Source organism: Bradyrhizobium sp. CB2312 (assembly GCF_029714425.1).
GTDB lineage: Bacteria > Pseudomonadota > Alphaproteobacteria > Rhizobiales > Xanthobacteraceae > Bradyrhizobium.
Genome location: NZ_CP121668.1, coordinates 5,197,117 through 5,250,558 on the forward strand (window position 1 = coordinate 5,197,117; position 53,442 = coordinate 5,250,558).

The 53,442-nt window shown below is 64.9% G+C and carries 54 protein-coding genes, 2 tRNA genes and 3 pseudogenes; 21 read left to right on the forward strand and 38 right to left on the reverse strand.

Going from position 1 to position 53,442, the window contains the following annotated elements; translation table 11 throughout:
* Nucleotides 1-282 precede the first annotated feature (282 nt).
* Nucleotides 283-1,317: a cysteine synthase A gene (locus tag QA642_RS25515; protein WP_283079306.1), complete on the forward strand. Its 1,035-nt coding sequence runs from the start codon at nt 283-285 to the stop codon at nt 1,315-1,317.
* Nucleotides 1,318-1,400: 83 nt separating this feature from the next.
* Here QA642_RS25515 and QA642_RS25520 read toward each other — a convergent pair whose 3' ends face one another.
* From QA642_RS25520 to QA642_RS25540, 5 genes are all read right to left on the reverse strand, one after another.
* On the reverse strand, nt 1,401-1,826 hold the full coding sequence (locus QA642_RS25520) for a DUF805 domain-containing protein (RefSeq protein WP_283079307.1): 426 nt from the start codon (nt 1,824-1,826) through the stop codon (nt 1,401-1,403).
* 239 nt (nt 1,827-2,065) lie between these two features.
* Nucleotides 2,066-2,803 carry an amino acid ABC transporter ATP-binding protein gene (locus QA642_RS25525; protein WP_283079308.1) on the reverse strand — a complete coding sequence of 246 codons (738 nt, stop codon included), beginning with the start codon at nt 2,801-2,803 and terminating at the stop codon, nt 2,066-2,068.
* A gap of 11 nt (nt 2,804-2,814) precedes the next feature.
* On the reverse strand, nt 2,815-4,335 hold the full coding sequence (locus QA642_RS25530) for an amino acid ABC transporter permease (protein WP_283079309.1): 1,521 nt from the start codon (nt 4,333-4,335) through the stop codon (nt 2,815-2,817).
* Nucleotides 4,332-5,537: an ABC transporter permease subunit gene (locus QA642_RS25535; RefSeq protein ID WP_283079310.1), complete on the reverse strand. Its 1,206-nt coding sequence runs from the start codon at nt 5,535-5,537 to the stop codon at nt 4,332-4,334. Before QA642_RS25535 ends, QA642_RS25530 begins: the two co-directional genes overlap by 4 nt.
* Before the next feature lie 19 nt (nt 5,538-5,556).
* A complete protein-coding gene (locus QA642_RS25540) occupies nt 5,557-6,573 on the reverse strand; it encodes an amino acid ABC transporter substrate-binding protein (protein ID WP_283079311.1) in 1,017 nt (338 codons plus the stop codon).
* Nucleotides 6,574-6,963: 390 nt separating this feature from the next.
* Here QA642_RS25540 and metC point away from each other — a divergent pair, with 390 nt between their 5' ends.
* Both metC and QA642_RS25550 read left to right on the forward strand, forming a co-directional pair.
* Nucleotides 6,964-8,148 carry a cystathionine beta-lyase gene (metC, locus tag QA642_RS25545; RefSeq protein WP_283079312.1) on the forward strand — a complete coding sequence of 395 codons (1,185 nt, stop codon included), beginning with the start codon at nt 6,964-6,966 and terminating at the stop codon, nt 8,146-8,148.
* Between the two features lie 158 nt (nt 8,149-8,306).
* Nucleotides 8,307-9,998, forward strand: coding sequence for a Na/Pi cotransporter family protein (locus QA642_RS25550; protein WP_283079313.1), 1,692 nt, complete (start codon nt 8,307-8,309; stop codon nt 9,996-9,998).
* Nucleotides 9,999-10,017: 19 nt separating this feature from the next.
* Here the strand turns inward: QA642_RS25550 and QA642_RS25555 are convergent, their stop codons facing one another.
* From QA642_RS25555 to QA642_RS25580, 6 genes are all read right to left on the reverse strand, one after another.
* On the reverse strand, nt 10,018-10,356 hold the full coding sequence (locus QA642_RS25555; protein WP_027557997.1) for a lipid-A-disaccharide synthase N-terminal domain-containing protein: 339 nt from the start codon (nt 10,354-10,356) through the stop codon (nt 10,018-10,020).
* Entirely contained in the window at nt 10,353-11,087 is a 735-nt protein-coding gene (locus QA642_RS25560; protein ID WP_283079314.1) for a glycosyltransferase family 2 protein, read from the reverse strand. The genes QA642_RS25555 and QA642_RS25560 overlap by 4 nt, the downstream gene beginning before the upstream one ends.
* 65 nt (nt 11,088-11,152) lie before the next feature.
* On the reverse strand, nt 11,153-11,998 hold the full coding sequence (locus tag QA642_RS25565; RefSeq protein WP_283079315.1) for a phosphatase PAP2 family protein: 846 nt from the start codon (nt 11,996-11,998) through the stop codon (nt 11,153-11,155).
* Between the two features lies 1 nt (nt 11,999).
* Nucleotides 12,000-13,742 (reverse strand): glycosyltransferase family 39 protein, encoded by a 1,743-nt coding sequence (locus QA642_RS25570; RefSeq protein WP_283079316.1) that lies wholly within the window; start codon nt 13,740-13,742, stop codon nt 12,000-12,002.
* Nucleotides 13,743-13,792: 50 nt separating this feature from the next.
* Nucleotides 13,793-16,018: a penicillin-binding protein 1C gene (gene pbpC, locus QA642_RS25575; protein ID WP_283079317.1), complete on the reverse strand. Its 2,226-nt coding sequence runs from the start codon at nt 16,016-16,018 to the stop codon at nt 13,793-13,795.
* 8 nt (nt 16,019-16,026) lie between these two features.
* The gene (locus QA642_RS25580; RefSeq protein ID WP_283079318.1) at nt 16,027-21,231 is read right to left on the reverse strand and encodes an alpha-2-macroglobulin; all 5,205 of its coding nucleotides are present in this window, start codon (nt 21,229-21,231) and stop codon (nt 16,027-16,029) included.
* A gap of 401 nt (nt 21,232-21,632) precedes the next feature.
* Here QA642_RS25580 and QA642_RS25585 point away from each other — a divergent pair.
* Nucleotides 21,633-21,709, forward strand: a tRNA-Arg gene (locus QA642_RS25585).
* A 315-nt stretch (nt 21,710-22,024) separates the two neighbouring features.
* The gene (locus QA642_RS25590) at nt 22,025-22,351 is read left to right on the forward strand and encodes a hypothetical protein (RefSeq protein ID WP_283079319.1); all 327 of its coding nucleotides are present in this window, start codon (nt 22,025-22,027) and stop codon (nt 22,349-22,351) included.
* A 237-nt stretch (nt 22,352-22,588) separates the two neighbouring features.
* Here the strand turns inward: QA642_RS25590 and QA642_RS25595 are convergent, their stop codons facing one another.
* Complete coding sequence (locus tag QA642_RS25595) at nt 22,589-23,875, reverse strand: hypothetical protein (RefSeq protein ID WP_283079320.1); 1,287 nt, start codon at nt 23,873-23,875, stop codon at nt 22,589-22,591.
* A gap of 151 nt (nt 23,876-24,026) precedes the next feature.
* Here QA642_RS25595 and QA642_RS25600 point away from each other — a divergent pair, with 151 nt between their 5' ends.
* Nucleotides 24,027-24,254, forward strand: a complete 228-nt coding sequence (locus QA642_RS25600; RefSeq protein ID WP_283079321.1) for a DUF2171 domain-containing protein — start codon at nt 24,027-24,029, stop codon at nt 24,252-24,254.
* A gap of 116 nt (nt 24,255-24,370) precedes the next feature.
* On the opposite strand, the gene QA642_RS25605 is transcribed toward QA642_RS25600, so the two are convergent.
* Nucleotides 24,371-24,589 carry a hypothetical protein gene (locus QA642_RS25605; protein WP_283079322.1) on the reverse strand — a complete coding sequence of 73 codons (219 nt, stop codon included), beginning with the start codon at nt 24,587-24,589 and terminating at the stop codon, nt 24,371-24,373.
* A gap of 273 nt (nt 24,590-24,862) precedes the next feature.
* The gene (locus QA642_RS25610; protein ID WP_283079323.1) at nt 24,863-25,012 is read right to left on the reverse strand and encodes a hypothetical protein; all 150 of its coding nucleotides are present in this window, start codon (nt 25,010-25,012) and stop codon (nt 24,863-24,865) included.
* A gap of 238 nt (nt 25,013-25,250) precedes the next feature.
* On the opposite strand from QA642_RS25610, the gene QA642_RS25615 reads away from it, so the two are divergent.
* Nucleotides 25,251-25,412, forward strand: a complete 162-nt coding sequence (locus QA642_RS25615; RefSeq protein ID WP_283079324.1) for a hypothetical protein — start codon at nt 25,251-25,253, stop codon at nt 25,410-25,412.
* Between the two features lie 411 nt (nt 25,413-25,823).
* Here QA642_RS25615 and QA642_RS25620 read toward each other — a convergent pair whose 3' ends face one another.
* From QA642_RS25620 to QA642_RS25630, 3 genes are all read right to left on the reverse strand, one after another.
* Complete coding sequence (locus tag QA642_RS25620) at nt 25,824-26,561, reverse strand: hypothetical protein (RefSeq protein ID WP_283079325.1); 738 nt, start codon at nt 26,559-26,561, stop codon at nt 25,824-25,826.
* A gap of 174 nt (nt 26,562-26,735) precedes the next feature.
* Nucleotides 26,736-26,954 (reverse strand): hypothetical protein, encoded by a 219-nt coding sequence (locus QA642_RS25625; RefSeq protein WP_283079326.1) that lies wholly within the window; start codon nt 26,952-26,954, stop codon nt 26,736-26,738.
* Nucleotides 26,955-27,030: 76 nt separating this feature from the next.
* Nucleotides 27,031-27,267, reverse strand: coding sequence for a hypothetical protein (locus QA642_RS25630; protein ID WP_283079327.1), 237 nt, complete (start codon nt 27,265-27,267; stop codon nt 27,031-27,033).
* A gap of 265 nt (nt 27,268-27,532) precedes the next feature.
* Here QA642_RS25630 and QA642_RS25635 point away from each other — a divergent pair, with 265 nt between their 5' ends.
* Nucleotides 27,533-27,880, forward strand: coding sequence for a DUF6481 family protein (locus QA642_RS25635; RefSeq protein WP_283079328.1), 348 nt, complete (start codon nt 27,533-27,535; stop codon nt 27,878-27,880).
* A 113-nt stretch (nt 27,881-27,993) separates the two neighbouring features.
* Here QA642_RS25635 and QA642_RS25640 read toward each other — a convergent pair whose 3' ends face one another.
* On the reverse strand, nt 27,994-28,236 hold the full coding sequence (locus QA642_RS25640; protein ID WP_027557981.1) for a pentapeptide MXKDX repeat protein: 243 nt from the start codon (nt 28,234-28,236) through the stop codon (nt 27,994-27,996).
* Nucleotides 28,237-28,578: 342 nt separating this feature from the next.
* Here QA642_RS25640 and dctP point away from each other — a divergent pair, with 342 nt between their 5' ends.
* From dctP to QA642_RS25655, 3 genes are read left to right on the forward strand one after another with little or no spacing between them, the layout of a single operon-like run.
* Nucleotides 28,579-29,601 carry a TRAP transporter substrate-binding protein DctP gene (dctP, locus tag QA642_RS25645; RefSeq protein ID WP_283079329.1) on the forward strand — a complete coding sequence of 341 codons (1,023 nt, stop codon included), beginning with the start codon at nt 28,579-28,581 and terminating at the stop codon, nt 29,599-29,601.
* On the forward strand, nt 29,598-30,152 hold the full coding sequence (locus tag QA642_RS25650) for a TRAP transporter small permease (RefSeq protein ID WP_283079330.1): 555 nt from the start codon (nt 29,598-29,600) through the stop codon (nt 30,150-30,152). The genes dctP and QA642_RS25650 overlap by 4 nt, the downstream gene beginning before the upstream one ends.
* Nucleotides 30,149-31,507, forward strand: coding sequence for a TRAP transporter large permease (locus tag QA642_RS25655; RefSeq protein WP_092216350.1), 1,359 nt, complete (start codon nt 30,149-30,151; stop codon nt 31,505-31,507). The genes QA642_RS25650 and QA642_RS25655 overlap by 4 nt, the downstream gene beginning before the upstream one ends.
* 144 nt (nt 31,508-31,651) lie before the next feature.
* Here QA642_RS25655 and QA642_RS25660 read toward each other — a convergent pair whose 3' ends face one another.
* A complete protein-coding gene (locus tag QA642_RS25660) occupies nt 31,652-32,335 on the reverse strand; it encodes a GntR family transcriptional regulator (protein ID WP_283079331.1) in 684 nt (227 codons plus the stop codon).
* A 303-nt stretch (nt 32,336-32,638) separates the two neighbouring features.
* Between QA642_RS25660 and QA642_RS25665 the strand changes: the two are divergent.
* Nucleotides 32,639-32,737 (forward strand): annotated as a pseudogene (locus QA642_RS25665) (TRAP transporter small permease); the annotation flags it as partial.
* 11 nt (nt 32,738-32,748) lie between these two features.
* On the opposite strand, the pseudogene QA642_RS25670 reads toward QA642_RS25665, so the two are convergent.
* Nucleotides 32,749-32,880: pseudogene (locus QA642_RS25670) on the reverse strand (TRAP transporter large permease subunit); the annotation flags it as partial.
* Between QA642_RS25670 and QA642_RS25675 the strand changes: the two are divergent.
* From QA642_RS25675 to QA642_RS25685, 3 genes and pseudogenes are all read left to right on the forward strand, one after another.
* Nucleotides 32,879-33,493 (forward strand): annotated as a pseudogene (locus QA642_RS25675) (TRAP transporter large permease subunit); the annotation flags it as partial. The pseudogenes QA642_RS25670 and QA642_RS25675 sit on opposite strands and share 2 nt — an antisense overlap.
* Nucleotides 33,494-33,517: 24 nt before the next feature.
* Nucleotides 33,518-34,501 (forward strand): TRAP transporter substrate-binding protein, encoded by a 984-nt coding sequence (locus QA642_RS25680; RefSeq protein ID WP_283079332.1) that lies wholly within the window; start codon nt 33,518-33,520, stop codon nt 34,499-34,501.
* 73 nt (nt 34,502-34,574) lie between these two features.
* A complete protein-coding gene (locus QA642_RS25685; RefSeq protein WP_027557974.1) occupies nt 34,575-35,501 on the forward strand; it encodes a dihydrodipicolinate synthase family protein in 927 nt (308 codons plus the stop codon).
* A gap of 125 nt (nt 35,502-35,626) precedes the next feature.
* Here QA642_RS25685 and QA642_RS25690 read toward each other — a convergent pair whose 3' ends face one another.
* The 4 genes from QA642_RS25690 to QA642_RS25705 form a co-directional block, all read right to left on the reverse strand.
* Nucleotides 35,627-36,538 carry a hydroxymethylglutaryl-CoA lyase gene (locus QA642_RS25690; RefSeq protein ID WP_283079333.1) on the reverse strand — a complete coding sequence of 304 codons (912 nt, stop codon included), beginning with the start codon at nt 36,536-36,538 and terminating at the stop codon, nt 35,627-35,629.
* A gap of 1 nt (nt 36,539) precedes the next feature.
* Nucleotides 36,540-38,543, reverse strand: a complete 2,004-nt coding sequence (locus tag QA642_RS25695; protein WP_283079334.1) for an acetyl/propionyl/methylcrotonyl-CoA carboxylase subunit alpha — start codon at nt 38,541-38,543, stop codon at nt 36,540-36,542.
* 4 nt (nt 38,544-38,547) lie between these two features.
* Nucleotides 38,548-40,152, reverse strand: coding sequence for a carboxyl transferase domain-containing protein (locus QA642_RS25700; protein ID WP_283079335.1), 1,605 nt, complete (start codon nt 40,150-40,152; stop codon nt 38,548-38,550).
* Between the two features lie 73 nt (nt 40,153-40,225).
* A complete protein-coding gene (locus tag QA642_RS25705; protein WP_349253793.1) occupies nt 40,226-41,398 on the reverse strand; it encodes an isovaleryl-CoA dehydrogenase in 1,173 nt (390 codons plus the stop codon).
* A gap of 102 nt (nt 41,399-41,500) precedes the next feature.
* Between QA642_RS25705 and QA642_RS25710 the strand changes: the two genes are divergently transcribed.
* A complete protein-coding gene (locus QA642_RS25710) occupies nt 41,501-42,529 on the forward strand; it encodes an AraC family transcriptional regulator (RefSeq protein ID WP_283079336.1) in 1,029 nt (342 codons plus the stop codon).
* A gap of 91 nt (nt 42,530-42,620) precedes the next feature.
* Here QA642_RS25710 and QA642_RS25715 read toward each other — a convergent pair whose 3' ends face one another.
* The 3 genes from QA642_RS25715 to QA642_RS25725 form a co-directional block, all read right to left on the reverse strand.
* Nucleotides 42,621-42,908, reverse strand: coding sequence for a DUF3551 domain-containing protein (locus tag QA642_RS25715; RefSeq protein WP_283079337.1), 288 nt, complete (start codon nt 42,906-42,908; stop codon nt 42,621-42,623).
* A gap of 224 nt (nt 42,909-43,132) precedes the next feature.
* A complete protein-coding gene (locus QA642_RS25720; protein WP_283079338.1) occupies nt 43,133-43,624 on the reverse strand; it encodes an Lrp/AsnC family transcriptional regulator in 492 nt (163 codons plus the stop codon).
* Between the two features lie 224 nt (nt 43,625-43,848).
* The gene (locus tag QA642_RS25725) at nt 43,849-44,154 is read right to left on the reverse strand and encodes an ETC complex I subunit (protein ID WP_283079339.1); all 306 of its coding nucleotides are present in this window, start codon (nt 44,152-44,154) and stop codon (nt 43,849-43,851) included.
* A gap of 257 nt (nt 44,155-44,411) precedes the next feature.
* Here QA642_RS25725 and QA642_RS25730 point away from each other — a divergent pair, with 257 nt between their 5' ends.
* A complete protein-coding gene (locus QA642_RS25730; RefSeq protein ID WP_283079340.1) occupies nt 44,412-45,593 on the forward strand; it encodes an OpgC domain-containing protein in 1,182 nt (393 codons plus the stop codon).
* A 42-nt stretch (nt 45,594-45,635) separates the two neighbouring features.
* Here the strand turns inward: QA642_RS25730 and QA642_RS25735 are convergent, their stop codons facing one another.
* Nucleotides 45,636-45,830, reverse strand: coding sequence for a hypothetical protein (locus QA642_RS25735; protein ID WP_283079341.1), 195 nt, complete (start codon nt 45,828-45,830; stop codon nt 45,636-45,638).
* Nucleotides 45,831-46,149: 319 nt separating this feature from the next.
* Here QA642_RS25735 and QA642_RS25740 point away from each other — a divergent pair, with 319 nt between their 5' ends.
* Entirely contained in the window at nt 46,150-46,308 is a 159-nt protein-coding gene (locus QA642_RS25740) for a hypothetical protein (RefSeq protein WP_283079342.1), read from the forward strand.
* Nucleotides 46,309-46,657: 349 nt separating this feature from the next.
* Here QA642_RS25740 and QA642_RS25745 read toward each other — a convergent pair whose 3' ends face one another.
* The 5 genes from QA642_RS25745 to QA642_RS25765 all read right to left on the reverse strand — a co-directional run bounded on the left by QA642_RS25745 (nt 46,658) and on the right by QA642_RS25765 (nt 50,027).
* Nucleotides 46,658-47,386, reverse strand: a complete 729-nt coding sequence (locus tag QA642_RS25745; protein WP_283079343.1) for an outer membrane beta-barrel protein — start codon at nt 47,384-47,386, stop codon at nt 46,658-46,660.
* A gap of 173 nt (nt 47,387-47,559) precedes the next feature.
* Nucleotides 47,560-47,636, reverse strand: a tRNA-Pro gene (locus tag QA642_RS25750).
* A gap of 98 nt (nt 47,637-47,734) precedes the next feature.
* Nucleotides 47,735-48,181 carry a DUF192 domain-containing protein gene (locus QA642_RS25755; protein WP_283086977.1) on the reverse strand — a complete coding sequence of 149 codons (447 nt, stop codon included), beginning with the start codon at nt 48,179-48,181 and terminating at the stop codon, nt 47,735-47,737.
* A 250-nt stretch (nt 48,182-48,431) separates the two neighbouring features.
* Complete coding sequence (locus QA642_RS25760) at nt 48,432-49,067, reverse strand: cold-shock protein (RefSeq protein WP_283079344.1); 636 nt, start codon at nt 49,065-49,067, stop codon at nt 48,432-48,434.
* Between the two features lie 198 nt (nt 49,068-49,265).
* Entirely contained in the window at nt 49,266-50,027 is a 762-nt protein-coding gene (locus QA642_RS25765) for an NAD-dependent protein deacetylase (RefSeq protein WP_283079345.1), read from the reverse strand.
* Nucleotides 50,028-50,284: 257 nt separating this feature from the next.
* Between QA642_RS25765 and QA642_RS25770 the strand changes: the two genes are divergently transcribed.
* Nucleotides 50,285-50,449: a hypothetical protein gene (locus tag QA642_RS25770; protein ID WP_018457755.1), complete on the forward strand. Its 165-nt coding sequence runs from the start codon at nt 50,285-50,287 to the stop codon at nt 50,447-50,449.
* Nucleotides 50,450-50,516: 67 nt separating this feature from the next.
* Here the strand turns inward: QA642_RS25770 and QA642_RS25775 are convergent, their stop codons facing one another.
* A complete protein-coding gene (locus QA642_RS25775) occupies nt 50,517-50,786 on the reverse strand; it encodes a hypothetical protein (RefSeq protein WP_283079346.1) in 270 nt (89 codons plus the stop codon).
* Nucleotides 50,787-51,070: 284 nt separating this feature from the next.
* Between QA642_RS25775 and QA642_RS25780 the strand changes: the two genes are divergently transcribed.
* Together QA642_RS25780 and QA642_RS25785 are read left to right on the forward strand one after the other, a co-directional pair.
* Nucleotides 51,071-51,301, forward strand: coding sequence for a hypothetical protein (locus QA642_RS25780; protein WP_283079347.1), 231 nt, complete (start codon nt 51,071-51,073; stop codon nt 51,299-51,301).
* A gap of 69 nt (nt 51,302-51,370) precedes the next feature.
* The gene (locus QA642_RS25785; protein ID WP_283079348.1) at nt 51,371-51,496 is read left to right on the forward strand and encodes a hypothetical protein; all 126 of its coding nucleotides are present in this window, start codon (nt 51,371-51,373) and stop codon (nt 51,494-51,496) included.
* On the opposite strand, the gene QA642_RS25790 is transcribed toward QA642_RS25785, so the two are convergent.
* The 4 genes from QA642_RS25790 to QA642_RS25805 form a co-directional block, all read right to left on the reverse strand.
* Nucleotides 51,493-51,690, reverse strand: coding sequence for a hypothetical protein (locus QA642_RS25790; RefSeq protein ID WP_283079349.1), 198 nt, complete (start codon nt 51,688-51,690; stop codon nt 51,493-51,495). The two genes, QA642_RS25785 and QA642_RS25790, sit on opposite strands and share 4 nt — an antisense overlap.
* A 151-nt stretch (nt 51,691-51,841) precedes the next feature.
* Nucleotides 51,842-52,207, reverse strand: a complete 366-nt coding sequence (locus QA642_RS25795; protein WP_283079350.1) for a hypothetical protein — start codon at nt 52,205-52,207, stop codon at nt 51,842-51,844.
* Nucleotides 52,208-52,415: 208 nt separating this feature from the next.
* Nucleotides 52,416-52,556: a hypothetical protein gene (locus QA642_RS25800; RefSeq protein ID WP_283079351.1), complete on the reverse strand. Its 141-nt coding sequence runs from the start codon at nt 52,554-52,556 to the stop codon at nt 52,416-52,418.
* A gap of 353 nt (nt 52,557-52,909) precedes the next feature.
* Nucleotides 52,910-53,047: a hypothetical protein gene (locus QA642_RS25805; protein WP_167336508.1), complete on the reverse strand. Its 138-nt coding sequence runs from the start codon at nt 53,045-53,047 to the stop codon at nt 52,910-52,912.
* Nucleotides 53,048-53,442: the final 395 nt, after the last annotated feature.

The window sequence follows — 53,442 nt, forward strand, 5'->3', positions numbered from 1 at the left end:
CAAGCTTACTAAGATTTCATGTGATATTGGCGCCACACCTGCGCGGAAGCCGTTTGATCCGGCTGCACCAGCAACAACCTGCAACATGCTGCTTTGGCTCCGTCTCAAGCGCGCATGGGCGGTTCTCGCAAGGCCATCGATGATCGCAACTGAACGCGTCGCTGCCGCACATGTAGGTCCTCCGTCCTCCGCGCGCCGCAGCGCAAAAGCCTTCCCCTTTGGCCTCCCAAGCACTAGGTTCTGGCCAACCAGATCAACCCCTTGCCAGTGATTTCCCCCGATATGACCACTCGAAACGACGTTGTCGAAGCCATCGGCAACACCCCGCTGATCAAGCTCAAGCGCGCTTCGGAGTTGACCGGCTGCACCATCCTCGGCAAGGCCGAGTTCATGAATCCCGGGCAGTCGGTGAAGGACCGCGCGGGCAAATGGATGATTCTGGAGGCCGAGAAGCGCGGCGAGCTCAAGCCGGGCGGTCTCGTGGTGGAAGCGACCGCCGGCAACACCGGCATCGGCCTTGCGGTCGTGGCGAGCGCGCGCGGCTACCGCACGCTGATCGTGATCCCGGAGACGCAGAGCCAGGAGAAGAAGGACTTTCTGAAGCTCTGCGGCGCCGAGCTGATCGAGGTGCCGGCCCTGCCCTACGCCAATCCCAACAACTACCAGCATGTCGGCCGCAGGCTGGCCGACGAGCTGCGCAAGACCGAGCCCAATGGCGTGCTGTTCGCCGACCAGTGGAACAATCTCGACAATGCCAAGGCGCATTACGAGTCCACCGGACCGGAGATCTGGGAGCAGACCGGCGGCAAGGTCGACGGCTTCGTCTGCTCGGTCGGCAGCGGCGGCACGCTCGCCGGCGTCAGCCGCTATCTGAAAGAGAAGAACAAGGACGTCCGCATCGCCTGCGCCGATCCGCACGGCGCCGGCATGTACGAATACTTCAGGACCGGCGATGCCAAGGCGACGTCCGGCGGCTCGATCACCGAGGGCATCGGCCTCAACCGCGCGACCGCGATCGTCGAGACCGCGAAGGTCGATGACGCCTATCTCATTCCCGACACTGAGGCCGTCACCGTCATCTATGAGCTGCTCCAGCACGAGGGGCTCTGCCTCGGCGGCTCGACCGGAATCAACATCGCCGGCGCGATGCGGCTCGCAAAACAGCTCGGACCCGGCAAGACGATCGTGACCGTGCTGTGCGATTCCGGCAGCCGCTATCAGTCCAAGTTGTTCAACGCGGACTTCATGCGCGCCAAGAACCTGCCCGTGCCGGAGTGGCTCGAGAAGCGCAGCAACATCAAGCCGCCGTTCGTCTAGGGGCCGCTGGTTGCGGCCGCCGGCGTTGTTGTTTTGAGCATGATCTCTTCGGAAAACCGCTTCACGCTTTTCCGGATCATGCTCTAAGCGTGGCGGTCGCCAGGCCAGAACAGCAGCACCAGTGTCAGCGCGAGATTGACGATGCCGCCGACGACCGTGCCGGTATGCTCCTGGCCCATTGCAAGGTGCGGAAACTTCATCGCGACGACGTAGTCAACGATCATCAGCGCGATCCAGGCTGGCACCACGCAGACGGGATCCCAGCCGATGTCGCGGAAGCGCATCGAGTACAGCGTGATGGTTGCCAGCGCGAAGAACACCATCGCCGCGATCATTCCCGAGCTCTTCAGGAGATCGTCGGGGCGAACATTGGCCGGGTTGACGTTGCGCAGCACCGACATCGCGACCGCAAAGCAGATCGCGGTCATCACGACCGCGAGCGCGAGCGTGGCGAGGAAGAACTTCAACCGTCCCAGGCGGGTATTGAAGCCAAATACCAGGTCGAGCACAGGCGCCCCCTTTTTGCGCCATAGGCGCAGAAAGAGCTTTCGAACGGGTGAAGCGGCCGAGGCGCAACCTTGGATATGGTTGCGGGGAGGTTATGGGACCCGGGACAAGTTGAGCCGAGCCGCGGTGCCGTAGGGTGGGCAAAGCGCAAGCGTGCCCACCCTTTGTTGCGGCCGCGAGAGATGGCGGGCACGGCGCGAGGGCGCCTTTGCCCACCGTATGGCAGCTACGGCAGCGCACTTCACCGCAAGATCTGGCTCAAAAACAGCTTCGTCCTGGCATGCTGCGGGGCCGCAAAAAACTCGTTCGGCGTGTTGGCCTCGATGATCTGGCCGGCGTCCATGAACACGACGCGGTTGGCGACCTCGCGGGCAAAGCCCATCTCGTGGGTGACGACCAGCATGGTCATGCCCTCCTCGGCGAGGTCGACCATGGTGTCGAGCACCTCCTTCACCATTTCAGGATCGAGCGCCGAAGTCGGCTCGTCGAACAGCATCACTTTCGGATTCATGGTCAGCGCGCGGGCGATGGCGACGCGCTGCTGCTGGCCGCCGGACATCTGGCCCGGAAACTTGTTGGCCTGGTGCGGGATCTTGACCCGCTCCAGGAATTTCATCGCGGTCGCCTCGGCGTCCCTCTTGGGAATGTTGCGCACCCAGATCGGCGCCAGCGTGCAATTGTCGAGCACTGTCAGATGCGGGAACAGATTGAAGCTCTGGAACACCATGCCGACCTCGCGGCGCACCGCGTCGATGTGCTTGAGGTTCGGTCCGAGCTCGATGCCGTCGACGACGATCTCGCCCTCCTGGAACTCCTCCAGCGCGTTGATGCAGCGGATCAGCGTCGACTTGCCCGAGCCCGAGGGCCCGCAGATCACGATGCGCTCGCCCTTTTGGACCTCGAGGTCGATGTCACGCAGCACGTGGAAGTCGCCGTACCATTTGTTCAGGCCGGAAATCTTGACGATGGGCTCGGACATGGTGACCTCGATCAGTTGCGACGGTGGGCGTTGAGACGGTGCTCGACGAAGAGCGAGTAGCGCGACATTCCAAAGCAGAACAGGAAATAGATGATACCGGCGAAGGCAAAGCCCGTGAACAGGGTCGACGGCGTCGACCACTTCGGATCCGCGAACGAGGCGCGCAGCGAACCCAGCAAATCGAACAGCGCGACGATGGAGACCAGCGAGGTATCCTTGAACAGCGAGATGAAGCTGTTGACGAGGTTCGGGATGACGTGGCGCAGAGCCTGCGGCAGCACGATCAGCGACGTCGTCTTCCACCAGGACAGCCCGAGCGCCGCCGCCGCCTCGCCCTGCCCGCGCGGGATCGCGGCGAGGCCCCCGCGGACGTTCTCGGCCTGGTAGGCGCCCGTGAACAGCGCGATCCCGATCAGCGCACGGACGAGGCCGTCGACGGTGAAATTGCCCGGCAGGAACAGCGGCAGCATGTAGGTGGCGAAGAACAGCACGGTGATCAGCGGCACGCCGCGCCAGAACTCGATGAAGGCGATCGAGAAGATCCGGATCAGCGGAATGCTGGACCGGCGGCCGAGCGCCAGCGCAATGCCGATCGGCAATGACGTGACGATGCCGGCGACGGAGACCACGAGCGTCACCAGCAGACCGCCCCAGAGCCTCGTCTGCACGACCGCCAGTCCGCCATGATCGAGCCCCATCAGCTTGATCACGATGGCGACGGCGATGAACGTCACGATGCTCCACGCTAGGGGGCGCCATCCCGTGCGCACGCCGCCGCCGAGGACAAAGGCGATCAGCGAGACCACGGCCGTGGTGATTGCAAAATCGGTCCAGACCGATTGGCCCGAACCCTCGAGCTGGTCGCGCAGCGAGGTCAGCGGAAAGATCAGCCAGTAGATTGCCTTGCCGACCAGCAGGATGAGGTTGCCGACCGCCCACAACAGCGGGGCGATGGCCGAGGTCTTGCTGAGATTGAGCAGGACCTGCCCGGCGCCGATGATGCTGTCGTCGAACAATTGCAGCAGGCCCGCGGTCCAGCTCACGCCGAAGCCCGAGATGCCGCCGCCATGCAGCAGGAAGAATGCCACGATCGGAAAGGCGAAGAAGAACAGGCTGGCGTTCACCCCCTTCGCCGGCAGGCGCGGAACGAGCATCGGCACCAAAAGGACCGCCGCCAGGGCGAAGGTGAGGTTGACGCGCCAGCGCTCGGCCTCGGGATAGAAGCCATAGATCAATTGCGGCAGTTTTGCCTGGATGTACGGCCAGCAGGCGCCGACTGCAAACCCTGCGTTCTCGGTCAGGCACGCGGCGCGGTCACTGCCGGTCCAGACTGCGTCGACGAACAGAAATCTCACTGACGGAACGATGGTGAACCAGAGCAACAGGGCACTGACGATGGTAATCAGGATGTTGGTCGGCGAGTTGAGCAGGCGCGTGCGCACGAGGCCAATGAAGCCTGTCGTCTTCATCGGCGCAGGACGCTCGGTGAGCAGATCCTGTCGGACATAGGCGGATGAGGTGATATCGGTCATGCGCCGAGGCTCCGGCTGACGCGCCAACCGTAGACGCTCATGATCGCGCTGGTGAGCAGCGAGATCAGAAGATAGACACCCATCGTCATGGCGATGATCTCGATCGCCTGCCCGGTCTGGCTCAGCGACGTGCCGGCCCATACCGAGACGAGGTCAGGATAGCCGATCGCGACGGCAAGCGAGGAATTTTTGGTGAGATTGAGATACTGGTTGGTCAGGGGTGGCACGATCACGCGCATCGCCTGCGGCACGACGATCAGCCGCAGCGTGGCGCCGCGGCTGAGGCCGAGCGAGGACCCCGCCTCCATCTGGCCCTTGTGGACGGACAGGATGCCGGCGCGGACGATCTCGGCGATGAAGGCGGCGGTATAGGTCGACAGCGCCAGCGTCAGCGCCACGAACTCCGGAATGATGCGCGAGCCGCCGGCGAAATTGAACCCCTTGAGCTGCGGCAGCTCGACGGTGAAAGGCAAACCGAACACCAGTATGGTGGCAAGCGGCAGGCCGAACAGCAGGCCCAGCACATAGGGCCAGATGCGGATCAGCTGCCCGCGTTGGAACAGGGCGCGCCGCGCCTGGATGCGCAAGGCCAGCGACGCGACGATGCCGAGGGCCAGCACCGCAAGGAACGGGACCAGGCCGCTTCCGCCGATCGGTGATGGAATGACGAGGCCACGATTGCTGATGAAGGCGATGCCCAGCAGCGAAATGCTTTGCCTGGGATTGGGCAGCGCCGCGAGCACCGCCAGGTACCAGAACAGGATCTGGAACAGCAGCGGCAGGTTCCGGATGATCTCGACGTAGATCTCGCCGACGCGCGACAAGAGCCAGTTCGGCGACAGCCGGCACAGCGCGACGATGAAGCCGATCACGGTGGCGAAGAAGATGCCAACCACCGAGACCACGAGCGTGTTCAGGAGCCCGACCACGAACACGCGCAGGAACGTGTCCGAGCCGGTGTAGGAGATCAGGGTCTGGTTGACGTCGAAGCCGGCATTGTTGCGGAGGAAGCCGAAGCCGGCGGCGATGTGCTGGTTCTCGAGGTTGGCGCGGGTGTTGGAGACGATCTCGTAGCCGATCCAGCCCAGGATCGCCGCGAAGGCAAACTGGACGACGACGCCGTTCCAGCCTGCCTTGCCGCCCAGAATGCGCCTGATCTTCAGCGCGATCTGGGCCGGCGGTTTTCGAGCCTCGGTGCTCATCGCCGCGGATCAGGCGGGATCAGCGGATCGGCGGCGCGTACTGGAGACCCCCCTTGTTCCAAAGATTGTTGAGACCGCGATTGATGGCGAGCGGCGAGCCCGAGCCGACATTGCGGTCGAACACCTCGCCGTAATTGCCGACCGCCTTCACGATCCGGACCACCCAGTCCTTGGTGAGGCCGAGCTGTTCGCCAAAATTGCCGTCGGTGCCGAGCACGCGCTTCAGCTCCGGATTTTCCATCTTGGCCTTCTCGTCGACGTTCTTCGAGGTGATGCCGAGCTCTTCGGCGGTGACCATCGCGAACAGCGTCCACTTCACGATGTCGAACCACTGGTCGTCGCCGTGGCGCACCATCGGTCCGAGCGGCTCCTTCGAGATGATCTCGGGCAGCACCATGTGGTCGTTGGGATTGGCGAGCTTGAGGCGGTTGGCGTAGAGGCCCGACTGGTCGGTGGTGAAGACGTCGCAGCGACCGGCCTCATAGGCCTTGACCGTCTCGTCGTTGGTGCCGAACGCGATCACCTCGTACTTCATGTTGTTGGCCTTGAAGTAGTCGGCGAGATTCTGCTCGGTGGTGGTGCCGGTCTGCACGCAGACCGAGGCGCTGTTCAGTTCCAGAGCGGAATTCACTTTGAGCGACTTCTTCACCATGAAGCCCTGCCCGTCATAATAGGTCACGCCGGTGAAGTTGGCGCCGAGCGAGGTGTCGCGCGAGATGGTCCAGGTGGTGTTGCGCGAGAGCACGTCGATCTCGCCGGATTGCAGTGCCGTGAAGCGATCCTTGGCGGACAGCGGCACGAACTTGATCTTGGTCGGATCGTTGAAGATGGCGGCGGCGACGGCGCGGCAGAGGTCGACGTCGATCCCCGTCCAGTTGCCCTTGTCGTCGGGCGAGGAGAAGCCCGGCAGGCCCTGGCTGACACCACAGGACAGCGTGCCACGGTCCTTGACGGTCTTGAGCGTTTGCGCACCGGCGGTCTGGGCAGTCAGGCCGGCGGCGAGAGCGAGAGTGAGAGCCAGGGTTACGCGTTTCATGGGCTGAAGGCCTTTCAAGGTCGTCTCAAGGAACATTGTCTCAGGAATCGTCTCTGCCAGGACTAGGCGTCGCAGGACTAGCCCTGCAAGAGTCATGCTGGAAAAGCTTGCCGAACACCCACCCATCCCGAGAGGCCATAACCTAATCCCCGCCGCAGGCGCCCGCCTTTGTGGCTGTGGCGCAAGGTCCGGTCAGACGATGGATCGAAGGTCGCGGCTGCCCCTCAACATGCGGCGACTGAATAGCACCTGCGCATAGGAGAGCGGCTGGCGGGCCGGGTCAAGGGGTTGACGGGACTCTTCTGTGTTCTGTTATTAACGACAGCGGCCTTTCGGCCAGCCCGCAGGCGCGACGCGCGCCAGCGGAAACGCTTTTTTGAAAGCAGACGCATGGATTCCTCGCATCCCCTTCAGCAGCAGGCCGAGACCCGGCTGGTGACCTCCGGCCGCGACACCAAGGCGCAGAAGGGCTTCGTCAATCCGCCGGTGTTCCACGGCTCGACCGTGCTCTATCCGACCGCCGAGGATCTGCACGCCCATCGCGGCGAATTCACCTATGGCCGCCACGGCTCGCCCACCACCAAGGCGTTCCAGGAGACGCTGATGGCGCTGGAGGGACCGCAATGTGCCGGCGTCGGCATCGTTCCGTCGGGACTGTCGGCGATCTCCACCACCCTGCTCTCGGTGCTGAAGACCGGCGACCACATCCTGGTCTGCGACAACGTCTATCGGCCCTCGCGCAATTTCTGCAACGGCATGCTGACCCGCTACGGCGTCGAGACCACCTATTTCGATCCGCTGATCGGCGCCGGCATCGAAAAGCTGTTCAAGCCGAACACGCGCGCGGTGTTGGTCGAGGCGCCGGGCTCGCAATCGTTCGAGATGCCGGACATTCGCGCCATCGCCGAGGTCGCGCATGCGAAGGGCGCGCTCGTGATCGACGACAACACCTGGGCGACGCCGCTCTATCACTGCTCGCTCGAGCAGGGCGTCGACATCAGCATGCAGGCGGCCACCAAATATATCGGCGGCCATTCCGACATCATGTTCGGCACCATCTCGGCCAATGCCAAGGCCTGGCCGCAAATCGCGGAAGGAATCCGCCTGCTCGGCGTTTGCGCCGGTCCCGATGACGTGTTCCTCGCGCTGCGCGGCCTGCGCACGCTGTCGGTGCGGCTGGCGCAGCACCATCGCTCCGGGCTCGAGATGGCGCGCTGGCTCGCTGATCGGCCCGAGGTCGCGCGCGTGCTGCATCCGGCCCTGGAGACCGATCCCGGCCACGCGATCTGGAGGCGCGACTTCACCGGCGCCTCGGGCCTGTTCAGCGTCGTGCTGAAGCCCGCGCCGCAGAGCGCCGTCGACGCCATGCTCAACACGCTCAAGCTGTTCGGCATGGGATTTTCCTGGGGCGGCTTCGAGAGCCTTGCGATTCCCTTCGACTGCGACGCCTATCGCACCGCCACCAAGTGGGCGCCGGGCGGCCCGACTCTCCGTCTCCACATCGGGCTCGAGAGCACTGACGATCTCAAAGCCGATCTCGATCGCGGTTTCGCTGCCCTCAAAGCGGCAATGTGAGCCTCGTCACAGGGCATCGCGTCGCGGACGCGCCAAGGCGCGCCGTGACGGGAACGAGCAACGCACGCAGGCGTTAACGCCGATGCGCCAACAAATGGTTTGAACCTCAAGCGTTTGGCGCTAGCCTCACCAATCGACTCTCGATCCGGACGCGGAGAATGGGAACGTTGGTTCTGCTCGATCTGATGGGCGGCGTTGCGCTGCTGTTGTGGGGCCTGCACATGGTCCACAGCGGGATCCTGCGCGCGTTCGGCCCGGACCTGCGGCGGCTGCTCGGCAAGGCGCTCGGCAACCGCTTCAAGGCGTTTGCCGCCGGCCTCGGCCTCACCGCGGCCCTCCAGAGCAGCACCGCGACGGCGCTGATCACCTCTTCGTTCGCGGCCGAAGGGCTCGTCAGCCTCGCCGCCGCGCTCGCCATCATGCTCGGAGCCAATGTCGGCACGACGCTGATCGTACAGGTGCTTTCGTTCAATATCGCGGCCGTCGCGCCGGTGCTGTTCGTGCTGGGGCTCGTCGCCTTCCGCTCGGGCCCGCGCTCGCGGATCAAGGACATCGGCCGTGTCTGCATCGGCCTCGGCTTGATGCTGCTGTCGCTGCATATCCTGCTCGACACGTTGGCGCCGGCGGAGAACGCGCCCGGCATGCGCGTCATGATGTCGGCCATCACGGGCGATCCCGTCCTGTGCATCGTGATTGCAGCGCTCGTCACCTGGGCAGTGCATTCGAGCGTTGCCAGCGTGCTCTTGATCATGTCGCTGGCCTATTCGCAGTTCATCACGCCTGACGCGGCGCTCGCACTGGTGCTCGGGGCCAATCTCGGTAGTGCCATCAATCCGGTGTTCGAAGGCGCGAGGCGCGACGATCCCGCGAGCTACCGCCTGCCGGTCGGCAATCTTATCAATCGCATCGCCGGAATCGCGCTCGCCCTGCCATTCCTGAACGTGATCGCCGGGCACATGCATGCCTGGCAGCCCGATCTCGCCAAAATGACGGCGGCCTTCCATGTTGCCTTCAACGCCGGTACGGCCGTCATCTTCATCGGGCTGCTCGACGCCATGTCGCGCGTCCTGACCCGGCTCTTGCCTGATCGCATCCAGGAGGCCGACCCGGCCCGGCCGCGCTATCTGGACGAGAGCGCGCTGGAGACGCCGTCACTGGCGCTCGCCGACGCCGCCCGCGAAACCCTGCGCATGGGCGACCTCGTCGAGGTCATGCTGCGCAAGGTGATGGCCGCGATGATGACGGGCGACCGGGCGCTGGTCGACCAGGTGACGAAGACCGACAATGCCGTCGACGGCCTCGACGAGGCGATCAAGCTCTACTTGACGAAACTGACGCGCGGCAGCCTCGACGAGAGCGAGGGGCGGCGCGCAATGGAGATCATCTCCTTCGCCATCAACCTCGAGCATATCGGCGACATCATCGACAAGAATTTGAGCGAGCTTGCCACCAAGAAGATCAAGCGGCGCCTGCAATTCTCGGTCGAGGGCGCCGAGGAGCTCGCCGCCTTCCACAAGCGCACGATGGACTCGCTGCGCATCGCCTTCGGCGTGTTCATGTCGGGCGACGCCAACGAGGCGCGCAAGCTGCTGGTGGAGAAGACCACGCTTAGGAACACCGAGCTCGCCGCCGTCGAACGCCATCTCGACCGCCTGCGCGAAGGCCGCCCCGAGACCATCGAGACCACCTCGCTGCATCTGGACGTGTTGCGCGATCTGCGCCGGATCCATTCGCATATCTGCTCGGTCGCCTATCCCGTGCTGGAGGCGGCCGGCGAGCCCTATCGCCGGACCGACGCGGAAGCCGCCGCCCTGCCCGCCTCAGGCGCGGCTTCGGCATTGCCGCGCTAGGACCTCGGAGATGCTCGGATCAGCGATCCAGCGTCTTTGACGCGCGGCCGCGGTTCTTGATGATCAGCATGATGTTGCGGACATAGATGATGGTCGCGAGCGCCTGGCCGAGGATGATCACGGGTTCGCGCTTCACGACGCCGTAGACCAGCGTCATCAAGCCGCCGCCCATCGAGCAGAACCAGAACGCCATCGGCACCACGCTGTTGCCGGCGCGCTCGCTCGCGATCCACTGCACCAGGAATCGCGCGGTGAAGAACAGCTGCGCGACGAGGCCGAACGCCAGCCAGAAGTCGAACTTGGCGACGAAGACGTCGTAGAGATAATTGCTCAGCGCCTGACCGTATTGAATGATCATGCGTTCACCTCAGTCACATCTGGTGTCGGCTTCTTGCGGCGGATCAGCCACCACACGCCGGCGAGATCCATGATGCCGATCCACAGCCGGTCGAAGAAACCATAGTTCGACACGCCGGAGTGGCGCGGCCGGTCGATCACGTCGACATAGGCAATATCAAAGCCTTCGCGGCGGACCAGCGCCGGCAGGAAGCGATGCAGCCCGTCGAAATAAGGCATCATCAGGAAGATCTCGCGCCGGAACGCCTTCAAGCCGCAGCCGGTATCACGCGTGCCGTCCTTGAGGATCGCGTTGCGGACGCCATTGGCGACGCGCGATTGGAGTTTCTTGAAGCCGGTGTCCTTGCGGCCGACGCGTTGTCCCGCGGCGAGCCCGACCTTGCTGTCCTTTTCGACCGCGGCGATCAGATCCGGCAGGAACGCCGGGTTGTTCTGGCCGTCGCCGTCGAGCGTCGCCACGATCGACCCGCGCGCCGCGCGGACGCCGCTGCGCACCGCCGCCGACTGGCCGCCCGACCTGGCGTGGCGGAGCTGCCGTAGATTGTCCCGCTGCTTCATCATCGCCATCAGGCGCTCGCCGGTGGCGTCCGTCGAGCCGTCGTTGACGTAGATGATCTCATAGGCCCAGCGGCCATCGAGCGCCATGCCGATCTCGGCGATCAGCGGCGCGATGTTGTCGGCTTCGTTGCGCACGGGAACGACGATGGAAACCGAAGGCTGGGACGTCGACAAAGTAGGCTCGTGGTTGGAATGGGGCCTGCCCTCAAGGAACCTGCGGTCCCAGGAAGCAGCCGCTTTTATGGGGCGGATGCCCCGCGGGCAACCCTTTTGAGACGGCCCGAATCTGCCCCGGGAAGAGGCACAATGGTGCCGTCGGCCCGAATGGCGAAGGCGAGCCTGCGGGCCGCGAACCAGTAGCGGACCGCCATGGCCCCGACCATGCCTAGCAAGGCGCCGGCCGTGACGTCGCTCGGGTGGTGCGCGAGCAGCACGAGACGCGTCAGCAGGATCACGATTGCGTAGGTGAACATGAACACGCGCAGCCGTGGCCACAGTGCCGAGACCGCAAACGCCAGCGCAAATGCCGTGATCGCGTGCCCGGACGGTAGACTGGCATGAGCCCCCGTTCCCTCGAACGGGACGAAATTGAACGGATCGGCCGTGCCACCGACGAATGGGCGCCCCCGGCCGATGATGTATTTCAGAACCTCGCCGACGAACACGGACAGGGCAACAGACAGAAACAGGAACTGGAGCCGCGTGCCAAAGCCGAGCAGCAGCGCGCGGCGTGTTCCGTGAAGCCCGGCCGCAACGAGCGCCACGCCCACCAGCGCAGCGCCGAGCACCGAGAGCACATACTCGTCCTTGCCGAAATCGGTGAGGATGCGGATCGACCAAAGGCTTGGCGTGCCGCGCGCCGGCATCAGCAGGATTTCGGTCCGGTCGAACGCGACCATCAGCACGACGATCAAGGCCGCGCCCACCGCGCTCAGCCACAGCGAATGCCGCGCCAGTTTGCGTGCGGCAGCGGCGCGGCGCGAATGCGAGGGGGTTCGCACGAGCTGCGCCAGCGCGCGCCCGGAGACGGCGAGCAATTGCGCGGGATAGCCCGCACGCGGCGCGATGTCGGTCGTCCCAGGCATCCTACTCAGTGCCTTCCGAGCGGAAGATCGAGATCGAAATCGGCCGCCCTTGCGAGAAATTATAACCGTCGATGCGCGCGCCGACCTTGTAGCGCAGCCCAATCGCCTCGGCGCGCTGCACAAAGCTGCGCTCCGAGCGCTGCTCGATCAGCGCGAAGCGGCAGCTCCCCTGCCGCAGGAAATCCGCCGCCCCCGAGCCGTCGGTGAGCAGCGTCTGCGTGCCCGTGAGGAACACGAGGCTCGGCTCGTGATAGCCGGCAGCCGCCGCCTTCGGCCCGACACAGCTGACGTTGCGCAGCGCGCGCGCCACCTCGATGCTCGGAAACAGCGGGGTCAGCGACGGCAGCACGATGCCCCAGACCACGACCGCAAGCATCAGCGCCGCGACCAGCGCATTGAGCACCGAGCGCTCGGCGCGGTTGGCGTCGAACAGCCACCAGGCAAACAGGCCGAAGATCAGCGAGGCCGCGATGAACGGCCAGGCGACAAAGGCCGGCTGCCGCGTCAGCATGACCGCACCGACCACCGCGATGATCGAGCCGGCCACGGGGATCGCGAACCACCAGGCCGAGCCGCGCGCGAGCCAGGAGCGCGACAGCACGTTCCGTTCCAGCGCGCCGACGGTGAGGATCGCGATCGCGGGATACAGCGGCAGCACGTAATGCGGCAGCTTGGTCAGCACCGCCTCGAACACGATCCATGACGGGATCAACCAGGCCAGCAGGAACTGCGCGCCGGGCTCGCGCCGCGCCCGCCACACCGCAGGCGCCGCCATCGCCGCGAGTGGCGCGCCAGGCCAGAACGTGATCCAGAACAGCGCGAGGTAAAGCCCGGGCGGCGCGCCATGGGATTCCTGGGCGCCGATCTTGCTCAACATGTCGCCGCCGACGGAGTCCGCAAAGAAGGCCTCGCCCGCGCGCCAGAAGATCGCGATGAACCAGGGCAGCACCAGCACCAGCATCCACATCAGCCCCCAGACGGGGCGCAAGCGCCACAGCCAGGAGGAATCGCGGTCCAGGATCGCGAGCGCGACGATGGTCAGGCCGGCGAACATCAGGATCAGCGGGCCCTTGATCAGGATGCCGACCGCAAGCGCAGTCCAGAAGATCGCGGGCCAGCTCCACGGCGGATGCGTCTGGTCCTCGGCGCGCTGCCAGGACAGATAGGCGCGCGACATCGCGCCCATCGCGGCGGTCACGCACAACAGCAGCATCGCGTCGGTCTTCGCCAGCCGCGCCTCGACGCCGAGCAGCACGGAGGCGCACAACAACAGCGCAGCGAGCACCGCGGCGCGCCGCGTGACGAAGCCGAGCGCCGCCCAATAGGTCATGAGCACCGCGCCGATCGCGCCCAACAGCGAAGGAATGCGGTAGACCCAGATCCGCAACTCGGCCTTCGGCAATTTGAGTGCCGTGGCAATTTCAACCGCGGCCGATTGCAACCAGTAGATGCCGACCGGCTTCTTGTAGCGGACGTCCTCCTGGAAGCGGATGTCGACATAGTCGCCGCTCTCGACCATCTGCTTGGTCGCTTGGGCAAAGCGCGCTTCGTCGCGATCGACCGGCGGGATGGTGAAGAAGCCCGGCAGGAACAGCAGCAGCGCGCACAGCACCAGGAAGCCGGCCGCGCGGGCATGGCTGGACGTGACGACGTCGAGCATCGACACCAGCCGGCTGCCCGGATTGACGGGCGTTTTCGGCTCGCGGGGCGCTCCAAAACGGGGAGTTGGATAGGTCTCGGCCATTGGTTCCGCTTACGCTGAAACCGCCATCGCCACAACCGCTTAAGCCAGGGTCATTGAATTCGAATGACAACTGTGTCCGCGGCGCCCGTGGCATCGATCACAGTGAGCCTTGCAAAGCCCGGGCCGGGCGGATCGATCAGGCGCTGGCGGCGGCCGTCGATCTCGCCGCGCCAGGTTCCGTTCACCATCACCGTCATGGGCAGGACACCGCCGGCGACCTTTACGGGCATGGCGGCGGCCTCCGAACCGCCGGAACGATCGACATCGATGCGCGAGCCGTTCAGCGGAAACTGGATGTGCAGCGCCTGCTCGCCGCCGGTGCGAACGAGTTCCCCGATCGGGCGGAACCGCCGCAGCGGCAGCGGCAACTTGGCGTTGCTGGCCACCAGGGTTCCCTTGGGCGGCTTCGGCAGCGGGGTCAGCGTCTTGCCGGTGCGGGCGAAAGCGTCGAACAGGATCGGCGCGGCGGCGACGCGCCCGATCAGCCCGGGAACCGGAGCGCCGTCGGGCCGGCCGACCCAGACGCCGATGGTCATGCGCCCGTCGAAGCCGACCGACCAGGCATCGCGATAGCCGTAAGATGTGCCGGTCTTGAACGCGATGCGGTTGTGGGCGGCATTCTCAGGCGGCGGCGTGCCGAACAGCACGTTGCCGACCTGCCAGGCCGCGGCCTGGTCCAACAGCCGCATCGGCTCGCGGTCGTCCTTGGCCGCGATGACCTCGCGCAGCGGCTTGGTGGTGCCGAGCCGGGCGAAACCGGTGTAGAGCTGGACAAGGTCCTGGAGTGTCACGCCGACGCCGCCGAGGCCCATCGCCAGCCCCGGCGCCTCGTCCTTGGGCAGGACGAGATTGCCGCCGGCCTGGCGCAGCCGCGAGGCCAGCCGGCTCGCGCCGACGCGATCGAGCAGCACGATCGCCGGAACGTTCAGCGACAATTGCAGCGCCTTCTTCACCGGCACCGTGCCCTGGAACGTCGTGTCGAAATTTTCCGGCGCGTAGGAGCCGAAGCGAACCGGACGGTCGTCGATCAGGCTGTCGGGATGAACAAAGCCGTCTTCGAAGGCGAGGCCATAGATGAACGGTTTCAGCGTCGAGCCCGGCGAGCGGACGGCGCGGGTTATGTCGACCTGCCCTGCCCGGCTGTCGTCGAAATAATCGGCTGATCCAACTCGCGCGAGCACGTCGCCGCTCTCATTGTCGACCACGATGATGCCGACCGAGATGTTCGGTCCCAGCGCAATGGCGCGGTCGCGCGCCAGCGGCTCCAGCACCTTCTGCAAGCTCGCATCCAGCGTCAGCTTGATGATCGGCGTGTCCTTGACGGTCGCGAGCGCGGAGTCGGAGGCGTGCGGCGCCAGGATCGGCATCGGCTTGCGCAGTTTTGGCACGGGCGCGGCCTTGGCTTGCGCCGCGTCCTCGGAGCTGACGACATGCTCCGCGACCATGCGATCGAGCACCCGATCGCGCGCCTTGCGCGCGGCCTCGGGATAGCGGTCGAGCCGGCGCGTCTCCGGCGATTGCGGCAGCGCGACCAGCAGCACAGCTTCGGCGAGCGAGAGCCGCTTTGGCTCCTTGCCGAGATAGGCGATCGAGGCGGCGCGGATGCCTTCGAGATTGCCGCCGTAAGGCGCCAGCGCGAGATAGAGGTCGAGGATCTCAGCCTTGCTCATGCTGCGCTCGATCTCGATCGCGCGCACGATCTGGCGCAGCTTGGCGTAGAGCGAGCGCTGCCGCCGCGGCTCCATCAGGCGGGCGAGTTGCATCGAGATGGTCGAGCCGCCGGACACGATTTGGCCGCGCGTTCCCAGTTGCAACGCGGCGCGGCCGAGAGCGAGCGGGTCGAGACCGTTATGGGCGTAGAAGCGCTGGTCCTCATATGCGAACAGCAGTTTCAGGTAGGTCGGATCGACGGTCGTTTTGGCATCGACCGGCAGCCGCCAACGGCCGTCGGTCATGGCGTAAGCGCGCAGCAATTTTCCATTGCGATCAACGACCGTGGTGGAGACCTGCCGCGCTTCGTCGAGCGGCAGTGGGCCAAGGGAATAGACCCAGCCGACAAAGCCGATGACGGCGACGATGGAGGTGAGCGCGGCGGCACAGAGGAGGCGATGGCCCCAACCCCTCGCTCCGTCATGGCCGGGCTTGTCCCGGCCATCCACGTTCTTGGCCTCGGCACCAAAGTCCGTGGATGCCCGGGACGTCTGCGCGAAGACGCGCTTCGCGCTCTTGCCCGGGCAGGACGACGGAGTTTGAGGCCGGTTCGGAGCGTCAGTCATCCCACCACTCACTTCGCCGCTCGCACCTCAACCGTTCCCGTGCCCGTCCGGCCGTAGCGCGAGGGGTTGTACATGTCCTCGACATAGGCCTGCGGCAGCACGTATTTGCCGGGCGAGACCGCGCGCACGACATAGGCGACCGTGAACACCGCCTTGGAATCCGAGGCGCGGTCCACCGCCGCGGTGAAGCGGTCGTCGCGGAACTCGGTATCCTCGGGCTCCTCGCCGTCCTCGATCCAGTCCAGCGTGCCGCTGTCGCCCGACGACACGAGCTTCGGATTGTCGATCTCGAGACCCGCCGGCAGATAGTCGGACACCATGATGTGGCCGTACTCTGGCTTCGCTTCCGTGATCTTCAACACCACGGCGAAGCGATCATTCTGCTTCACCTTGCTGATATCGGCGGGCTTGCCGTCGAGCGTGAAGTAGTTGCGCTCGATCTTGAACCCGGCCGAGGCGGCCGGCTCCGGCGTGACCGGCGAGCCCGACACCGAGACCACCGCCTGCACCGGTGCGTCGCCGGTGTTGGTGATCTTCAGCGGCTTGCCGCTCAGCGTGTCCGCCTTGTAGCTGCGATACAGCGCGGTCTTGACCGGCTGGCCGTCGACCTCGATCGACAGGTTCTCCTTGGCGAGCGCCCTCGCCGCCAGCACCAGCCACGCATTCTCCTGCGTGGAGGTGTACGGCGTCAGCCCGCGCGCGGTCTCGACCCGCGACACCGCCTGCGTCAGCGTCGCCTTCGGCGCGTTGCCTTCGCTCGCGAGCGAGACAAGAGCCGCGGCATCGCGGAGCTGCGAGCCGTAGTCGGTGCGGCCGAATTCGAGCACCGGCTTCGGCGCCAACGAGTCCAGAGCCGCGCTATATACCCGCTCCGCGCGGTTGCGGTCGCCGACCAGCGCCAGCGCCGCCGCGAGCTGCGACTTCGCGATCGGCGTTGCGAGGTTGGAGAGCTTGGTGTCGGCGAGATAGCGGAGATCCCCGATCGGCGCTGCGCCATTGCGGGCGAGCACATAGAGGCCATAGGCGAGATCGCGGCCGCCGTCCTTCTCCGGCTCGTTGCCGTTGACGACCGAGTTGCGGATACGGTCGAGCGCGTTCTTGAACAGCACATCCGGCACCACAAACCCCTTCTCGCGGGCACGGGTGAGGAAGTCCGTCACGTAGGCATCTAACCAGGCATCGTCGCCGCCCGCCGACCACAGGCCGAACGAGCCGTTGGAGCCCTGGCGGGCCAGCAGCCGCTCGATGGCGTCGCGGATGCGCTGGTCGACCTCGGTGTCCATGGCGAGATGCGCGCCGGCCGCGAGCTCGTTGACGTAAAGCAGCGGCATGGCACGGCTCGTGATCTGCTCCGAGCAGCCATAGGGATAGCGATCGAGCGCTTTGAGGATCGTTGCCGCATCGAGTGCGGTCGACAGGCTGGCCGAGACCGAGACGCTGCCGGTACCCGGCACGAGGTCGGAGAACATGTCCGAGGTCAGCGTCAGGCTCTCGCCCTTCGCCAGCGTGCGGATCGAGCGCCGTGCCAGCACCTGCGTCGCTGCCTTGACATCGAACGCATAGTGGCGCGCCAGCGCAAGGCCGTTCGGTCCCTTGATGTCGACGTCGAGCGTCGCCTGCCCCGCCGCGGTCGCATCGAGCGCGAGCGAGAACGAGTTGCGCTGCTTGGCGGCGAGTTTCACCGTAGTCGCGGGATTGCCGGTCATCTTCACCGGGCCGCCGGTCTTGACATTGATGACGTAATCGCCGGCCTGGCCCTCGACATTGTCGATCTCGAGGTTGACCGTGCCGTGGTCGCCATTGAGCAGGAAGCGCGGCAAGGTCGTGGTCAGGACCACGGGATCGCGGATCACGACGTCGGTGTTGGCGCGGCCGAGTTTCGTCGCGGTCCACGCCACCGCCATGACGCGCGCGGTACCGGCGAACTCCGGAATGTCGAAGCTCACCTCGGCGGTGCCGTCGGCGCCGACCGTTACGATGCCCGAATAGAGCGCCAGCGGCTTCTGCGCGGGCGGCGAGCCCTGGAGCTCGGCAGCTCCGGCATCGCCGCCGGACTTGATCTGGCCGCGCGTGCCCGACATGCCGTCGATCAGCTGCCCATAGAGATCGCGGATCTCCGCGGTCAGGCGGCGCTGGCCGAGATAGTAATCGTCCGGCGCCGGCGGCTTGTAATTGGTGAGGTTGAGGATGCCGACATCGACCGCTGATATCACCACCTTGGCATCCTCGCCGGGATTGAGTCCGTCGAGCCTGACCGGGATCTTCAGCGTCGCATTGGGGCGGATCAGCGCCGGCGGCGCCAGCTTCACCTGCAGCGTGCGGGTCTGCTTGTCGATGCCGAACCATTTCAGGCCGATCGCGCGGCCCGGCATGCGCTGGGCCGCCGCATCAAGCGGACGGCGTAGCGTTGCCACCACATAGGCGCCGGTGCCCCAGTCCTTGCCGACCGACAGCTTCACCTGCGCGGTGCCTTCCCGAACGTCGATGGTCTGCGTTGTCAGCAGGCGGTCGCCGAGCACGTTGACGGTGAGCTTGCCAGCGGAGCGGACATTGACCGAGACCGTCATGGTGTCGCCGGAAGCGTATTGCGGCTTGTCGATCGAGGTCTCCAAAAGGTCCGGCGTGTCGGCGCTGCCGTCGGAATACCAGCCGACGTCGAACTGCACCGAGGTCACCGGACCGTCGGCGTCGTTCGACTTCACATCCAGCCGATAGCGGCCGGGCTGCGGGCTGAGCGAGATCCGCGCCGGCTTGTCAGCCGCGATGGTCACGTCACCGTCGGCGACGCGCGAAGTCGACTTGACCGGCTCGTACTCCCAATAATTGTTCTGGCGATACCATTGGTAGCGCGACTCCATCTTCAACAGCTCGTAGCGCAGGCCGTCGCGGCGCAGCTTCTCGCCCTCGGGCGAGACGAACACGGCGTCGAACTCGGCCTTGTCGCCCTCGGCGACGTTCTTGTCTGCGAATAGCGGCTTGATGCCGATCTGCGCGGCGGTGGGCGCGACCGGCAGTACCAGCTTGCGCTCGACGGTGCGGCCCCCCGTCTCAACCATGCGGACGAAGATCTGCGCCTCCTGCGGACGCGTCGAGGCCGGTTGCTTGTCCAGCGTCACCGGGAAGGTGGCGACGCCGTTGGCGTCGGCCTCGGGCAGGTTCTCCAGCGGCGTGCGCTCGTTCGAGGTGGTCTCCTCGTCGGCGACGCCGAACTGGTAGCCCGCGAAGCCCGGACGCTCGCTCGCGGGCGCGATCAGCATGTCGCCCTCGAGCGCAAGACCAGAGGCCGGCGCGCCATAGAGGAAATGACCGTTCGCCTTAAGCTCCACAGGAGCGTTAGCTTTGATCAGCTTGTCCTTGGCGGACAAGTCGAATTCGATCCGCTCAGGGACGTAATCCTCGACCATGAAGGTGGTCTCGCCGACCGACGAGCCCTTCGGGTCGGTGAAAGCGCGCACGCGCCAGGTCCCGGTCGGCACGGCCGAGTTGAGCGGCACGGACAGCGTGCGGCCACCGGCGCCCTGGTCGGCCAGCACGGCGCGGCGGTATTCGACGCCGTCGGGGCGCTCGATCACCAGGGTCAGCGGCCCGCCGCTGACGGCATTGCCCTGCCCGTCGCGCAGCAGCGCTGTCAGGAACACGGTCTCGCTGGAGCGGTAGACGCCGCGCTCGGCATAGACGAAGGCGTCGGCGCCAACGGGCACCGCGCGGCCCGCAACGCCGCGATCGGACAGGTCGAAGGCCGAGGTCTTCAGGCTCAGGAAGGCATAGTCCGCCTTCTCGCCGGTGACGGTGAGCAGCGCAGGCGACAGACCGCCCTCGCCGCGCGCGAGGCCCGCCTCGAACAGCACATGGCCGGAATCGTCGGTCTTGCGGGTCGCCAGGATCTCGTTGTTGCGCGCGACCAGCCGCACCTCGGCCCTGCCGACCGGATCGGTCGAGGCCAGCGAGTTCACGAAGACGTGGATGCCGTCATTGCCGGAGTAAGCGGACACGCCGAGGTCGGAGACGATGAACCATTGCGTGGCGAGCTGGTACTCGTCATCCGAGCCCGGGCCCTTGGCCGCAGCCGTCATCACATAGACACCCGGCTGGAGCTCGCCGAGCGCCTGGTCGACCGGGAATGCGGTAGTGACGTCCTGGTTCAACGTCATCGCGGTCGCAAGCTCGCCGGACCAAACCTTGACGCCGCGTTCGTCGCCGAGATCGCCGAGCTGAGATTTGGTCAGCGTCTTCTGGAAATCGCTGTCCACCACCGTGTTGATCAGGTTGCGGTCGCCGATCCGGAACACGTTGATGTTGACCGCGGGCGTGTTGACGCTGACCACGGGAATGCCGCGCTGGCCGGTCCTGGGCAGTACATAAGCGCGGCTGGTGAAGCGCACGAACGGCTTGCGGTCGCGCACATAGATGTTGAACTCGGCCGATTTCGGCAGGCCTTCCTTGACGGTGGACGGCAGGCCGGCGCGCAGATTGACGTTGTAACGCTCGCCGTGCTTGAGGCCGTCGACGCAGAGCTGCTTGCCCTCGGCCGACAGCGCCGGCTTGTCCTGCCCCGCCAGCGCCAGGAACGGCGCGAAATCAGTGCGTTTTGCCAATTCCTCCGAGAACTGGAAGCAGGCGCGCGGGCTCGCCGAATCCGAGTCCACGGTGTAGTCGAGCAGCCGGAATCCGTGCTCGTCGCGCAGCTTCTCATACTGGCCGCGGACATCGGCGACCTCGCGCGCCTCGAGCGACAGCCGCAGCGCATCCAGCGCCGGCCGCCACAGCTTGCGTTCGGCGAGCGACTTGCCGAGCACGGCGAGCGCATCGGCCTCCTCGCCCGGATTGCCGGCGCGCTGGTAGGCGATGTAGGCGGCGGTCGAGGCGCGCTCCAAAAGGAACGTCTGCTCGCTCGAGTTCTTGGGCCAGATCTGGGGGATCACCTTGGCGAGCCGCAGCCAGTTGCCGGCATCTTCCGGCGAGGTTGCGGCGATCTGGCCGAGGACCGACAGACCGGTGCGGTAGTCATTGCGGCGGAAGGCGGCGTCGGCGTCCGTCTTGAGCGTCGCATTGGTCTTGGCGACCGGCCCTGCCTCGCTCTTGATCTGGGCCTCCAGCTTGATGGCGGAATCGGCGAGATCGTCGCGTTTGAACGCCTTGTCGGCGGCCTGCGCGGCCGAAAGGCCGAGCGCCAGCGTGGCGCAAAGAGTGACGGCGCGAACAAGACCGATCATGATGGACTCCCGGAAAGCGCGGACGAACGCCGCGGCAAATGAAATGCGCGGAAAGGTGACGGACTCAAGGCGATGGAACCGAAGGTGCAAATCGTCGCATTCGCCATGACAAGGCAGGCCCAGAGGAGACCGGCCGCGATATCGCCGCGCACGCCGTCCTGATGGCGCAGCAACACCTAGCCAGTCGACCGGCAGCCGTGTCCCGGAAGCTCCTCAGCGCTTCCCGGCGATGTGAACCATCGTCCGTTGCGCTGCCGCTCAACCCGGCACCCTGACACCCCGCCGTTCCGCTTTGTCGCGGCTCGGGGGAAATCGGTTCGGTTCAGACTTGGCGAAACACCAGATTTTTCATATTGGCATGTTAGATGAACAGCCGGCCCCGAACCGGGGCGGCTCGAGACGGTCCCGTAGCTCAACTGGATAGAGTAGCGGATTTCTACTCCGCGGGTTGCAGGTTCGAGTCCTGCCGGGATCGCCAGTCTTTCCACAATCCACACACCACGATGCGCGCTCGTTGTTGCAGGTCGCAAAAAAAACGGCCCCAGCACGAATTGCCGGAGCCGCTGGAGGCCTCGACGGTAATGGGGGCCGCCAAGGCGCACGCAGGTCTAGGATGATTCGCTCATAGGGTCTGTATACCTTTGGAGATAAGCGGCACAATTGTCCCGCTGTCTGAGTGACCGAAACGCGCCTTGGTTTTTCCACACCTACGACAGGAAGTAGCTCGCCATCGTTTGGCGCCGCTAGGAATCGATAATTTGCGGGTTGCTGGCAATGTCGCTTTGATCACGGCATGCCCCGCCCGATCAGACGACACACACCGACGCACGCCGACGGCCGGCCGCTCAAGATCACGTTCGGCGAGATGCGCGAGATGGGCTTGCGCGGGGTCCTGGTCTACTGCCATTGCGGCCACCACGTTGAACTGGATGCGGGCCGCTGGCCGGACGAAATGCGGCTGTCCGACCTCGAGCAGCGGCTTGTGTGTCAGGGCTGCGGATCACGCGGCGCCGACGTGCGGCCGGACTTCGAGCGGATTGATAGCCGGCTGGCCATCATTGGCCCAACGATCTCGATAGAGCCTGGGAGGCCGCCAATTGTAAGGCGACCTTACTGTTAGAGGTCGATCTTTAGTTTCACCATCGCAAAGGCAAACAGCCCTTCAAAACTCACGAAGGCAGCAACGATCAAGGCAGCGAAAAAAATCTGATTCATGGTGGGTCTTCCCCCAAGGTGGCACGGATCGTACGGATTTATGGTTAACGAAGCCTTGAGCTCGCAACCGGAGCCAATCTTCCCTGAAAGACCCGAATTCCCGGAACGTCGTCCCTAAGCTGAAGCAACAAGCGAGGACCGGTCACGCCTCGCCAAGATCAACCTGATGCGCCCGCCACCACCGGGCGATCGCTGCGGCCAGCTCATTCCACAGCTCCGTCGGCAGATCAGGCACCGCCACCCGGACGCTGTACTCATCCGTGGTCGCATTGTGAAACCACTCGGTCGCGGCGAAATCGAACCCGAAGCTGCCGGCGTGACGGATCGGAAAACCGGCCCGGCTGAGATCGCGGCTCATGGCCTCGGCGGCTTGCCGCGCGCCCGCCTCATCGAAGGGATGCCTGGGACGGAGCGTGACATAGAGCCCGTGGGTGAAGTGGAGCTCGGCCGAGAGCGGGGCGAGCTCGCGTGCGAAATGCCGCGCCGCATGACGGCCGTTGCGCAGGATGGCTGCGACGCGCCGCTTCGTCAGGCTCCAATAGGCCGAGGTGCCCACAAACGGGGGGAAATGCGCCGGCAGCGCCGCGCCGCCGAGAAGCCGGACGGCTTCGCGCATCTCCGCCGCGAGGCGTTCGGAGTTCAGGTGTCTTGCCTGCGCACCTGTCTCGCTTTCGGCGACGAACACCGCGGAGCCGAGGCGCCCGTATTCCGCGCCGAGCGAATCCAGCTTGGTATGGCTTCGCACCATCACGACCGGGATTTGATATCGCCGCGCCCAGCGCAGGACGCGCCGGATGCGGCCCGACCGGCCGGCAAAGCAGGTCGTGTCGAAGATCAGGAGATCGAGCCCCGAACCGTCGCAGCGCAGCGCCGCTTCGAACACGCCGGCGGAAACGCAGGAATCGAGCAGGAGAATTCGCGGCGCGCCCGCGCCTGCCAGGGCATCGCCCGGCGGCAAGCTCAACGTGACGAGCCGCAAATGCCGGACAAAGCGCTCGATCAGCTCCAGCGTCTCGCCGTAGGAGCCCGGCAGCACCACGATGTTGCCCGTGGTGACGAGCCTTGCCGAGGCGAGCAGCAGCGCCGCGATCGCGGCCATGCCGGACGCGGTGTAGATGGCCTCGCTGGTGCCACCGCGCTCGGCTTCATAGAACGAGGGGCCGCTCACCTTCAGATCCGCGCGCTGGTAGTCGTAGCTGAATGCGAACGGGCCGCTGGTCGGACGGGCGCTCGCCGACCAGGATGTCTCGGTCGCCTTCCAGTCCGCCAGTTCGTGCTCGGCACGCAGTGCGGCGGCCAGCTGGAATTTCGCCGCGATGACCTCGTCCACCGAGCGCGGACAGGGCACGTTTCGTGGGCCTCTCAGGCAGCCGTTCAGGAGCCTGATCTCCTCGTGCTTCCGCCCCAGATAGGCCTCGATGGTCTCCATGCGACGCTTGATACGATCCCTGATGCGACACTCGATACGACACTTGGCAAACTTCGATCATGTTCAACGTCCGGCGCGGACCTGAGGTCCAACGCGCCGCTCTTGCAACGAAGACGCATCCGCGTCGTTGGGATCGTGCAAGGAGGACATCATGAGCCAGATCAGAGAACACATGAAAATCATCGGCAAGGACGGTGCAGATGTCGGCACTGTCGATCGCGTCGAGAGCAACCGGATCAAGCTGACGAAGAAAGACAGCCCGGAGGGTCACAAGGACCATCATCACTACATCGACATGAAATATGTCGGCGCCGTCGAGGGCGACATCGTGAAGCTGTCGGTCAATGCCGATGCGGTCCCGAAGACGGAAGCCGCATGACGGCAAGCCTCGGGCCTCCTGTCTGTTCACGGTCCGACTCCGCTTCGTTCGCGCAGCACGAATCGCGATCGCGAAATCAGCTCTTCGCAGGTCTTAACATCGGATTGCCGCGATCCTCATGCGGAGCCGCTCACCAGCACGGGTCGCAACCGGTAGGCATCGATCGCGGCGTTCGACAGCAGCAGTCTGCGCCGTTCTCCGCGCAGCATCATGCGGTCGATCTTGTTCAGGATGAAGCGGGCTGACTCCTTGTGCTCGCCCGTGAGCAGGCCGGACTGGTCGAGATATCTCCAGGCGATCTCGAAGCACTGTGCACGCAATTGAAGGTCGGTCATGGCCGCTCAACGTCGGCGCGGAACGAATGTTCCTGCGCCAGTCGAGCGCGCCGCTTGCGCAGCAGCGTACGCAACGATCGGCACTGCGGTTATTGGCAAGGGATCGCGGAACGAGATCGCGACCACGGCGTTGCCTGCAACGAAATCGAGTGGTGCCGACCTGCCTGCCCCGGTCGGCTTTGAAGGACCCCGTGCTTGTCCCCCGAGCACGGGGTTTTTCTCATGACGGGCCCTCGCGCGGCGCCCCGGCCGCGGTCATCCGCCCAAATGCAATCAGTCCGTCTCTTCGTCGCGCCGCTCGCGGGCGAGCTGGTGCCAGGCCAAGGCGAGCTGGATCAGACGTTGCCGGTCGTCGCCTTCGGAGGCGGCGGCCTGCTTCATCGCGGCCTCGGCTTCGTGCTGTGGATCGTACTTGGTACACATGCGCCCCACCCTAGCCGACCGATCTGGACAAGCGGATGGCAATTTCGTCCGTATCATTGCGGGTTGACGCTCTGGTCGCTCGGACTTGCTCCGACTCTCGGTCGGATGACGAAGCCGTGAAGCCCGGGATCATTCGGACCGATCTGTGAATTGCGTCACAGCGTGGATCCGCCATCTCCGCTAAACAGCCCTTCGACGCTTCCAGAAGCGTAACGAGGGCATGGGTGTGTTTCCCGTCATGACACAAGAGACAGCATCCGAAGCTGACGTCCCGGCGCCGCGACAACGCTCCGACCTGCTGGGCATCGCTTATCTCGGGACCATCGGCATCGTGATGCTGGCCTGGATCTGCGGCCTGGTCTGGGCCGCCATGGCGTTCTTCAGCTGGCTGGTGTCTTGATCCAGCGCGCGATGACGCGCTCCTAAAGCGCGATGAGATCAGGATGAATCGTCATCGCGCTTTAGCTTGTTGTTTGCGCATGATCTTTTCGGAAAACCGCTGCGCACTTTTCCGGATCATGCTTTAGAACAGCCAGTGCGCGAACTGCGCCAGCTTGATCCCGCCGCACACGATCATGGCCCAGAGCGCCAGACTGATCTGGATTGCATCCAGCATGTCCACATTCCCCCGCGAATCACGTCCCGACTTTTTTCTTTCGAGAATGCGCGAAGCGGCGAGGCGCGCCAGTGATAATTCGGGGTCATTGGTGTGCGCCGCCGAACCGGCGGCGGCAGGCCCCGGCGAGATGATCCCCAAAACAAAAGAGGCGGGCCTTAAGCCCGCCTCTTCGATTCAAAGGCCGTTTGACCGTCAGTAACAGGCGCGGGGATCGGCCTGTACGTACTGGCCGTTCGGATAGCGGTAGTAGCAATTGCCCTCGGCCAGATAGTAGCCCGGGCGCGAGGCCGCCGTGGCGCCGGCGATCGCGCCGGTGGCGCCGCCGATCACGGCGCCTGCGGCCGCACCGGAGGCATTGCCCGAGATCAGGCCGCCGAGCACGCCGCCGACGATGGCGCCGCCGAGCGCGCTTGCGCCGGGATCAGCCGGCGGCGGAGGCGGAGGTGGCGGCTCATAGGCGACCGGCGGCGGAGCATAGGCCACCGGCACGTCGTCGTAATACTCTTCCGAGATGTAGGCGGGCGGACCGGCCATCCGCTGCGGATAATAATACCAGATGCCGCCGACGTCCCACCACCAGCCGGAGCGGCCGTTGTGGACCTCGTGGCGCCAACGCCCGCCGTCCCAGGCGAGATTGCCGCGATAGGCGTGTCCGCCCCAGTCGCGCGCCGGAGCGGGCCCCCGGGCGTAATTGCGGCCGGGCCCCGGGCCGCCGGCGTGAGGCGGGCCGCCAGGCTGTCCGGGGGGCCGGGCGGCCTGCGGCGGCGGCCCCTTGCGCATGTTCTGGGGTGGCGCACCTGCGCCGGGCGCCGCCTGCGGCTGGGCTTGCGGTCTCGGCGGCAATGAGTCCTGAGCCTGCGCCGAAAGCGCGACAAGGGACATGGCCGAAACCACGGGAATGATGATCTTCATGCGGCTGGACGCACTCATGCGTGCTTGACCCCCTACTCTGTCGATTGCCGTGGTCCCTGGCGCGATAGACGATTCGGCTCGCGCCGGGCTGATGCCGGCTGACATAACTGATCTGCTTTGATCGGCTAAGTCCCGTTACAAATGTTTAAGATCACGGCAATTTTTGGCCTTGCGGTCGTGCTTGGATCGCTTCTAGCGAGTCGGCTCGATCACATTGCAATTGGTCCGCCCGGACATCAGGCAATCCTGCATCTTGCTGGCCGAGGTCAGATCGCGGGCGAGCCACCAGCCGATGCCGAGGATCAGAAGCGCGATGATCAGGCCGGCGATGGCGCCGCGGCGATTGTCACCGGATGGGGAGCGTGGCGGGGTTCTGGGTTTCTCGCCCGGTTCGGGCTTGGAGTCGGACATGGTGACCTGATTGCACGGGCGAGCCGGCTTTATCACCTCTGCGGCGTGGCGTCACATGCCGACAAGCCCTTGCTGCTCAACCGCGGGTCTGGCGGATCGCATCCTTGCGTGAGGTCTCGACAGCCGGGATCGCCTGGTGCGCGCGGGGCGCACAGGTCGTGAGCACGAAGGCCGTCTGGCTGCACTCCCAGCCGGCGCCCAGGACGGCGTTCTCGATCGGCTGCGGACGGGCAAACAGCAATGCGCCCCCCGCCAGCGCCGCCACCACGAAGGTGAGCGCAAGCGCCTTGAGGGTCAGCCGGAAGATGGTCATGCCCGTGCTCCATCTCGTACCGGGGCGGACGCTAGGCGTGGCGTCGTGCGCCCACTATGAGGGACATCACAATTCGGCAGTTTTTCCGGGCTACGAGAGATCGTCGGCTGGCGATTTTTCGTCTACCTGATCGGCTGCGATTATGGGTGGCTTCGCGACGCGCGCCGATGTACACGCTTCTGCGTCGCGTGGCGCCTGCTATGCCCAGCCGACGTACCAACAGGTATTGATGTAGGATTGAAAGCGAGGAAGACAAGGCTCGTTCATGAGTGGATTCAGGGAACCCGGCTTCGCAGACCGGCAAAAGGCGGCGCAGGACGCACGCAAAAATCTTTTGAACAAATTCAAGTCGCAGCCGGGCCACGACGATCCGGCGGTCGCGGCACGACGCGCCGAGCGCGAGGCACTCGCAGCCAAGCGCGCCGAGGCAAAAGCTACGCGGGAGGCCGAAAAGGCCGAGCAGAAGCGCCTCGAGGAAGAGGCCAAGGCCGCTGAAGCCGCGCGGATCGCACGCGAGGCTGAAGAAGCGATCGCGAGGCAGGCTGAACTCGAGGCCGAGCAAAAGGCCAAGCGCGACGCCCGCTACGCCGCCCGCAAGGCCAAGCGCAAGTAACGTTTACAACTCACGTTCGCTTGAGCCGAGACCAGTCCGGGGCGGTCCAAACGACCGCCTCCGGACATTCAAGAGGACGCGTTTGCCTTCGCAGACGCGACGACGGCGGAAGATCAGTTCTTCTTCATCATCCCGTCGTCTTTCTTCATCCCGTCCTTGGACATGTGGTCCTTCTTCATGCCGTCGTCCTTGGACATGGTATCCTTCTTCATGCCGTCCTTGGACATCGTGTCCTTCTTCATCATTCCGTCGTCCTTGCCCATCTTGTCCTGGGCGAAGGCGGCCGGCGACAGCGCAAGGCCGAGCGAGAGAGCGGCAGCCGAGATGCCGAGCGCGATGCGGGTACGAATGGTCATGGGTCATCTTCCTTCGAGCTGATGTTGGCCAGCGACGGATGCCGCTACCTCAAGCTCGACGGATCGGGGCCCGCGCCTGTTACGTGCGGCGCCATTTTTTTTCGCCGATGCCAAACCTGACCGCGGGACCACCGGTTCGACACAATTTCGCCTGCGTGACCCCCGCTAGTGCCGCCGACCGCCGAAGGGTGAGTGTGCGGCGCAGCAATGCCCGCGACTTGCCGCCGCATTCGGTCTCGAACTATCAGACTAGAGAATATCGGGTGGAAGACCGGCTAGGATGGGCTCAAGCCGGCCTCAAGACCCGATCACGTCAAGAACTGTCCAAGGGGATACACATTTATGTTCACGCGTCGTCACCTGCTCGCGACTGCCGTCGCAGCACCCGCCATTCTCCGCTTCGGCACCGGTACCGCGCATGCCGCGACCACGCTGAAGATCTCGCACCAATTCCCGGGCGGCACCGTCGATAAAGGCGATTTCCGCGACCGGCTCTGCCGCATGTTCGCCGCCGAAGTCAGCAAGCGCAGCAATGGCGACATCGCTGCCGAGATCTATCCGAACTCCTCGCTGATCAAGACCAACGCGCAGTTCTCCGCGATGCGCAAGGGCGCGCTCGACATCAGCCTCTATCCGATGCCCTATGCCGGCGGCGAGCTGCCGGAGACCAATATCGGCCTGATGCCCGGCCTCGTGACCACCTATGACCAGGGCATGCGCTGGAAGAAGGAGCCGGTCGGCAAGGCGCTGACCGACTTCCTCGCCGACAAGGGCATCATCCTGCTCACCTGGGTCTGGCAGGCGGGCGGCCTCGCCAGCCGCTCCAAGCCGATCGTCGCCCCCGAAGACGCCAAGGGCATGAAGGTGCGCGGCGGCTCCCGCGAGATGGACATGGTGCTCCAGACCGCCGGCGCCTCGGTGCTGTCGGTGCCCTCGAACGAAATCTACGCGGCGATGCAGACCGGCGCGTGCGACGCCGCTCTCACCTCCTCCACCAGCCTGATCTCGTTCCGGCTCGAAGAGGTCGCGAAGTCGCTGACCTCGGGCGCCGGTGCCTCCTATTGGTTCATGCTCGAGCCGCTGATGATGTCGAAGACGATCTTCGACAAGCTGCCGAAGAATCAGCAGGACGTCCTGCTCGCGGTCGGCGCCGAGCTCGAAGCCTTCGGCCGCAAGGGCGCGCAGGACGACGACGTCGAGGTCGCCAAGGTCTACGAGAAGGCCGGCGCCAAGGTCTCGGCGCTCGATGCCGCGACCGTCGGCAAGTGGCGCGACATCGCCCGCGACACCGCCTGGAAGGACTATGGCGCCAAGACCGCAACCTCGGCGAAACTGCTCAAGCTCGCCACCGATGTCTCGGCATGAGCCACGGTCCGCTTCCGGATCGTGACGACCAGGCGAGCGCTGCCGCAAGGACTGGCCTTGCGGCGGCGGTCGATCGCGGTCTCGCCGTCCTCAACCGCATCATCGTCGTGTTCGCAGCGATCGCGCTGGTCGCCGCCTGCGCCATCCTGAGCTACAGCGTGCTCAGCCGCGCGCTGTTCAAGGCCGCCAATTACTGGCAGGACGAGGCTGCGGTGTTCCTCCTGGTCGGCGCGACCTTCATGACGGCGGCCTATGTGCAACAGCACCGCGGCCATATCGGCATCGAGGCCTTTGTCGGCCTGCTGTCGCCGCTGGCGAACAGAGTTCGACTCTGGCTGGTCGATGTCGCGACGTTTTTGTTCTGCGCTTTCTTCACCTGGAAGTCCTGGACGCTCGCCCATGAGGCCTATGTCGACGGCCAGGTCTCGAACTCGATGTGGTCGCCGCCGCTCGCCATTCCCTATTCATTGATGGCGCTCGGCATGAGCCTGCTCTGCGTCCAGATCCTCGTGCAGCTTGCGCTGCCTTTCGCTGGAGCGAGGCGTTCATGAGCGTTTTCGGTATCGGCGTTGCCTACGGGATAGCAACGCTGCTCGTGATGTTTTCAGGGATGCCCATCGCGTTCGCGCTCGGCGCGGTCGCGGTCGTGTTCATGGGCATCTACATGCCCGCCGCCTCGCTCGATACGGTGACGCAGAACGTCTACGAGGAGATGGCCTCGATCACGCTATTGTCGATCCCGCTCTTCATCCTGAAGGGCGCGGCGATCGGCAAGTCGCGGGCCGGCCAGGACCTCTATTCGGCGCTGCATGCCTGGCTGCACCGCGTGCCCGGCGGCCTCGGTGTCGCCAACGTGTTCGCCTGCGCGCTGTTCGCGGCGATGGCGGGCTCCTCGCCCGCCACCTGCTCGGCGATCGGTTCGGCCGGTATCCCCGAGATGCGCAAGCGCGGCTATTCCGGCGGTTTTGCCGCCGGCATCATCGCGGCCGGCGGCACGCTCGGCATCCTGCTGCCGCCCTCGATCACCATGATCCTGTTCGCGGTCGCAGCCGAGAAGTCGCTCGGGCGGCTGTTCCTCGCCGGCATCGGTCCGGGTCTGCTGCTGGTCTCGCTGTTCGGCGCCTATGCCGTGATCCGCTTCCGCCAGGAATATGCCGCCGCCGCGGCGATCTACGAGAAAGGCGGGCCGGAGGCTCCGATCCTGCAGCGCGACGAGTACACGCTCGCCGAACGCTTCAGTGTGCTGCCGCGCGTGATCCCGTTCGTGCTGCTGCTGACCGGCGTCATGATCGCGCTCTATGGCGGCTTTGCCACGCCGTCGGAGACCGCCGGTCTCGGCGGCCTGCTGGCGCTGGCGCTGATCGCCGCGATCTACAGCGTGTGGCGGCCGGGCGATCTCGCCCCGATCATGAGATCGACGATCCGGGAATCGACCATGCTGATGATGATCATCGGCATGTCGCTGCTCTATTCCTACGTGATGAGCTACCTGCACATCTCGCAATCGGTCGCCGAATCCATCGTGGCCATGCACCTGCCGCGCTGGGAGCTGCTGTTCGCGATCCTCGTCATGGTCGTCGTGCTCGGCTTCTTCCTGCCGCCGGTCTCGATCATCCTGATGACGGCACCGATCATCCTGCCTCCCTTACGCGCCGCCAATTTCGACATCATCTGGTTCGGTGTCGTCATGACCATCGTGATGGAGATGGGGCTGATCCACCCGCCCGTCGGATTGAACATCTTCGTCATCCGCAACGTCGCGCCCGACATCCCCTTGAGCGAGGTGATCTGGGGCACCCTGCCCTTCGTGCTCTTGATGATGCTCGCGGTGCTGCTGCTCTGCTTCGTGCCGGAGATCTCGACCTGGTTGCCGGATCTCGTGATGGGGCCGGACGGGAGCAGGTAGCGGCATAGAAGCTGCCGTAGGGTGGGCAAAGCGGAGCGTGCCCACCACCTGTCGGCGATCACGGAGAGATGGTGGGCACGGCGCTACGCGCCTTTGCCCACCCTACGAGTTCTGCGCTCCGCGCAGCCGCAAGGCTAACCCACCCTACGATTTTTCCTTCCGCCGCGATCGCGGCGCGATCGCCACCACCTGCAAGAGATCCTTGCGCACGGCCTCGATGTGCCGCTCCAGGAAGCGGCAGGCTTCCTCGACCTTGTGCGCGCGGCACAGCGCGATCAGATGAGCGTGCTCCTTCTCCGCAATACCCATCGCCTTGGTGTTGGAGAGCTGCAACCGTGTGTAGCGGTCGCTGGTCTGGAGCAGCGACAGCACGATCGCGCGGGTGCGCGGCTGCGGCGCGTGGACGTAGAGCGCCATGTGGAAGTCGGCGTTGAGCTGGCCCCATTCACTGACATTGCGCGCCTTGATCGCCTTCTCGAACTGCTTGTGGATGTCGTCGAGGCCCTCGAAATCCTCCGCGCTGAAACGTGGCGCCGACTGCGCCAGCAACCGCGGCTCAAGGATGCGCCGCAGGTCGAAGACGTCGTTGATCTCGTCCAGTGACAGCTCCGAGACGATCGCGCCCTTCTGCGGCACGATCCGCACCAGGCCTTCGGCCTCGAGCTGGAACAGTGCCTCGCGCACGGGAATGCGGCTGACGCCATAGGCCTCGCCGAGCGCGTCCTGGCGGAGCTGCGAGCCGGCCGGATAGGTGCCGTCGAGGATCGCCTGCCTGAGCTGGTCGACGATCGCGGCCGACAGGGTGCGATGCTTCAGAGGCTGTTTCATCTGACCTTCTGTCTTTCCCGACTCATCGGCGCGCAGCGGTCCCTCTCTTGCATGTTGGGGCACTCAGCAAAAGCCGGTGCCCAGCAAAAGCGCGCCCTGCCGCCGAAATGACCGCAATCTCCGTTTGACACCCAAATTGTATAAATTATACATTTGGCAATCGCACGACAAATCTTCGGGGGTTGGGGCCTCTTCATGATCGAGCAGACGATGCCGGCCACGCGCGCGCTCAGCGTCCGACGTACGATCGTCCGGATGTCGAGCGCCCTGCTCGCCTTCGAGCGTCTGGCGCTGATGGGGCTGATGTACCTGCTGACCGGCCTGATCCTGGTCAACGTCGTCACCCGCTATGCGCGTTTCCCGATCTACTGGATCGATGAATCCGCGGTTTATTGCGTGGTCTGGCTGACCTTCATCGGCGCCACCTGCGCGGTCGCCGATCCCAGGATGGAGGAGATGAACATGTTGGCGAGGATGTTGACGTAGGCGAGCCCGCCCTTGAGCGAGCCGACGAACGCCATCGCCATGTCGACGATGCGCCGTGTGCTGATCCCGATCGTCATCGTCGGCACGATTCTGAGCGGCCTCGCCAATGCGACGGAATCCGCGGCCGTCGGCGCCGTCGCCGCGGCGCTGGTCGGCAAGTACTGGACCAAGGAATTCGAGTTCTCGCAGTTGCCGCAGATGATGCTGCGCAGCGGCATCTACTCGGCGATCGTGCTGTTCCTGGTCGCCGCCGCGGCCGTGTTCTCCTGGGTCCTGATCTTCGGCAAGGTGCCGCAGGAAACCGCCGGCTGGATCCAGTCCGCCGCGAAGGACCCGATCAGCTTCATGCTGATCTGCAACGTCATCCTGCTGATCATCGGCACTGTCATCGACGGCATTCCCGGCCTGATCATGACGGTGCCGATCCTGCTGCCGGTCGCAACCGACGTCTACCACATCGATCCCCGGCATTTCGGCGTGGTGGTGGTGATCAACCTCGTGCTCGGCCTTTTGTCGCCGCCGGTCGGGCTCTGCTTCTTCGTCGCGGCTGCCGTCACCGGCGCCAAGCCCGGCAAGATGTTCATGGTGACGCTGCCGTTCTTCGTCATCTCCTGCGTCCTCCTCGTGCTGCTCTCGCTCTACCCCTCGCTCTCGCTGATCCTCGTCAAATAGGCCCGTTCAAAAGGAAGCTCGACCATGCCGCTTTCACGCCGCCGCTTTCTCGCCGCCAGTGCCGCCGCATCGGTGTTTGCGCCCTCGCTGGCGCTCGCCCAGGCCAAGGAATTCCGCCTCGGCCTGATCACGCCGAACGGCCATTCCTGGAACAAGGCCGCGCTCAAGTTCGGCGATGAGCTGAAGGCCGCCACCAACGGCCGCCTGACCCTGACCGTCTTCCACTCCGGCCAGCTCGGCAACGAGCCCGCGATGATGCAGCAATTGCAGTCCGGCGCGCTCGACATGGGCTTCATCCAGGCCGCCGAGCTCGGCTCGCGCGTGCCGCACATCGCCGCGATCAATGCGCCCTACATCGTCCGCTCGACGCCGGCGGTGGCGAAATTCGTGCGGCATCCGGCGGCCATCAAACTGTTCGAGGTGCTGCCGCAGGAGACCGGCACGATCGGCCTCGGCTGGGGCATCACCGGCATGCGCGCGGTGTTCTCCTCCAAGGACCTGAATTCGCTGGCCGACATCAAGGGCATGAAGCTGCGCATCAACCCGACTCCGGTCTATCGCGATTTCTATTCCTCGCTCGGCGCAGCCCCGACGCCGATCCCGACGCCGCAGGTGTTCGACGCCATGGCCAACGGCCAGGTCGACGGCCTCGAGGCCGACCTCGAATTCTCCTGGAACCAGCGCTTCGACAAGGTGTCGAAGGTGATCCTGCAGATGAACGCCGTCTTCATGCCGATGGCGGCGGTCGTCTCCGGCCGGGTCTGGCAGTCACTCCCCGCAGCCGACCGCGAGCTGATCGCCAAGACCATCAAGACGACGCTGGACGCGCAGATCGACGAGCTCGCCGGCAACGAGCCGGCGCTGATCGAGAACTTCAAGAACGCGCCGATCCCGATCCGTCAGGTCCCCGCCGGCGACACCGAGGCCGTGATCGCCGAGTTCGACAAGATCTGGCTGCCCAAGGCGCCCGTCCTCGCCGAGCTGCGCAAGGTCGGCGCCACGCTCTGATCCCGCCCGCCATCATCTTCACCACAGCCGGCGGCCCCAGCCCCCCCGCCGGCCTACTTACCTGGAGTCAATCATGAGCCGCCGCGTTTCCTGGGAAGGCGTCTTCCCGGCCGTCACCACGCAATTCCACGACGATCTCTCGCTCGACATCGATGCGACCGCCAAGGTGATGGACGGATTGATCCGCGACGGCGTCTCCGGCCTGATCGTCTGCGGCTCGGTCGGCGAGAACACCTCGCTCGAGCGCAAGGAGAAGGTCGCAATCATGGAGACGGCGAAGTCGGTCGCGGCCGGCCGCGTGCCCGTGCTGTGCGGCATCGCCGAATTCACCACGGCGTTCGCGGTCGAGACCGCAAAGGAAGCCGCGCGCGTCGGCATCGACGGCGTGATGGTGATGCCGGCGCTGGTCTACTCGTCCAAGCCGCATGAGACCGCCGCGCATTTCCGCGCCGTCGCCAGCGCGACCGACCTGCCGGTGATGCTCTACAACAATCCGCCGATCTACAAGAACGACGTCACCCCCGACATCCTCGCCTCGCTCGCCGACGTCGAGACCGTGGTCTGCTTCAAGGATTCCTCGGGTGACACGCGCCGTTTCATCGATACCAGGAACATGGTCGGCGACCGCTTCGTGCTGTTCGCAGGCCTCGACGACGTCATCGTCGAGAGCGTCGCCATGGGCGCGGTGGGCTGGGTCTCCGGCATGTCGAACGCCTTCCCGCGCGAGGGCGAGACGCTGTTCCGCCTCGCCAGGGCCGGCCGCCTGGCCGAGGCCATGCCGCTCTACGAATGGTTCATGCCGCTCTTGCACCTCGATGCCCGCCCGGACCTCGTCCAGTGCATCAAGCTGTGCGAGCACATCATGGGTCGCGGCACCGCCCTGACCCGCCCGCCGCGCCTCGCACTGCTGCCGCAGGAGAAGGCCGAGGTCGAAGCCATGATGGTCAAGGCGCTCAAGAACCGGCCGCGCCTGCCGGATGTCGGGCTGAAGGCGGCTTAGGCGGGTTTCGTAGGGTGGGCAAAGCGAAAGCGTGCCCACCTTCTGCCAGTGATTGAGAAAGATGGCGGGCACGGCGCTACGCGCCTTTGCCCACCCTACGGCACCTGTGCGCGCCGCAAGCGGCCTTACGTCGCCGCCCGCTTCTTCTTCGCATTCAGCGCGGATGCCACCCGGCTCACCGGCGGCTTGCCGAGCACGCCGCTCATCGCATTCGTCGCCGCGAGCAGCTTCTCCATATCGACACCAGTCCTGACGCCCATGCCTTCGAGCATGTAGACCACATCCTCTGTCGCAACGTTACCCGTGGCGCCCGGCGCGTAGGGACAGCCGCCGAGGCCGCCGGCGGCGGCGTCGATGACGCGGACGCCCTCCTCCAGGCCGGCATAGAGATTGGCGAGCGCCTGGCCATAGGTGTCGTGGAAATGCATCCCGAGTTTTGCGGGCGGAATGTTGGCGGCCACCGCACGCAGCATCTCCTTCGCCTTGGCCGGGGTGCCGACGCCGATGGTGTCGCCGAGGGAGATCTCGGAGCAGCCGAGGTCCCACAGCGTCTTGGCGAGATCGGCCACCGCCTTCGGCTTGATCACGCCGTCGAACGGACAGCCGAGAACACAGGAAATATAGCCGCGAACCGGCACGCCGTCGGCTTTGGCCCGCGCCAGCACCGGCTTGAAGCGCTCGATGGACTCCGCGACGGTGCAGTTGATGTTGGCCCGCGAAAAGCCTTCGGAGGCCGCAGCGAACACCGAAACGACCTTGGCGCCGGCGGCGCGGGCGGCGTCATACCCCTTCTCGTTCGGCACCAGCACGTGGAATTCGGCGCCCTTGACGTGGGCGACGCCGCGCAGCACGGCATCGGAGCTCGCCATCTGCGGGATCGCCTTGGGCGAGACGAAGGCGCCGACCTCGACCGTATGGAGGCCGGCCGCAACCAGCGCCTCGATGAAGGCGATGCGGGCCTCGACGCTGACCGGCGTCTTCTCGTTCTGGAGGCCGTCGCGCGGCCCCATCTCGATGATGCGGACGGGATCGCTCATGTCATTCCCCCGAAGGTTCGACCACGGCGAGCTCGACGCCTTCCTGCACGATGTCGCCGACCTTGCATTTGATCGACTTCAGCACGCCGGCATAGGGCGCCCGCAGCGTCTGCTCCATCTTCATCACTTCGAGGGTCAGGATCGGCGCGCCCTTGTCGAGCTTGGCGCCCTCCTCGGCCAGCACGGCGACGACCGTGCCGGGCAAGGGCGCGGCGATCTTGTCCTCGCCGACATGCTCCTCGCTCTCGCCGCCGAACGGATCGACCCAGTGCAGGTCGAACCGGCCATTGCGCGTGCGCAAATACAGCTCGTGGCCGTCGATCACGGCGGCGACGGAGGATTTGACGCCGTCGAGCGTCAGGTCGAAGCCGCCATCCTTCGGCGCGATCGCAAACGCCAGCTCGCGGTCGCCGATCACCAGCGTGGACGGGCCGCTGCCATAGTTCAGCGTGATCTCCTGCTCCGGACCATGTCCGACGCGAAAGGCAAAGCTGCGCTGGCGGCGGCCGACCGGCTGCCAGCCAAAGGTCTGCCACGGAGAATTCGCCTCGCCTTGCGCGACCTGCCGCTCCTCGTTGACGATCGCGGCGACGGCAGCGCACAGCTCGAGCTCCCCGGGTGCCGGCGCCGCCGACGTCAGCACCGCCAGCTCGCGCTCGATGAAGCCGGTGTCGATCGCATTGGTCCGCACCTTCGGGTGCGTGATCAGGGCGGACAGGAACGGGATGTTCGTGACGATGCCGCGGACGTCGGATTCTTCCAGCCCACGGTTCAGCCGGTCGATCGCGACATCGCGCGTCGGCGCCCATGCGATCATTTTGGCGAGCATGGCGTCATAATACGGCGAGACCGCATCGCCCTCGCGATAGCCGGCATCGATGCGCAGGCCACCCGTCTCGTCAGGCAGGCGCCAGGTCGAGATCTTTCCGACCGACGGCATGAAATTCTTGGTCGGATTCTCGGCGTAGACGCGCGCTTCGATCGCGTGGCCGTTGAGCTTGATCTCGTCCTGCTTGAGCGGCAGCGCCTCGCCGAAGGCAACACGCAGCTGCCATTCGACGAGGTCGACGCCTGATATCAGCTCGGTCACGGGATGCTCGACCTGCAGGCGCGTGTTCATCTCGATGAAGAACACGTCCTTGCCGTCGGAGACGAACTCGATGGTGCCGGCGCCGACATAGTTCACCGCGCCCGCCGCTTTTCGCGCCGCGGCGCAGACGGTCTCGCGCTGGGCGGCATTGAGCGTCGGCGACGGCGCCTCCTCGATCACCTTCTGGTGCCGGCGCTGCAGCGTGCATTCGCGTTCGAACAGCGAGAGCAGATTGCCGTGGCTGTCGCCGATGATCTGCACCTCGATATGCCGGGGATTGTCGACATATTTCTCGATCAGCATGCGGTCGTCGCCGAACGCGGCCAGCGCCTCGCGCTTGGCGCTGACGATCGCGGGGCCAAGCTCGGCCGCCGAGCGCACGATGCGCATGCCGCGCCCGCCGCCGCCGGCGGAGGCCTTCACGAGAACAGGGAAACCGACCTTCTCGACCGCCTTCGCCAGGGTCGCATCATCCTGGGCCTCGCCGTGATAGCCAGGCACCAGCGGCACGCCGGCCTTCTCCATCAGCGCCTTCGAGCCGGACTTCGAGCCCATCGCCGTCATCATCTCGGCGGTCGGGCCGATGAAGACGAGGCCCGCGTCGTAGCAGGCCTGCGCGAACTCGGCATTTTCGGACAGGAAGCCGTAGCCGGGGTGCACGGCCTCGGCGCCGGTCTTCTTCGCGGCCTCGATCAGCCGCTCGACATTGAGATAGCTGTCGCGGGCGCGCGCGGGCCCGAGCAGCACGGCCTCATCCGCGAGCGCGACATGCATGGCGTCGCGGTCGGCCTCGGAATAGACCGCGACCGTGCGCAGACCCATGGCGCGCGCGGTGCGGATGACGCGGCAGGCGATCTCGCCGCGGTTGGCGATCAGGAGCGTGCGAAAACGGCGGTAGAGCTTTGAGCGGTCCATCGCATCACATCCTGAACAGGCCGAACTTCGTCGGCTCGATCGGCGCATTCGACGCCGCCGAGAGGCCAAGGCCGAGCACGAGGCGCGTGTCGGCCGGGTCGATCACGCCGTCGTCCCACAGCCGCGCGGTCGCGTAATAGGGATGCCCCTGGTGCTCATATTGCGCGCGGATGGGCTCGCGGAACTTATCTTCCGCCTCCTTCGACCAGCTGTCGCCCTTGGCCTCGATATTGTCACGCCGGACCTGGCTCAGCACCATCGAAGCCTGCTCGCCGCCCATCACCGAGATGCGCGCGTTCGGCCACATCCAGAGGAAGCGTGGAGAATAGGCGCGGCCGCACATGCCGTAATTGCCGGCGCCGTAGGAGCCGCCGATCACCACGGCGAATTTCGGCACCGAGGCGGTCGCAACCGCCGTCACGAGCTTGGCGCCGTCGCGCGCAATGCCGCCGGCCTCGTATTTCTTGCCGACCATGAAGCCGGTGATGTTCTGCAGGAACACCAGCGGAATGCCGCGCTGGCAGCACAGCTCGATGAAGTGCGCGCCTTTCAGCGAGCTTTCGCTGAACAGAATGCCGTTGTTGGCGATGATGCCGACTGGAAAACCCCAGATATGGGCGAAGCCGCACACCAGCGTCGTGCCGTAGAGCTTCTTGAACTCGTCGAACTCGGAGCCGTCGACGATGCGGGCGATGATGTCGCGCACGTCGAACGGCTTTCTGCCGTCGACCGGCACCACGCCGTAAATCTCCTCCGCCGCAAACAGCGGATCGCGCGCCGAATGCATGTTGAGGTTGGGCCGCCCCGACGGCTTCAGCGTGCCGACGATGCGGCGGGCGATGCCGATCGCGTGCGCGTCGTTCTGCGCATAGTGGTCTGTCACGCCCGACTGCCGCGAATGCACGTCCGCGCCGCCGAGCTCTTCCGCGCTGACGACCTCGCCGGTCGCGGCCTTCACCAGCGGCGGGCCGCCGAGGAAGATGGTGCCTTGATTTCGCACGATGATGCTCTCGTCCGACATCGCCGGCACATAGGCGCCGCCGGCGGTGCAGGAGCCCATCACGATCGCGATCTGCGGAATGCCCTGTGAGGACATCTGGGCCTGGTTGTAGAAGATGCGGCCAAAGTGCCGCTCGTCCGGAAAGATCTCGTCCTGCAGCGGCAGGAAGGCGCCGCCGGAATCGACCATGTAGACGCAAGGCAGATTGTTCTGCCGCGCGATGTCCTGCGCGCGCAGGTGCTTCTTCACGGTCATCGGGTAATAGGTGCCGCCCTTGATGGTGGCGTCGTTGGCGACAACAACGCATTCGCGACCAGCGATGCGCCCCACCCCCGTGACGACGCTCGCCGAGTGCACGTCGCCGCCATAGAGGCCGTAGGCCGCGAGCGGCGACAGCTCCAGGAACGACGTCCCGGGATCGACCAGCAGGTCGACGCGTTCGCGCGCCAGCATCTTGCCGCGCGACGTGTGGCGGTTGCGGGAGGCCTCGCCGCCGCCGCCGGCAACCTGGCTCAGCTTTTCACGCAAGTCGGCGACGAGCGCGCGCATGGCATCCGAATTGCGCGCAAAGTCCGATGAAGACGTATCGATGCTGGAATGGAGCGGCATGTGATCCCGCGGTCTGGTGTGACGTGGTGAGAGGCCGCGGGCAAGGCGTCGCGGCCATTTCATGGTGGAGGGTTTAGGCCGTCTCGGACATCAATTCGCGGCCGATCAGCATGCGGCGCACTTCGGATGTCCCCGCGCCGATCTCGTACAGCTTGGCATCGCGCCAGAGCCGTCCGACCGGAAACTCGGACGTATAGCCGACGCCGCCGAGCGCCTGGATCGCCTCGCCTGCCATCCACGTCGCCTTTTCCGCGGAATAGAGGATCGCCGCCGCCGCATCCTTGCGCAGCGTGCGGGCGTGGCCACCGCGGTCGCAGGCCTTTCCCACCGCATAGACATAGGCGCGCGTCGCCTGCCAGGTCGAATACATGTCGGCGAGCTTGCCCTGCATCAGCTGGAAATCGCCGATCGGCTGGCCGAATTGCTTGCGCTCGTGCATGTAAGGCACCACCGCGTCCATGCATGCCGCCATGATGCCGAGCGGGCCGCCCGAGAGCACGGCGCGCTCGTAGTCGAGACCCGACATCAGCACCTTGACGCCCTCGCCCACGCTGCCCAGCACGTTCTCCTCGGGCACCTCGCACTCGTCGAAGAACAAGGGATAGGTGTTGGAGCCGCGCATGCCGAGCTTGTCGAGATGCTGGCCGTGGGTGAAGCCTTTAAAACCTTTCTCGATCAGGAAGGCGGTCATGCCGCGCGGGCCGGCCTCCGGATCGGTCTTGGCGTAGACCACCAGCACGTCGGCATCGCCGCCATTGGTGATCCACATTTTCGAGCCGTTGAGCACGTAGCGGTCGCCGCGCTTGTCGGCGCGCAGCTTCATCGAGACGACGTCGGAGCCGGCGCCGGGCTCGGACATCGCCAGGGCGCCGACATATTCACCTGAGATCAGCTTCGGCAGATAGCGCTGTCGCTGCGCATCGGTGCCGTTGCGGCGGATCTGGTTGACGCAGAGATTGGAGTGCGCGCCGTAGGACAGGCCCACGGCGGCCGAGCCTCGCGAAATCTCCTCCATGGCGACGATGTGGGCGAGATAGCCCATGTTCGAGCCGCCATATTGCTCCGGCGCGGTCATCCCGAGCAGACCGAGGTCGCCGAAGCGCTTCCAGAGGTCGGCCGGGAACAGATTGGCTTTCTCGACCTCGGCAGCGCGCGGGGCGACCTCCGCTTCCACGAAGGCGCGAACGGTGTCGCGCAGCATGCCGATGTCTTCGCCCAGATCGAAGTCGATGCTCGGGATGTTCAAGGCGATTCCTCCGTCTTCTTGTCGAGCCCGAACCTACCCCCGCCCGGGCGCCGCTTCGGTCGAAAAGGTTGCATTTTCCGCCAAGTTTGGCGAGGATTTTTCATGCCCTTTCAAGCCGCGACAGCAATGCCCCGCCGCGCCATGACCCCCGCCGCCTTTGTCCGCGGCGTGGTCGCCGCCTATGGTCGCTACGGGCGGGATCCTGCCGGCGCGCTGGCCAAGGGACAGGTCACTGAAGACCTGGTTCGGTCCGGCGACGGACGGGTGACGGCCGCCCAGTTCGAGGCGCTGGCGGGCCACGCCATGCGCGAGCTCGACGACGAGGCGCTCGGCTGGTTCTCGCGCCGGCTGCCTTGGGGCACCTATGGCATGCTCTGCCGCGCCTCGATCACGGCGCCCAATCTCGAGGTCGCGCTCAAACGCTGGTGCCGGCATCATCGCCTGCTCACCGAGGACGTGCTGTTCGAGCTCTCGGTCGGTGACGAGACCGCGACCATCGCCATCCGCGAGCAGCGCGACCTCGGACCTTTGCGCGAATTCTGCCTCGTCACCCTGCTGCGCTATGTGCTCGGCTTCTCCTGCTGGGCGATCGATTCCGCGATCGCGCTGCGCGCGGCGGAATTCCCCTACTCAGAACCCGGCCACGTCTCGGTCTATCCGACCATTTTCTGCCGGACCTTGAGCTTCGATGCCGATGGCGCGCGCATCGTCTTCGACAAGCACTATCTGTCGCTGCCGCTGACGCGCAGCGCCGCCGATCTCGACAGCATGCTCAAGGGCGCGCTGCGGCTGACCGTGCTGCCCTATCGGCGCGACCGCCTGCTGGTCGAGCGCGTCCGCCGCGTGCTCCGCCATGCGCGCGGCCGCAGTCTCGGCGCCGAGGATGTCGCAAGCGAACTCGCGCTCTCCACCCGCACCATGCACCGCCGCCTGCGCGAGGAAGCAACCTCGCTGCGCGATCTCAAGGAGGAAGCCAAGTTCGAGCTGGCAAAGCAGGAGCTGATGCGCGGCCGCACGCCGATCAAGCGGATCGCGGAGATCGCGGGCTTCCGCAACGAGAAGAGCTTTTCCCGCGCCTTCCGCACCTGGACCGGCGCCTCGCCGCGCGAGTTTCGCGGAAGGTATCGATGAGGCGGACCATCATCTGCCTGTCATGAATTGACGGCCTCCGAGATCGCTCCCGGAGGCCGCAATGTCCTGGATCAGGTCTCGATGCCAGGCGTTAATTCTGCGCGCCCTGGCGAGCCTTGGGCTGCTTCGTCTGCTTCGGCTGGAAGGCGAGCGCGTCGTTGCTGGCCTTCGAGCCGCCGGCCTGCGAGCACGAGCCGCCGATGCCGCCGGCTGCCTGACGGCAGGCTTCCATCGTCGGATAGCCGCAGCCATGCGCGGCCTGGGCGCCGTTGGTGATGCAGTAGTCGTCGGCCTTCGCAGCCGGCGCGGTCATCATCAAGAACGCAGATGCAAACAGCGTCGCGGCGGACGCGACGAACGTCTTCGAGGTCGGAGTCATGCTGTCTTTTCCTGCTTAAAGGGTCCCACAAAAGCGCCCCCGGCATGCGACGCAGGCCGGGGTTCACACCTTGCATCTAGGCCGCACCCGCGAGCCGGCAATCGTGCGCCGGCGCATTGCAGGGCTTCGTAAATCACATGTCATAGTTAGGTGAGTTACTAAATAGTATGACAGGATCGCAGCTTCGGCTCTTATGAAATCCTCGCCGGAAAGTGAGATGTCCCCTAGCCCGCCGAGGCGACCGCCAACTCCTGCACCGGCAGCGGCACGTCCTTGGCGACGCCCAGCACCGGGAAGCTCCGGACGTTCTTCACGTCGGGCATCGCGGCAAAGTGAAGGAGCTGCTGCCGCATGCTCTCGACGCTCGGCGCGACGCATTTCAGGAGGTAGTCGGTGTCGCCCGAGATCCGCCAGCACTGCTGGATGCGCGGGATCGCGGCGATCGAGTTCTCGAACGCCTCCAGCACTGGCTGAGCTTGGCTGCCGAGCTGGATCGAGACAAACGACACCACCTCATAGCCGAGCAGCCGCTCGTCGATGACCGCGCGCACCGCCCGGATCACGCCGCGGCTGAACAGCGATTTCAGCCGCCGCAGGCAGTTCGGTGCGGACACGCCGACGCGCAGCGCCAGCTCGTTGTTGCGCACCCGCCCGTCCTGCTGCAGCTCGGAAAGAATTTTCAGATCGACGCCGTCGAGCTGGTCACGCCCGGCCATCCCCCACCTCGTCATGTCGTGTCGTGCGAGGCAGCGAAGCACGCGGGGAATTTAGTGCCAAGAGCCCACCGCCGGGCGCGACGCTCTCGCCCAATAGCGGGAAAGTCTTTCCGCCGTCATGGCCGGGCTTGTCCCGGCCATCCACGCTGTCTTACACAGCCCCAAAACGTGGATGCCCGGGACAAGCCCGGGCATGACGATATCGTGGCCGCGCCGACCGCCCCTCAATGCGTCCAGGGCTCGCCGCGGCGGAACGAGAAATTATCGGCATAGGCGACCGGGCGGCGGATCGAATCCTGGGGCTCGATCACCTGGTAGGCGATGCCCTTGCGCTCGCAATAGGCGACCGCCTCTTCCTTGGTGTGGAAGCGCAGCGTGATCTGCTGCTTCATGTCGCCGGACGAGGTCCAGCCCATCAGCGGCTCGACCGAGCGCGGCTGCTCGGGCTCGTAGTCGAGCTGCCATTCCTTGGTCTTGGACCGGCCGGATTGCATCGCGTTCTTGGCGGGCTTGAAAATGCGTGCGGTCATGGGTGGTCCGGCCTCTTGGTCTTTTCGTTCGATTTCGATGCGTCAGGGTGGCAGTTGGTGGAAACTTCAGGGATAGTATAGAGACACCGATCGGGAACTATTCGGTGATTCCAGTCCCTTGGGTGCCCGTCACCGACGGGTATAGTCATTATGCTGCACCGTGACAATTGTGTACCCGCCGTCCGCCCCGGGACCCCGCCCGGTGCCCCCGCCTCGCCGACCTCAGCGTATCCGCCCCCTACGAAAGCTCCCGTCGCATGGCCTTCCTGAACGTCAGCGCAACGCTCCCCGAGAAAGGCCGTGACCTCAGGCTCGACCTGTTTCGCGGCGTCGCGAATTGGGCGATCTTCCTCGATCACATCCCCGACAACGTCGTGAACTGGATCACGACGCGCAACTACGGCTTTTCCGACGCCGCGGACCTGTTCGTCTTCATCTCCGGCTACACCGCCTCCTTCGTCTATGCACGGATGATGCTGGAACGCGGCTTCATCGTCGGCGCCACGCGCCTGACCAAGCGGGTCTGGCAGCTCTACGTCGCCCACATCATCCTGTTCGTGATCTACATCGCCTCGATCAGCTATCTCGCGCTGCGCTTCGGCGATTCCGATATGATCAACGAGTTCAACGTCGCCGGCCTCGTCGACAACGCCACCGAGACGCTGCGCCAGGGCCTGTTCCTGCGCTTCAAGCCGCTCAATCTCGATGTGCTGCCGCTCTACATCGTGCTGATGGGGCTGTTTCCGCCGGTGCTGTGGTTCATGCTGCGCAAGCCCGACCTGACGATGGGACTCTCCATCGCGCTGTGGCTGGCCGCGCGTCACTTCGGCTGGAATCTGACCGCCTATCCGGCCGGCCAGTGGTACTTCAACCCCTATTGCTGGCAGGTGCTGTTCGTGTTCGGCGCCTGGTGCGCCATGGGCGGCGCCCGGCGCTCGGGCGCGCTGATCAACTCACAGATCACGCTGTGGCTCTGCCTCGCCTATCTCGCCTTTGCGCTGGTCATGACCATGGCCGGCCGCTTCCCGAGCCTCGGCGGCATGTTTCCGGAGTGGCTGTTCTCGGCCTTCAACCCGAACGACAAGACCAACCTCGCGCCCTATCGCTTCATCCACTTCGTCGTGATCGTGATCCTGGTGATCCGCTTCGTGCCGAAGGACTGGCCGGGCCTCGAATGGAAGATCTTCGATCCGGTCATCGTCTGCGGCCAGCAGTCGCTCGCCGTGTTCTGCGTCGGCGTGTTCCTGTCCTTCGTCGGCCATTTCGAGCTGTCTATGAGCTCGGGCTCGCTTTTCGCACAGCTCTTCGTCAGCATCGCCGGCATCGCGATCATGACGACGGTGGCCTATTATATTTCCTGGTCGAAGAAGCAGGACAAGCCGCTGAAGCCGCCGCCGCCGGCCAAGCCTGCGGCCGCTTCGCCGGCAAAGGCTGCCTGAGCTCGCGGCAGCGATACTGCGCCTGATGGCGGCGATGCCGCCTCAGGCCGCCTCTTCGCCGTCGAACTCGGTGAACTTCTTGTAGATCCAGTCGCGGCCGTCGTGGCGGCGCCACACCTTGCCGTACACGAGCTGCCCGTTGATCGAGCGGCGCGGCACGATCACGGTCCAGAGGTGCCAGATCTCGGTCCAGTTCGACTGCGAACCGACGGTTTGGACGTTGCGATCGAAAGACATGACGCAGAACTCACGCGATACGAGCGCCGCGACGAACTGTGATCTTGTGTGAGCACCCATTGGAGGTACCCCCGTCGCGAGCCAGGGACCAATTTGATAGTGATCGCCGGGACTTCCGCAACAACCGCTCTGTCTTAACCTAACTGGTCAACCTTACTACAGCCGTCCGGACTGGTTGAAAGCGGATGCCGATTTTTCTAGAATGCGTGCACCATTTGAGAATGAGCGCGCCATTTTGGACGCGTGGTGATTTCTAAACGACGTTGACTTTTGAGCGTGCTGGAATTCTGAAAAGTATTGATCGGGCGGGACGACCACAATGAATTTGCAATGTGCATGTCTGCGCTTGGCGGTGCGCTCGACGCCGCCTGCTCCGCTGATCAAGATATCCATCCAGGTGCCGCCGAAGGCCGCCAACGACAACCATCTGGTCTGGCCATTGCTGCCGTTTCCGCTCGGCTGGTACGCCTCGAACTGATCGCGGACCATGCTTTGAAAAGCGCAACGCCGCGCAAGCGGAGTATTATCGCTTGGCGGCGTCCGTTTAGGCATTGGGCGCTGAAATCCCCAACACCCATATGTCTATGGCGACGAGCAAAGGTTCGATGAAGCTTTGGTAATTCGCCGCCGCGCGCCTCATGGCAATCCCCTGACATATCGTGCAGAAGTCGCCACGCGCGACAAACACGCGCCCCGGCGTGAGAGCGCTTCGGGCAGCGATCGCGCAGCTGTTTCAGGATACGATGGGCCGCATTGCCTGGATCATCTGGCGCCTCGTCGATCGGCAGCTGTTCTGATGCCCGAGCAGCCGGTCGCTCCCGATCACGTCAGTAGTGATAGTTCAAACCGACCGTCGCGGCATGGATCGTGTCCTTGAGGTGGGCCACGGTGATGCTTTCGGACGGGCTGATCAGCTGTATCGGGCTCTTCGTGCCGAAGTCGTAGTAATTATATTCGACATTGGCCGACCAACTTGACGCGAACGCCCATTCCACACCGGCGCCCAAGGTCCAGCCGGTCCGCATGACCGACGCGCTGGGATCGATCGCGAAGCCGGTGGCCGGACTGGTATACGCATCATCGATCTTGTCGTGCGTCCAGGCGACGCCACCCCGCGCATAGATCAGCCAGCCCAAGCCATAGGCATAGCCGAGCCGTGCTGTGGCCGAGGCGAGAAAATCGTTCTTGAGGCCGAACCGCGATGGCACGGCGAGGTTGCCGAACGTGGGAAATCTGACACTGCTCGCATGATGGCTCGAAAGGCTCGACAATGCGGCGCGGCCTTCAGCGCCGACGACCCAGTTGGATGCGAATTGATGGTCGCAGCCGGCCTGCCCGCCACCGACAAGACCGGCGGCGCCAAAGTCGACCGTCCCCCCGGCGCTGTTGATCGTGCGATCGCCGCTCGCGACGCCGCCGACATGACCGCCGACATAGCACCCGGTCCAGTTGAAGACGACGGACGCCGTGGGAGGTGCTTGCAGCGCAAGATCGGCCGCAGATGCGGCGGTGGCCGAAAGAGCGGCGAGCGCCGCGCCGGCGAAAGCTTTCAACATGTCCCGACATTCCTCATTGCCCATGCAGCGGTCCTAGCAGGCCGAGCTGTCGCGGAGGTTGCGTGATGCCCGCATCTCCCGCGCGGGGCGGCGCAGGCCGCGTTCCGCCGGCAATACCCAAACGGGGCCGGTTGGTTGGGATCTCGAGGGAAATGAAGGAGGTTCCTCGGGACTGGTCGGGGCAGCTGGATTCGAACCAACGACCTGCAGTACCCAAAACTGCCGCGCTACCAGGCTGCGCTATACCCCGAATGTCCGGTGAGCCCCGTCGATACACGCTTCCAAAGGCGCCAGCAAGCTTACAAACCGGCGCCAGCAAGGCTGGCAACGGCCCCCCGCCGGGCGGTGCTATTTGCTGCCGAACAGCGGGTGACCGACGCGGTCACCGGGGCGGATGCCGTATTTCTGCGCCGTTCCCGCCACCACCTCCAGCACGGCCCGGGCGGGCCCTCCCGACGAGATGATCTTGGTCGACAGCGGCTCGGTGTTCTCGGCTATGCGCAGGATGCGGCCGTCGGCGCGGATGAAGATCATGTCGAGCGGGACATAAGTGTTCTTCATCCACATCGACACTTCCTGCTCGGGATTGAAGTCGAACAGCATGCCTTTGCCGTCGGCCAGTTCCTTGCGGTACATCAGGCCGGTCTGCTTCTCCTCATCGGTCGTCGCCATCTCGACCGAGAACACCTGCACGCCGTTCTTGGTGACGATCTCGAGCGGCTGGAAGCTGGCGGCATTGGCGGCGGCGAGGCTGGCGATGACGAGAATGGCGGCAAGGCTTTTGGCAAAACCCATGGCGAGACGCATGGGAAAAGTCATGGCAAAAGTCATGAAATGGCACTCGGAGCGGGTGGGACTGGGACAGTCCTTACGCGGCGATCATGACAAAAGCCAGAGGCGCGCCGGCCTGCCGACGCGCCTCTTGTCACGATTCCGGGAATGGAAGAGCTAAAGCATGATCCGGAAAAGTGCGAAGCGGTTTTCCGGAAAGATCATGCTCAAACAACAACCTAAAGCGCGATGACGATTCATCCCTCATCGCGCTTTAGTGCGACTGCAATCCCGGCGAGCCGGTTTCGGGATGGATCTCGGCCGCCATCATGCCCTTGGAGCCGGGCCCGAAGCGGACCAGCACATATTGGCCGGGCCGCAGCTCAGTCATGCCGAAGCGGCGCAGCGTCTCCATGTGCACGAAGATGTCGGGCGTGCCCTCGCCGCAGGTGAGGAAGCCGAAGCCGCGCAGCCGGTTGAACCATTTGACCTGGGCCCGCTCCAGCCCGCTTGTCGGGGTGACCGTGACGTGGGTGCGCGGCGGCAGCATCTGCGCCGGATGGATCGCGGTCGATTCGTCCATCGAGACCACGCGGAAGGCCTGGTAGCCCTTCGCGCGCTGGATGCACTCGACGACGATGCGGGCGCCCTCATAGGCGGTCTGGAAGCCGTCGCGCCTGAGCACGGTAACGTGCAGGAGCACGTCGGGCCAGCCATTGTCCGGAACGATGAAGCCGTAGCCCTTTGAGGCATCGAACCATTTGATGACGCCGTGAACCTCGACGAGGTTGGCGCTGCCCTCACCAAGTCCGGTGAAGGGATTGAGCGCGCTGTCGCGACCGGCGCCGCCGTGCTCGCCGACCGCGGGAACTCCGACCTTCTTGGACTCAAATCCGTCCGACGACCCCATAACCCCGGACCCCACACATGCCATGCAACCCGCCACATTGGCGGCGTCGAATCACGCGTCTTAAGAGAATGTTCTCAATTCGACGCGACGCGAATCTTCCGACTCAAAAGATAACACTCCCGGTTGCGAGGCATAGATAAAAAAGAGATTCGCCGGAACCTATGAACAGCTTGCACAGGCGCGAATCAAATCTTTGCCTCAATTACCGACAAAGGGCCCGAGTGTTTCGCCGATGTCGTGGTGGATCACGAGGTCGGCGATGTCATCCTGCTCGGTCGGCTCGCGATTGATGATCACGAGACGCGCGCCGGCGTTCTTCGCCATCATCGGAAAGCCCGCCGCAGGCCACACCACGAGCGAGGAACCGATCGCGATGAAGAGGTCGCAGGCCCGCGACAGCTCGGTTGCCCGCTGCATTTCGTCCTCGGGCATCATCTGGCCGAATGAAATCGTGGCGGTTTTCACCGGCTCGTCGCACGCGGTGCAATTGGGTGCGGCGCCGTCGTCGTCGAAGCGGCGTTTCACCCAGTCGAGCGGATAGGCCTGCCCGCATCCGATGCAACGCGCATAAGTGGTATTTCCGTGAAGTTCAATCACATGCTCTGGCGCGAAGCCCGAGGCCTGGTGCAGATTGTCGATGTTCTGGGTGATCACGGCGGGAATCTTGCCGGCGCGGTAGAGCGAGGCGAGCGCGCGATGGCCGCGGCCTGGCCTCGCCGCCGCGAACACCTCCTCCATCGCAAAGCGGCGGCGCCAGGATTCGTCGCGCGCCTCCTGGCTTGCGACGAACTCACCGAACTCGATCGGACGGTAGCGGCTCCAGAGCCCGCCCGGCGAGCGGAAGTCGGGGATGCCGGATTCGGTCGAGATGCCGGCGCCGGTGAACGGCACGATGGTTTTGGCTTCGGCGATCATGTCGCCGAGCCGCTCGACGCCGCTGCGAAGATCCGATGCAATCATGAGCGGCCTCCCGAATCCTTTTTTGCCTAGCTGCAGCAGGCGCAAGCGACAAGATCGCTGACGCTCTTATCAAGCGCGTACGCGATGCGCTCGGCAATTTCTTCCGACCTTCGCATATCACAATCCTGCAATGCCTCCTCCCCATTGACGCCCCAATCAGAAGCGCCAATGCATGTGTTTACGCGACTCAAGATGATGCGGCGGCAGTGCTTGAGTCCAGCAGTGCACTCATACTCAGGTGTAGAGGGGATTTGACAATGACCGAGGACGAGCAACGCAAAATCCGCGAACGTGAAGAGATCGCCGCCCGTGTCGCCGCCTTCCGTGCCACGCAGGAAAAATTCAAGCGCGAGCGTGAAGAGTATTTCGTGTCGACGCTCGACAATGCCCGCAAGGCGGAACGGCCCTCGCTCTGGCCGTAATCACGCCTGATACCGCGCATGAAAAAAAGCCCGGAGCATGGCTCCGGGCTTTTGGTTTGTTAAGACGCTACCAGTGACGGTAGTAGTGGTGCCGGTAATACGGTCCACCGTAATAGGCGTACGGGCCAGGGCCGTAGTCGTAATAGCCGTAGCCCGGTCCATAATAGCCGTAGGGGTGGGACGCGGCGACGGCGCCCGCGGTGATCGCGCCGGCGGCGAGGCCGAATGCGAGGCCCGGTCCGATGCCGCGGCCGCGCGCCTCGGCGGGCGCAGGCGCCGCGATCGCAGTTACGCCGACGGCCGCGACGGTGGCCAGAACTGCCAGTGTCTTCTTCATGCTCTCCTCCTTCGCGTACTCCCGACGATAACGACCAGCGCCTGCGATGGTTGCGTGCAGTGCGGAACCGGCGGCGGTCAAAAAAAATCGAGACAACGGGAACGAAAGCGCCTGACGCGGATTGACTTCACAAGTGCGGGAGCCTCCGCCATCCGGGTTGAGGCGACAGCACGAAGAACCCCGTCAGCATCCTCCGCGGTGCTGGCGGGGTTTTCAGTTTCACGGGAACCCATGGCAGCAGACGCAAGCTTCTGCCAGCGGGGCGGACGATCAAGGAGGAGAGAGTGCCGATATCCGCTTTGCTGGCGCGCATTCGCAGGCTGGTCCCCAGATCCGGCGATCAGCACTACGACGAGATCGTCCGCAGCTTCGGGGTCGGCACGCTGCGCCCGCCGCCGACGCCGATGAGCGACGGCGAGCTCGCGCGCGCCATCGCCGAGTTCCTGAAGGAGCAGCCCTCGAGCGAATCCGTTGCGACCCTCGGCCGGCGGCTCGACCCCTCCTCCCCGCTCTGACGCAACTATCCCGGGAACCCGCGTCAGCGGCGCACGTTGGGCTAGCTTCAAGAGAAGAAGAGGCCAGTCATGCCCGCATGGCTTGAAATTCTGCTCAACCTGACCGGCTATGCCGGCTTCGTGGCGCTCGCGACGGCGGGCGTCGGGTGCTCCGACGAATCCGCCGAGGATCACATCATTGGCGGCGAGCGTTAGTTCGCGTGCGGCGCCTGGCCGGCGGTGCGCACCAGGCGGTCGGCCTTGACCGCGACGCGCGTGTCCTCGGCTTGCGGCCGCAGCGAGAAGCTGATCACCACGAAAGCGAGGCAGAACAGCGAGCCGACGATTGCGACGCGGCGGTAGGTGTGCCGGTCGCCTTGATGAAATGACGGTTCTGAAAATGGCCTCATGTCGAAATCCGCTTCTTGGCAAAGTCGTTCTTGTCCTTGCAAGAACACCTACTCTAGGCAGCGGCGCGCGCAACGCGATTGGGCTTTTAACCTAACCAAATAGGGTTATCCCCTTTGGCGCAAGCTTTCGTTAGGAGCTTGCGCGCGCGGTTCAGATGTCGGCGAGCCGCTTCAGCGTCGCGCGAAAGCTCAGGCTGCGATTGCCGCCGACCAGCACGGTGCCGAACACCTCGGCCTCGTCGTCGCGATACGTCCCGGAAAAGCCGCTCGTGGCCTCCTGCCCGCCGAACAGCGGCCGCACGAAGGCATCCTCGAACGGCGTATGCTGGTTGGTGGCAAGCTCGCCCTTCCAGGTCCCGCTGTTCGAACCGCCCTCGCCCACTCTGTACGACCCACGCGACCAGAAGTAAGGCCCGCCGCCAAGCAGCGCGCCGTCACGCAGGATCAGGATGCCGCTGTCGCGGCCCTTCACGCCGTCGAGCATGTGGATGTGGATGGAATAAAGTCCGTTCTTCATGGCCGGCGCCCGCGCATCCGGACGATAGCTCCGGACATGACCAGCGTCGAGGCGAAAGGACGGCGGCTCGGAGAGTGCAGCGACCGGTTTTGTTCCAGCTTCGCTTACATTTCGTTCTCGAAGAACGAATCGGAATCGCAGAAATCGGCGTGGAGCAGGTCTTAACGATTCGTTTGCACGCAAACGAGCATGCCCTCTCTGCCGCCGATCACCTCGCCTCTTCGAACCTTCGTGATGGCGGCGGCATCTGCGGCACCGACGGCCTACCTTTGCGCAACCGCGGATGCCGGTCGTACCAGAACAGCTTGGCGATCTCGACGAACATCTCGACAAACCAGCACGCATCCATGTCGCTCTCCCTCGCGCATGTTTCTACGCGAGGCCTTGAGGACGCGACCGTGCGAAGCATCACGCTGCTTCGTTCTGAGACACGCGCGCCGGCAGGCACGAGATGTTCTGCATCCGACTCCATTTCGTTCGCAAAGAACGAATCGGAATCGAGAAAATCAGTGCGGAGCGACTCCTAACGATCGGTGAAGCACGCATCATCACACCGCAATCGACGGCAATTCTCTGTCGACAGGAATTCCACGACGACCGCGTCATCGCGATCGCAGCTCGCGCCTCATCGATGGGCCCGTCAGGCGCGTAACCGAAACGAGATCGCGCCTGACGGATGTCGCGGCTTTCGCCGACGCCGAATCAAGCCGCCCGCTTGCCTTTGCCCTTCTCGGAAAAGCATTCCAGGATCTGGATGCGGAGCTCTTCTGCCGCGGGGCCCTCGACCTTCCGCAGCTCGTTCCAGAGCCTGATCACTTCGCGCTGTTTTTCGACGGTCATGAGTCACCTCCAAAGCTGATGACTCGACTAGAACAAAATGAGAACAAAAAGTCCAGTCCCCGGCGCGCGATTTCAGTGGACGCCGCATTGAACCTTTTGGCGGTCGCGCGGACCCATGAATGCTGGGGATTTCAGCGCCCAGTCAATACGGCAGCGCCGCCTGACGAAGATACTCCGTCGACGCGGCGCTGTTGCTTTTTGGATTTTCAACCTTAAGTTAAAGGTACGGCCGACGGCCAGGCGCTGAAATCCCATCGCCGTCGGCGAGAAGGCCCCGTGCGAAAGCGCGGGGTTTTTCTTGTGGAGCGCCTAGAGCATTTTCGGTTCTGATTGAATCAGAACCGAAGCTCTAGATTCTTGCCGGTTCGCGTGAAGAAAACGCGTCAAAACACATC

Excerpts from the sequence above, each read along its gene's own strand:
- QA642_RS25515 (WP_283079306.1), top strand. The coding sequence starts at position 283 with ATGACCACTCGAAACGACGTTGTCGAAGCCATCGGCAACACCCCGCTG.
- QA642_RS25525 (WP_283079308.1), bottom strand. The coding sequence starts at position 2,803 with ATGTCCGAGCCCATCGTCAAGATTTCCGGCCTGAACAAATGGTACGGC.
- QA642_RS25530 (WP_283079309.1), bottom strand. The coding sequence starts at position 4,335 with ATGACCGATATCACCTCATCCGCCTATGTCCGACAGGATCTGCTCACC.
- QA642_RS25535 (WP_283079310.1), bottom strand. The coding sequence starts at position 5,537 with ATGAGCACCGAGGCTCGAAAACCGCCGGCCCAGATCGCGCTGAAGATC.
- QA642_RS25540 (WP_283079311.1), bottom strand. The coding sequence starts at position 6,573 with ATGAAACGCGTAACCCTGGCTCTCACTCTCGCTCTCGCCGCCGGCCTG.
- metC (WP_283079312.1), top strand. The coding sequence starts at position 6,964 with ATGGATTCCTCGCATCCCCTTCAGCAGCAGGCCGAGACCCGGCTGGTG.
- QA642_RS25550 (WP_283079313.1), top strand. The coding sequence starts at position 8,307 with ATGGGAACGTTGGTTCTGCTCGATCTGATGGGCGGCGTTGCGCTGCTG.
- QA642_RS25555 (WP_027557997.1), bottom strand. The coding sequence starts at position 10,356 with ATGATCATTCAATACGGTCAGGCGCTGAGCAATTATCTCTACGACGTC.
- QA642_RS25565 (WP_283079315.1), bottom strand. The coding sequence starts at position 11,998 with ATGCCTGGGACGACCGACATCGCGCCGCGTGCGGGCTATCCCGCGCAA.
- QA642_RS25570 (WP_283079316.1), bottom strand. The coding sequence starts at position 13,742 with ATGGCCGAGACCTATCCAACTCCCCGTTTTGGAGCGCCCCGCGAGCCG.
- pbpC (WP_283079317.1), bottom strand. The coding sequence starts at position 16,018 with ATGACTGACGCTCCGAACCGGCCTCAAACTCCGTCGTCCTGCCCGGGC.
- QA642_RS25580 (WP_283079318.1), bottom strand. The coding sequence starts at position 21,231 with ATGATCGGTCTTGTTCGCGCCGTCACTCTTTGCGCCACGCTGGCGCTC.
- QA642_RS25590 (WP_283079319.1), top strand. The coding sequence starts at position 22,025 with ATGCCCCGCCCGATCAGACGACACACACCGACGCACGCCGACGGCCGG.
- QA642_RS25595 (WP_283079320.1), bottom strand. The coding sequence starts at position 23,875 with ATGGAGACCATCGAGGCCTATCTGGGGCGGAAGCACGAGGAGATCAGG.
- QA642_RS25600 (WP_283079321.1), top strand. The coding sequence starts at position 24,027 with ATGAGCCAGATCAGAGAACACATGAAAATCATCGGCAAGGACGGTGCA.
- QA642_RS25605 (WP_283079322.1), bottom strand. The coding sequence starts at position 24,589 with ATGACCGACCTTCAATTGCGTGCACAGTGCTTCGAGATCGCCTGGAGA.
- QA642_RS25610 (WP_283079323.1), bottom strand. The coding sequence starts at position 25,012 with ATGTGTACCAAGTACGATCCACAGCACGAAGCCGAGGCCGCGATGAAG.
- QA642_RS25615 (WP_283079324.1), top strand. The coding sequence starts at position 25,251 with ATGACACAAGAGACAGCATCCGAAGCTGACGTCCCGGCGCCGCGACAA.
- QA642_RS25620 (WP_283079325.1), bottom strand. The coding sequence starts at position 26,561 with ATGAGTGCGTCCAGCCGCATGAAGATCATCATTCCCGTGGTTTCGGCC.
- QA642_RS25625 (WP_283079326.1), bottom strand. The coding sequence starts at position 26,954 with ATGTCCGACTCCAAGCCCGAACCGGGCGAGAAACCCAGAACCCCGCCA.
- QA642_RS25630 (WP_283079327.1), bottom strand. The coding sequence starts at position 27,267 with ATGACCATCTTCCGGCTGACCCTCAAGGCGCTTGCGCTCACCTTCGTG.
- QA642_RS25635 (WP_283079328.1), top strand. The coding sequence starts at position 27,533 with ATGAGTGGATTCAGGGAACCCGGCTTCGCAGACCGGCAAAAGGCGGCG.
- QA642_RS25640 (WP_027557981.1), bottom strand. The coding sequence starts at position 28,236 with ATGACCATTCGTACCCGCATCGCGCTCGGCATCTCGGCTGCCGCTCTC.
- dctP (WP_283079329.1), top strand. The coding sequence starts at position 28,579 with ATGTTCACGCGTCGTCACCTGCTCGCGACTGCCGTCGCAGCACCCGCC.
- QA642_RS25650 (WP_283079330.1), top strand. The coding sequence starts at position 29,598 with ATGAGCCACGGTCCGCTTCCGGATCGTGACGACCAGGCGAGCGCTGCC.
- QA642_RS25655 (WP_092216350.1), top strand. The coding sequence starts at position 30,149 with ATGAGCGTTTTCGGTATCGGCGTTGCCTACGGGATAGCAACGCTGCTC.
- QA642_RS25660 (WP_283079331.1), bottom strand. The coding sequence starts at position 32,335 with ATGAAACAGCCTCTGAAGCATCGCACCCTGTCGGCCGCGATCGTCGAC.
- QA642_RS25680 (WP_283079332.1), top strand. The coding sequence starts at position 33,518 with ATGCCGCTTTCACGCCGCCGCTTTCTCGCCGCCAGTGCCGCCGCATCG.
- QA642_RS25685 (WP_027557974.1), top strand. The coding sequence starts at position 34,575 with ATGAGCCGCCGCGTTTCCTGGGAAGGCGTCTTCCCGGCCGTCACCACG.
- QA642_RS25690 (WP_283079333.1), bottom strand. The coding sequence starts at position 36,538 with ATGAGCGATCCCGTCCGCATCATCGAGATGGGGCCGCGCGACGGCCTC.
- QA642_RS25695 (WP_283079334.1), bottom strand. The coding sequence starts at position 38,543 with ATGGACCGCTCAAAGCTCTACCGCCGTTTTCGCACGCTCCTGATCGCC.
- QA642_RS25700 (WP_283079335.1), bottom strand. The coding sequence starts at position 40,152 with ATGCCGCTCCATTCCAGCATCGATACGTCTTCATCGGACTTTGCGCGC.
- QA642_RS25710 (WP_283079336.1), top strand. The coding sequence starts at position 41,501 with ATGCCCTTTCAAGCCGCGACAGCAATGCCCCGCCGCGCCATGACCCCC.
- QA642_RS25715 (WP_283079337.1), bottom strand. The coding sequence starts at position 42,908 with ATGACTCCGACCTCGAAGACGTTCGTCGCGTCCGCCGCGACGCTGTTT.
- QA642_RS25720 (WP_283079338.1), bottom strand. The coding sequence starts at position 43,624 with ATGGCCGGGCGTGACCAGCTCGACGGCGTCGATCTGAAAATTCTTTCC.
- QA642_RS25725 (WP_283079339.1), bottom strand. The coding sequence starts at position 44,154 with ATGACCGCACGCATTTTCAAGCCCGCCAAGAACGCGATGCAATCCGGC.
- QA642_RS25730 (WP_283079340.1), top strand. The coding sequence starts at position 44,412 with ATGGCCTTCCTGAACGTCAGCGCAACGCTCCCCGAGAAAGGCCGTGAC.
- QA642_RS25735 (WP_283079341.1), bottom strand. The coding sequence starts at position 45,830 with ATGTCTTTCGATCGCAACGTCCAAACCGTCGGTTCGCAGTCGAACTGG.
- QA642_RS25740 (WP_283079342.1), top strand. The coding sequence starts at position 46,150 with ATGAATTTGCAATGTGCATGTCTGCGCTTGGCGGTGCGCTCGACGCCG.
- QA642_RS25745 (WP_283079343.1), bottom strand. The coding sequence starts at position 47,386 with ATGTTGAAAGCTTTCGCCGGCGCGGCGCTCGCCGCTCTTTCGGCCACC.
- QA642_RS25755 (WP_283086977.1), bottom strand. The coding sequence starts at position 48,181 with ATGGGTTTTGCCAAAAGCCTTGCCGCCATTCTCGTCATCGCCAGCCTC.
- QA642_RS25760 (WP_283079344.1), bottom strand. The coding sequence starts at position 49,067 with ATGGGGTCGTCGGACGGATTTGAGTCCAAGAAGGTCGGAGTTCCCGCG.
- QA642_RS25765 (WP_283079345.1), bottom strand. The coding sequence starts at position 50,027 with ATGATTGCATCGGATCTTCGCAGCGGCGTCGAGCGGCTCGGCGACATG.
- QA642_RS25770 (WP_018457755.1), top strand. The coding sequence starts at position 50,285 with ATGACCGAGGACGAGCAACGCAAAATCCGCGAACGTGAAGAGATCGCC.
- QA642_RS25775 (WP_283079346.1), bottom strand. The coding sequence starts at position 50,786 with ATGAAGAAGACACTGGCAGTTCTGGCCACCGTCGCGGCCGTCGGCGTA.
- QA642_RS25785 (WP_283079348.1), top strand. The coding sequence starts at position 51,371 with ATGCCCGCATGGCTTGAAATTCTGCTCAACCTGACCGGCTATGCCGGC.
- QA642_RS25790 (WP_283079349.1), bottom strand. The coding sequence starts at position 51,690 with ATGAGGCCATTTTCAGAACCGTCATTTCATCAAGGCGACCGGCACACC.
- QA642_RS25795 (WP_283079350.1), bottom strand. The coding sequence starts at position 52,207 with ATGAAGAACGGACTTTATTCCATCCACATCCACATGCTCGACGGCGTG.
- QA642_RS25800 (WP_283079351.1), bottom strand. The coding sequence starts at position 52,556 with ATGGATGCGTGCTGGTTTGTCGAGATGTTCGTCGAGATCGCCAAGCTG.
- QA642_RS25805 (WP_167336508.1), bottom strand. The coding sequence starts at position 53,047 with ATGACCGTCGAAAAACAGCGCGAAGTGATCAGGCTCTGGAACGAGCTG.